The organism is Blastococcus sp. SYSU D00868, assembly GCF_054050575.1.
This window is the reverse complement of record NZ_JBJGZO010000002.1, coordinates 111921-167865: the sequence shown is the minus strand read 5'-3', so window position 1 is coordinate 167865 and position 55945 is coordinate 111921. Positions and strand designations below refer to the sequence as shown.

The window sequence follows — 55945 nt, the reverse complement described above, 5'->3', positions numbered from 1 at the left end:
CGTGGCGGTCGGCCAGCATCGACAGCGGCACCGTCAGGACCGCGACGGTGAGCGCGACGACGCTGCTCAGCGCGCCCAGCTCGGCGTCGCTGAGGGTCCACTCCGCCTTGAGGAACGGGAACACCGCCGCCAGCACCTGCCGGCACATGAAGTCCGACAGCAGCAGGCCGAAGGCCAGCGCGAAGACGAGCCAGGGGAACGCCCGCGACCGGGCCGCCGTGGGGGCGGGCGGGTCGGCGAGGGCGTCACCCACGGTCGCCGACCTGGTCCTCCCGCGGTCGACGGGAGCTCGCGGCGGGCTGCGCGCGTTGCCGCCACTCGGTCGCCGTGACGCCGAAGTGCCCACGGAACCAGACGGAGAACGCGCTCGGGGCGGCGAAGCCCAGCAGGTGCGCGATCCGCGTCAGCGAGTAGGTCTCGTTCGCCAGGTACCGCTCGGCCCACCGGACCCGCACGTCGTGGACGATCGCCGAGAAGGTCTGCCCCTCCTCGGCCAGGCGCCGCCGCAGCGTGCGCTCGGGCACGCTGAGGGCGCGGCTGACGTGCCCCAGCGAGCAGCGCCCGGTCGGCAGCAGCGCCTCGACCACGGCGCGGACCTGCCCGGTGGTGTCCGCCGGCCGGGGCGCGGGCAGGGTCTCCAGCAGCCGGCGGGCGTAGGGCCGCAGCCCCGGGTCGGCGGTGACCGTCGGCAGGTCCAGGTCCCGCGCCGGGAAGACCACGCCCGTGAACGGCTGGTCGAAGCGCAGGGCCGGGCCGAACACCTCCCGGAACCGGGTGAGGTCGGACGGCGGCCCGTGGGCGAACACCACGGACAGCGGCTGCCAGTCGGCACGCACCAGGCTGCGGATGACGTCGAGCAGGACGGCCGTGCTCCCGTCGAGGAACTGCCGGACGGGGACCGGCGCGCCGAAGTCCATCCACACCTGCACCGTGGCGAGCCCGTCGGCCTCGAGCAGCCGCAGGTCGAGGACGCCGTTGATGGCCTGCTCGTAGCGGATCACCAGTTCCAGCGCCGAGCGGAGGTCGGGCTCCTCGCGCAGGACCACGCTGATCGGCCCCAGCGCGGACAGGCGCCGGTAGGCCACCATCCGGAGGCCCAGGTCCTCGCACCCGGACTCCGCCACCGAGCGCTCCACCAGCCGGGCCACCGGCACGGCCGGGGTCCAGCGGTCCGGGTCGGCCAGGGCGGCGACGTCCAGCCCCTCCTCGGCCATCAGCCGCGCCGGGTCCAGACCCAGGGAGCGGGCGACCTCCGCGTAGCCGGTCAGCGCCGCGTACCGGACGAGGCGCTCCATGCCGGCTCCTTCCGCTGCTGGCCCGCATGCGCAAGTGAACCGGCCGCATCCGTGAAGCGCACCGACCTGCGGCTTCCTACCGTGGCGGCACCGGGAACAACGCCGACCGCACCGGTCGCCGGTCCCCGGGGAGCTGCAGAGGACCCGTCGTACCGGACCGGGAGCGGCCGGCCCCGGCGCGACGACGGCGAACGGAGCGCTGCCATGCACGACCCGCCCCCGGCCGGGTCCGCCGCGTCGACCGCCGCCGACCGGGACGGACGGCCGGTCCTGTCCGACCGGGAGCTCACCGCGCTGCGCCTGCTCGCCGAGGGCCGCTCGACCGCGCAGATCGCCACCGCGATGTCGATCTCGCCCAACACGGTGCGCGACCGCATCCATCACCTCCGCGCCAAGTTGGACGCCACCGACCGGGACCAGGCGGTCTCCCGAGCGCGGGAGCTCGGCCTGCTCTGAGCGAGCCCAGCCGACGGCGGCGGCCGCCGTCCACCCGCCCGGGTCCTCCGTTCCCGGGCCGAAGGTCCGTATCGCAGACGATTGGGTCGTGGTCCAGATGACCGAGCACCAGCCGCGGGTCGCGGACCCGGCCGGGTCCGGGCTGCTGCCGAGCACGCTCGCCCCACCCCCGCTCGGCTTCCCGCCCCTGCCCCGTCCCCGGCTGTTCCGGCTGCTGACGCAGGGGGTGGCCGCCACCCCGGTGACCCTGGTCGCCGGCACCGCCGGCTCGGGCAAGACGGTCCTCGCCGCGACGTGGGCGCGGACCCAGCAGGGCCGCGTCGCCTGGCTGTCCCTGGACGCCGGCGACGACGACCCGGCCGTCTTCCGGGCGCACCTGCTGGCGGCGCTGCGGCGGACCGGCGTGGACCTGCCGACGCCACCTGCGCCGGCGCCGGGGGACGCCGCCCCGGACGCCTGGCCGAACGAGCTGGCCGCGGCGCTGGGCGCACGGCCCGAGCGGGTGGTGCTCGTCCTCGACGCCGCCGACAGCCTCACCGCCCGGGAGGTGACCGGTGCCCTGGACCTGCTCGTCCGGCACGCCGGCGCCCGCCTCCGGCTGGTGCTGTGCGCCCGCGCCGACCCGCTGCTACCGCTGCACCGCTACCGGCTCGACGACCGGCTCACCGAGATCCGGACGGCCGACCTGGCCTTCACCGCGGAGGAGACCGGGGCCCTGCTCGCCGCTCTCGGCACCCCCGTCACCCCCGCGGTGGCCGCGGCCCTGCAGCGCCGGACCGAGGGCTGGGCGGCCGCACTGCGGCTGGCGTCCGCGCCACTCGCGCAGGGCGCGGACCCCGACCGGCTGCTCGCGTCCCTGGCCGCCGACGAGGGCAGCGTCGCCCAGTACCTGACGGCCGAGGTCCTCGACCGCCAGCCGGCCCCGGTCCGCCGGTTCCTGCTGCGGATCAGCGCCGCCGAGCAGCTGTGGCCGGATCTCGTCGACCGGCTGGCCGGCCGGCCGGGCGGCCACGCGCTCGCCGCGCTGGCCGCGGCCAACGCCTTCGTGGAGCGGGTGCCGGGCGCCACCGGCGGCTTCCGCGTCCACGGCCTCTTCCGGGAGCTGCTGCAGGCGCAGCTGGCCTACGAGGACCCCGGCGCCTTCGCCGCCGGGCACCGGACCTGCGCGGCCTGGTACGCCGCGGCCGGCGACCTGCCGGCCGCCGTCGAGCACGCCTCCGCCGCCGGCGACGACGCGCTCGCCGCACGCCTGCTCGTCGACGACCTGGCCGTCGGTCGCCTCCTGGCCTCCGACCCGACCGCCGTGCGGCTGCCGCCGGCCGCGGACGGACCGGACGCGGCGGTCCTGCGCGCGGCCGCCGCGCTCGCCGGGCGCCGGCCGGCCGACGCCCGGGACCTGGCCGCGGCCGCGGTCGCCGCCGGCGATCCCGGCGCCCGGCCGGCGCTGCGCGCCAGCGCCGCGGTCGTCTGCGCCGCCGCCGGGCCCGGCGCCGACCGGGTGCGCACCGCCGCCGTGGGGGCCGAGAGGCTGGTCGCTGCCCTGCCCGAGGCGCAGGCCTCCCGCCGGGCCGAGCTGACCGCCGTCCTGGCCAGCGGCACCGCCACCGCCCTGCTGCACGGCGACGCGCCCGGAGGGGCGCTGCGCGACGCCGTCGGACGCGCCCTCGCGCTCAGCGCCGCCGCCGACGCCCCACGGACGAGGGCCCGCTCGCTGGCCGACCTCGCCCTGCTCGAGGCGCTGACCGGGCGGGCACGGCGGGCGACGGGGCTGGCGGCCGAACACGAGGCGGTCGCCGACGAGGGCCGCTGGCCGGAGGCGGATCGAGCCGCCGCCACGGCCACCGCCCTCGCCTGGGTGCACGTCGACCGGCACGAGCTCGCCGAGGCCCGCCGCTGGATCGGCCGGGCCGCCCGGCGCGCCCCCGACGTCGGGACCGACGCCCTGTGCGCCGTGCTGGAGAGCCGGCTGCGCCGGGCCCGCGGCGAGATCGAGGCCGCCGGCCGGGCCCTCCGACCGGCGCTGGAGACCCCCGGGGGCCCGGCGTGGGTGCGCGAGCAGGTCGTCGCCGAGGCCGTCCGTGTCCGCCTGGCGCGCCGCGACGGCCCGGCGGCACGGAGCCTGATCGACCAGCTGCCACCGGCGAGCCCGCGCGCGGGGGTGCTGTGCTCCACCGTCGCGGCTGCCGGCCTCCTCCCGGGCACCGACGCGTCCCCTGCCGACGCACCCGCCGACAGCGGCGGGCCGCTGCCCCTCGGTCTCGCCGTCGAGGCCGCCGTCGTCCGCGCCTGCCTGCTGACCGCGGCCGGACGGACCGCCACCGCCGTCGCCGCGCTGGAGCAGGCGCTCCAGCTGGCCGCTCCCGAACGCCTGCGGCGACCGTTCCTCGACGCGCCGGCGCAGCTGCGGCCACTGCTGCGCTCGCAGCCCGTGCTCGCCGCCGCCGGCGCCTGGCTCAACCCGACCGCACCGGCCGTCCCCACGCCGCGCCACCCCCTGGACGCCGGTTCCCCGCCGGCGCCCCCGACGCCGGCGGCGGTCGCCGGCGACCTGAGCGCCCGCGAGCTGGAGGTCCTCGGGCACCTGGCCCAGCTGCTGTCGACCGAGGAGGTCGCGGCTGCGCTGTTCGTCTCCGTCAACACCGTGCGCACGCACGTCCGCAGCATCCTCCGCAAGCTCGACGTCACCCGCCGCACCGACGCCGTCCGCCGGGCGCGCGAGCTGCACCTGCTCGAGCCCCCGCAGGTCATCCCGGGCGCCGCCCGGCGTCCCGGCGAGCTGCCGCAGCCGGCCCCGTGATCGGCGACCTCCCCTCCCCGGTCCGGCCTGCCGGTGTCCGGGCCTGGCGCCCCCGGACGGGAGTGCCGGCTGTCCCTGCCGTGTGGCATCATCGAACACGCGTTCGAACCGCTGCCCGGAGGTGCCGATGACCACCGTCTCGACGTCCCACGTGCCGGCCGGGGAGCGGGTCCTGACGACCGGCGTCGTCGGCTCGGACTTCGGCCTCCCGCTCGTCCGGCCGGCGAGGACGCGGCGGGGGAGCGAGGTGCGGGTGGTGCGGGCGCACTGCCGGGCGCACGGGGGCGTCGTCGTGTGGTTCACCGACGGCACCAAGACCCCGCCGCTGCACGGCCGCACCGTCTGGACCGTCGCCGAGGACGCCCCGGACCCGGACGCGCCGGGCCTGTGGTGAAGCCCGCGCGTCAGCCGAGCTGGAACGGGTCGCGGGTGCCGCCGGTCAGCTCGACGAACACCGACCTCGTCTCCGTGTACGCGTCGAGCGCCTCGATGCCGTTCTCCCGGCCGAGGCCGCTGGCACCGAAGCCGCCGAACGGCATGTTCGGGGCGACCACCCGGTAGGCGTTGATCCACACCGTGCCGGCGCGCAGCCCCGCCGCGACGCGGTGCGCCCGGTGGACGTCCTTGGTCCACACCGCGCCGGCCAGCCCGTAGGGGGTGTCGTTGGCCAGGTCGAGGGCCTCCCGCTCGGAGGTGAAGGGCAGCGCCGCCACGACCGGGCCGAACACCTCCTCCCGGACGATCGTCGTCCCCGGCGTCACGCCGGTGACGACGGTCGGCTCGACGAACAGGCCGCCGTGCTCGGCGGCGGCCGCGCCGCCGCAGGCGAAGGTCGCTCCCTCCTCCCGGGCCCGGCGGAGGTGGCCGAGCACCTTCTCGTACTGCGGGGCGTTGGCGACCGGCCCCATCTCGGTGCCGGGCTCGGTCGGGTCGCCCAGCCGGATCGTCCGGGCGCGGGCGACCACCTTCTCGACCACGGCGTCGTGCACGTCGGCGTGCACGATCAGCCGGGAGCCGGCCATGCACGTCTGCCCGGTGGCGGCGAAGACGCCGGCGACGACGCCGTTGGCCGCCGCGTCGAGGTCGGCGTCCGGGAAGACGATCTGCGCGCTCTTGCCGCCCAGCTCCAGGGTGACCCGGTTGACGTTGGCGACGGCCGCCCGGGCGACCTGCACCCCGGTCGCCGTCGACCCGGTGAACGCGATCTTGTCCACGCCGGGGTGGCCGGCGAGGTGCTCGCCGGTCGACCGGTCCCAGCCGGGGACGACGTTGAAGACGCCGGCCGGCAGGCCCGCCTCCGACAGCACCTCGGCGAGCGCGACCGTGGCCGCGGGGGAGTGCTCCGACGGCTTCGCCACCACCGTGCAGCCCGCCGCCAGGGCCGGCGCCAGCTTCCAGGTGAGCAGGAGCAGCGGCGAGTTCCACGGCGTGATCGCGCCGACCACGCCGACCGGCACGCGCTGGGTGTAGCCGAAGTAGTGCGGGTTGACCGGGGGGACCGTCCGCCCCTCGAGCTTGTCGGCGAGCCCCGCGAAGTAGAAGAACCACTGCGGCAGGGCGAGCATCTGCCCGCGCATCTCGCGCAGCAGCTTGCCGGAGTCCCTGACCTCCAGCAGCGCCAGCCGCTCGGCCGCCGTCTCCAGCGCCGTCGCGCACCGGCGCATGATCGCCGCGCGCCGGAAGCCGGTCATCTCGCCCCACTCGCCCTCGAACGCGGTCCGGGCGGCGGCGACGGCCGCGTCGACGTCCTCGGGGCCGCCGTCGGCGACGACCGCCCACGGCCGGCCGGTGTACGGGTCCTGGCTGTCGAACGTCCGGCCCGACAGCGCGTCGACCGGGCGGCCGTCGATGAAGAGCCGGAACTCCTCCAGCCGGGGCGCGGTCCGCACCCCGACGGCGGCGCCCGAGGGCCCGGGGGAGGAGGTGCCGGAGGGGGACGTGTCGGCCATGGGGATGCTCCCTCGTCGAGGGCCGGGGGCCCCTCCTTACCGCTCGTGGCCCGGCGGCACCAGGCCTGCCGACGACGCCGCCGCGGTCCGCCCCTCCGTGGGTGCCGTGGCCCGCGCACTGGCAGGGTGGGCGGCATGGTCGGTGCCGCTCCCGTCGTCGTCGTGACCGGTGCGAACGGACTGGTGGGCGCGGCGGTGTGCCGGGCGCTGGCCGAGCGGTCGGCGCAGGTGCGCGCCGTCGTCCGCCGGGCCGGCAGCGCGCCGGTGATCGACGGGGTGACCGAGCACGTCGGCGACCTCGCCGACGCGTCCGTGGCCCGCGCGGTGACCCGGGGCGCCGACGCCGTCGTCTCGACGGTGCACCCGATGGGCTCGTCGCGGGAGGAGCAGCACCGGGTGGGTGCCGAGGGGGCGGTCGCGCTCGCCGAGGCCGCCCGGGAGGCCGGCGTGGCGCGGTTCGTGCACGTCTCCACGGCGGGGGTCCACGACCGCTCCGCCGGCGCCGGGGACATCGCGGAGGACGGCGCCCTGCTGCCCGAGGGCAGCGGCGACTACCCCGACACCAAGAACGCCGCCGACGCCGCGCTCGCCCGGGTCGGCGGGCTCACGGTCGTGCTGGTGCGCCCGCCGGCCGTCCTCGGCGCCGGCGACACGTCGGTCTGGAACACGCTGAGGCCGCGGGCGGTGCTCCGCGGCGACCGCCGGGTGAACCCGGCGCAGAGCTGGCCGTGGGTGCACGTCGACGACCTGGCGGCGTTCCTCGCGGACGTCGCCACCGGCGCGGTCGCGACCGCGGAGGACCCGGAGCGCGGGCCGGTGGCCGGCGCGACGACGCCGGTGCTGGTCGCCGGTGAGCCGGCGACCTGGCGCGACTACCTCGGCGCGGTCACCGGCGCGCTCGGCGTCGAGCCGCAGTGGACCGACGAGCCGGTGTGGACCGGGCAGCTGCGCACCGACCGGGCCCGCCGGTGGGGCTGGGCGCCGCGGGTGGGCCTGGCCCAGGCCCTGGAGGAGCTGCGGCGCGGGCTGGCAGCCGACGACGAGGAGGCCTCGTGACCGACCGCACCGACGACGGGACCGGCGACGTGATCGAGGGCGTGGTCGCCCGCTGGCACCGGTACCTGGCCGGGCAGCTCCCCGGCGGCCTCGACCAGCTGCTCGCCGACGACGTCGTCTTCCACTCGCCGGTGGTCTTCACGCCGCAGCGCGGGAAGGCCGTCACGGCGCGGTACCTCGAGGCGGCGTCCCGGACGCTCGTCGCCGGCGGGTTCCGGTACACGAAGGAGGTCCTGTCGGGGGACACCGCGGTGCTGGAGTTCGAGACGAGCGTCGAGGACCGGTACGTGAACGGCGTCGACATCATCCGGTGCGACGCGGCGGGCCGGATCGTCGAGTTCCGGGTCATGCTGCGGCCGCTGCAGGGGATCCAGGCCGCGCACGAGCAGATGGGGCGGCTGCTGGCCGCCGGCGGCTGACCGCGGGGCGCCGTCCGCCGACCCGCCCGCCGGTGGGCGGGTCAGTCGCCGGTGGCGGCGGAGGCGGGGTTGCGCAGCCGGACGGCGTCCAGGCCGACGAGCACGCCCAGCTCGTCGGCGACCATGACGATGTCGGTGATCCGCCCCTCGGCGACGGTGAGGACGTCGATCACGCGGAGCCAGAGCTCGCGGCCCGTGGCCGGCACCGGCCCGGCGGACGTCGTCCAGGTGCCGACGTGCGGGCCGCCCATCCGGAACGCCACGGCGACCCGGTCTCCCCGGTCGACGACCGACAGCACCTCGCGCCGAACCGGGGCGAAGGTGCGCTGCACGGCCCGCGCCCGGTCGACGAGGGCCGCCGGCGACATCGGCGTGCCGTTGACCGTCACCGGATCGGCGTACAGCTCGCGGAAGGCGGCGGTGGCGGCGCCGTCGTCCGCCGGCAGCGGGTCGGACCACAGGCGCAGCAGTCGCTCCACGTCGAAGGGCACCGGGCCATGCTGGCGGCGGCGGCGCGACGCGTGCAGGGCCCGACGTCCCGCAGGGGTCAGAAGCGGCCGCGGTACAGCGAGCAGCCGGCGCACACCGGCGGCGGCTCGTCGGTGCGGAGGGCGGCGCGGAACTCCGCGTACGCCTCGCCGGTCCAGATCCCGGGCAGGTCGTCGTCGGCCAGGCTGCCCAGCGAGACCCGGTCGTCGCCCATGACCATGCAGCAGGGCTGGACCACGCCGGAGCTGGTGACGTAGGCGGCGTCCCAGGGCCAGCTGCAGCCGGGCTCACCGGGTGCGCGGACCGGCGGCTGCGCGTCCGGGGTGGGCAGCCGCAGGCGCACGCCCCAGCGCCCGGCCTGCTCCCGGGCCGCGGCGAAGACGTCGGCCACGCGGGCCGGATCGACGTGCTCGAGGCTCTCGGCGCGGGCGAACGCCCGGATCCCGGCGTAGTCGCCCGACGGGTCGGTGTCGCCGAAGTCGTGCGACAGGTCCTGCACGTGCAGCTCGCCGACCCCCCACTCGGCGAGCAGCCGCACGAGGTCGGGCAGTTCGGAGAGGTTGCGGCGCATGGCCACGAACACCACCCGCACCTCCGGGTCGTCCGACCCGGCCGCCTGCTTCGCCGCCTGCAGCCCCCGGAGGTTGCGGGCGACCCGGTCGAGGTCCGCGCCGGCCCGGATGCCCTCGTGGGTCCGCGCCGTGGCGCCGTCCAGGGAGACGTGCAGCCAGTCCAGCCCGAGCGCGACGAGGCGCTCGGCCCGCTCGCGCGTCAGCAGCATCGCGTTGGTGTTGAAGCCGACCTCGATGCCCCGCTGCTTGGCGTGGGCGACCATCGCGAGCAGGTGCGGCTGCAGCAGCGGCTCGCCGAGGCCCTGCAGGGTCAGCCGCGTCAGCCCGGGGGTGCCGTCCACCAGCCGGCGGAACAGCTCCATCGGCATCGCGCCGTCGGCCCGGTTGACCGGCGGCCGGTAGCTGACCAGGCACATGGCGCACGCCAGGTTGCACGCCGACGTCACCTCCACCTGCAGGTGCCGCGGCAGGGGAGGGGGAGCGGGGGACCGGGGGGCGCTGGGCATGGGTGCGCGCCTTTCTCACCGAGGAGCCGCCGGACGGCGCGGGGCGAGGTCGAGTGTGCCGCCGCCGCGGGCTCAGCGCGGGGCGACCCGGAAGACCGGCCAGCCGATCTCGGTGCGCCAGGCGCCCGGGTCGGCGGTGTCCCGGGGGCCGACGAGGTACCGCTCGCGCACCGGGCCGGCCACGGCCAGCGCGTTGGCCGTGACCCACATGCCGAGCTCGCCGTAGGTGACGTCGACGTCGTCGTGCTCGCCCGCGTGCGTGGTGACGGCCAGCTCGACGGCCGGCAGGGTCACCGGGTGCACGCGGCCGCGGCGCGGCGGCTCGGCGGCGGGCCGGTACACGAGCGCGTGCCCGCGGCCCGCCTCGAACAGCGCGTTGTCGTACAGCCCGCCCGGGACGCCGGTCCCCTCGCCGACCACGGCGTCGAGCTCGGCCATGGCGCCGGCGTACCAGGCGAGCACCTGGTCGTGCGCCACGTCGTCCTCCACCGCGGCCACGGTCGCGGCCGGCACCGCACGCAGCTCGACGGCCAGCGGGGGCGGCGCCGGCCGCAGCAGCCGGCGCAGCGACGCCACCGCCGCGCGGGTGCGGTCCAGCTCGGCCTCCAGTCGCTGCAGGTGCTCGGAGACCAGCGCGGCACGGGCGCCGGGATCGGGGGAGCGCAGGATGCGCTGGACGTCGGGCAGGGGGACGTCGAGCTCGCGCAGGCGGTGGATGACCTGGGCGGTCGGGATCTGGTCGGCGCTGTAGTAGCGGTAGCCGGTCGCGGCGTCCACGGTCGCGGGCTCCAGCAGGCCGGCGTCGTGGTACCGGCGCAGGGTGCGCACGCTGAGGTGGGTCAGCCGGGAGAACTCGCCGATCGCCAGCACCGGAGCACTGTGCACCCTCCCCCGGGGGGAGGGTCCAGCGGTTGACCCTCCCGGAGCGGGAGGCCGCAGGGTCGGGGCATGACCGCACCGACCAGCATCCCCACCGACCGGCTGCCCGCGACGATCCGCGGCTTCCTCACCGCGCACGTGGCCCGGGACGTCGACGCCGCGCTCCGCGCCCTCACCCCCACCGCCGTGGTCGTCGACGACGGCACCACCTACCGCGGCACGGGGGAGATCCGGCGGTTCCTGTCCCACGCCGGGGCCGAGTTCAGCTACACCACCGAGCTCGTCGGCGCCGAGCGCGACGACGACGCGCACTGGGTCGCCGTCCTCCGGCTGGAGGGCGACTTCCCCGGCGGCGTCGTCGCGCTGCGCTACCGGTTCGCGATGGACGGCGACCGCATCGCCGGGCTGGTCATCGCGCCCTGAGCGGCGGCGCCCGGGGCTCACGCCGGCGGGCCGGGCAGGCTGTGCCAGGTGTCGTAGGCGACGGCGGCCGCGCCCTCGACGTCGCCGGCGGCGCAGAGCCGGATCAGCTCGTCGTGCCGGCGGACCGAGGCCCGGCCCTGCAGCGAGGCGAACCGCAGCCGCTCCGCCCGGCGCACGGTCGGCGTGAACTGCTCGAGCACCGTGTCGAGGGCGCGGTTGCCGGCGATGTGCACGAGCACGCCGTGCAGCTCGTCGTCGGCGAGCAGGGCCTGCTCGACGTCGCCGGACTCGATGGCGGCCGCGAACCGCCGGTTGGCGTCGCGCAGCTCGTCGAGGTCGGACTCCGTGAGGGCCGGCACCGCCTCGCGGACCGCGACCTCGTGCATCGCCGCGACGACGTCGCGGGCGTCGCGGACGTCCCGGGCGTCGAGCGGGCTCACGACCGTCGACCGGCCCGGCCGGGCGAGCACGAGGCCGGACTGCGCGAGCCGGAGCAGCGCCTCCCGGACCGGCGTCCGGCTGACCCCGAGCCAGGCCGCGAGCTCCAGGTCCTTGAGCTGCTCGCCGGGGGCGAAGGTGCCGTCGACGATCGCGTCGCGCAGCCGGCGGTAGACGTCGTCGCGCAGCAGGCCGCGGTCGACGCCGGGGGCCGTCGCGGGGATCGGCACGGGGGACCTCCGGGCGGACGGGCGGGCTGCGGAACGAGGAAGGGCGGTTCGTACCCTTCCGTGCCGCGACCCCGAAATGCAATATATCGGACGAACCGGCGGGTCGAGCGGGGCGGGCGCCGGGAGTGCGACCGGACGGGTGGCACCGGGCCGCCCGCGGAGCGAGAGGGAGAGACCGATGACCAGCAGCACGCTCGACGCCCGCGCCGCCGGCAGGCCCACGGTGGTGCTCGTGCACGGGGCCTTCGCCGACTCGTCGAGCTGGAACGGCGTGATCGCCGCGCTCCGGCGGGACGGCCACCCGGTCGTCGCCGTGGCGAACCCGCTGCGCGACCTGCACGGCGACGCCGCCTTCCTGCGGGACGTCCTGGACGGCATCGACGGGCCGGTCGTGCTCGCCGGCCACTCCTACGGCGGCAGCGTGATGAGCGAGGCGGCCGCCGGGCACCCGCGGGTCCGGGCGCTGGTCCACGTCGCCAGCTTCCTGCTCGAGAAGGGGGAGAGCACCGGCGAGCTCGCCGGGAGGTACCCGGGCAACGAGCTGGGGCCGGCGCTGCGCCCGGTGCCCGTCCGCGGTCCGGACGGTCGGGTCCGCGACGACCTCTACATCGCGCAGGAGCGGTTCCGGGAGGTCTTCGCCGCGGACGTGCCGGCGGACGTCGCCGAGCTGATGGCCGTCACGCAGCGACCGATCACCGCCGCGGCGCTGGCCGACGAGGCGTCGGAGGCGGCCTGGCGGACCATCCCGTCCTGGACCCTCGTGACGCGTCAGGACCTGGCCGTCCCGGCCGAGGCCCAGCGGTTCATGGCCGAGCGGGCGTCCTCGCACACCGTCGAGGTGGACGCCTCCCACGCGGTGACCGTCTCGCGGCCGGACGTCGTCGCCCGGCTGGTCGACGAGGCCGCCCGCGCGACGGCCGCCTGACCGCGGAGGACCGGGCCACCCCGCGCAGGGGTGGCCCGGTCGGGTCCGTCCGGGAACCCCTCAGAGGCGAGCGGGCTGAGACCCGCGGTAGCGGGTGAGGTGGTCGCGGAACCCGTCGACGAGGAAGGCGCGCGCCCTCCGGCTGACCGGGGCCCAGGCGGCGACGAGGTCGAAGCCGTGGAAGGCGCCGGGGTAGACCTCGAGGGTGACCGGCACGCCGGCGGCCTCCAGCCGGCGGCACCAGTCGACGACCTCGTCGTGGAAGGGCTCGATGTCCCCGACGAAGGTCAGCGTCGGCGGCAGGCCGGCGAGGTCGGTGGCCCGCGCCGGGGCGGCGGAGGCGGGCACGTCGCCGCCGCGGAGGTCGCCGAGGTAGAGGTCCCAGGCGGCGACGTTCGTGGTGGTGTTCCACACCGGCGTGGTGTTGTCCCGGGACGAGGCGGTGGGGCGGTCGTCGATCATGGGGTACAGCGGCATCTGGAAGGCGACGGCGACCTCGCCGCGGTCGCGCGCCAGCAGGGTCACCGCGGCGGTCAGGCCGCCGCCGGCGCTCTCGCCGCCGACCACCAGCTGGTCGTCGGCCACGCCGAGGTCGCCGGCGTGGTCGCGCAGCCACAGCAGCGCGTCGTAGCAGTCGTCCAGCGCTGCCGGGTAGGGCGACTCGACCGACAGGCGGTAGTCGGGCAGCACGACGACGGCGTTGGCCGCGGTGACCAGCCGCCTGGCGGTGGCGAGGCTCTGCTCGGGGGTGCCGATGGCGTAGCCGCCGCCGTGGATCCACAGCACCCCGGGCACGCCGACGCGGGGGACGGCGGGGCGGACGACGACGAGGCGCAGCGGGGAGCCGTCGCGGCGGGTGGTCCAGCGCTGGGCCACCTCGACGTCCCCGCGGACCCGGCTGGTCTCCTGGCCGGGGCGGTGGCGCCGCCGGGCGAGGGCGTTCATGACCCGGACCTGCCGCCGGTAGCCCTCGGGTGTGCCCGGTGTCAGGCGGCCGAGCAGCCGGCCCACCCGCTCCAGGCCGGGGTCCACCTCGTACCGCGCTCCGCCCATCGTCGGCTCCTCCTCCGTGTCGGCTCCTGCAGGCGGCCCCCGCGGTCCCGTGCCCGCCGCCCGGGGCCCGGCGGGCCGCGCACATCCTGCCGGTGGCCGGCCGGGCCCCGCGAGCTCGGCTCGTCGCCGCAGCCGGACACGGCGAGGGGCGCGGCCTTCCGCACCCCTCGCCGTCGGTCGGGTGGGTCAGGGCCGGACGAGGACCTCGAGCGACGTGCGGTCGGCCATGCCGCGGTAGTCGCCGGGGACGCCGGCGAGGTCGATGGCGGTGTCGAAGACCCGGCCCGGCTCGATGGTGCCGTCGAGCACGTCGGGCAGCAGTTCGTCGACGTAGGCGCGCACCGGTGCCGGTCCGCCGGCCAGGCGGACGTCGTGCCGGAACAGGCTGCCCATGCCGATGGGGGCGTCCTCGTACTGCGGGACGCCGACCCGGCTGATGACGCCGCCGCGGCGGACGATGCCGGCGGCCTGCTCGTAGGCCGGCAGGGTCCCGACCGCCTCGAGCACGGCGTGGACGCCGTGCCCGTCGGTGAGGTCGCGGACCGCGGCGACGCCCTCCTCCCCGCGGGCGGGGACGACGTCGGTGGCGCCGAGGTCCCGGCCCAGCCCGGTGCGTGCGCGGTGGCGGCCCATCAGGATGACCTGCTCGGCGCCCAGCCGCCGGGCCGACAGCACGGCCAGCAGACCGACGGCGCCGTCCCGATCACGGCCACCCGGTGGCCGCGGGCGATCCCGGCGGCGACCGCGGCGTGGTACCCGGTGCCGAGGCCGTCGGACAGGGTGAGCAGGGACGGGATCAGGGCGGAGTCCGCGGCGACGGGCAGCCTGACGAGGGTGCCGTCGGCCAGTGGCACGCGGACCGCCTCGGCCTGGCCGCCCTCGCCGGGCTCGCCGTCCCAGGACCCGGCCTCGGGGTGGGCGCAGGAGGTGTGCAGGCCGGCGCGGCAGGACTCGCAGGTGCCGTCGGAGATCGCGAAGGGTGCGACGACCCGGTCGCCCTTCCGCAGCGGGCCTGCCGGCCCGACGCCACGGTCGTGCTGGTGCCCGACTCCGGCCTGCACCGCCGCACTGCCGGACGAGGCGGTCGCCCTGACGTTGCCGCTGGACCTGCGGGACGCGGGCCTGCGCCGGTGGGGGTCGACGAGGAGACCGTGACGGGCCGGCTGACCCGCGAGCTGCTCGCCGCCCCGACCGGGGGCAGGCGGTGACGGCGGGCGGCGGTGCGCGCCCGGCCCCGACGTCCGCGCCCGCGTCGGTAGGGCCACCGGGGCCAGAGCCCGGTCAGCCCCCGAGGGGGCGCCGGGTGCTCACACCCCGGCTTCCCGGACCGACATCTCGTTCCACAGGTCCAGCAGCCGGTCGAGGCGGGCCAGGCACTCCTCGACCGCCGAGCGCGATGCCGGGGTGTCGGCCGTGCGCTGGACCGACCGCGCGGCGAGCAGCCGCTGCCGGGCCGCGACGAGGTCGGTCCGGAGGCGTTCGTCGATGCTGCGGCTCAGGACGTCCACGGCGACCTCCGGATCCCGGACGGCTGCGTCGCGCCCCGGCGGGGCGTGGGCTCACGGTCCCGCCCCATCGGGCCGGGGGCAGGAGGCGGAGGACGTCCCCGGCCGTGACCAACGTCCCGGGTCGTCGTGGGGCGGGACCCGGGCGGGCGTGCGTCGCCGGCCGGGGCGGGTCAGCCGCGCCAGGTCCGGTCGCGCACCTCCGGCAGGTCCTCCAGGGCCTCCACCACCTGGGCCCGGTGCCGCGCGATCTGCTCGTGGCAGTGCCCGGGCGAGGACGTCGCCGCCCGGGCACTGCGGTGCGCGGTCTCCGGCCCGGCAGGGACGGGGGTCCCGACCTGGCGGGCCGCACGGCGCGAGGCCGACCCGCCGGTCAGCCGGTGACCGAACCGGCGCCGCGGGGCGCCAGGGCCCCGGCGATCCCGGCGGCCCAGCCCTCGATGGCCGCCCAGTCCCGGTGGTCGCCCGGCCGCTGGCCGGTGGCCCGGTAGAACACCCGGCCCTACAACGGGACGCCCCGGGTGCGCACCACGCCGCCGAACAGCCGGTGGTCGCGGGCGGCCAGCCCCGCGGGCAGACCGCGCCCGATCCGGGCGAGCTCCTGGCGGCCCATCCACGTCCGGAACCGGCCGCGCGGGTCCAGGCCGCCGACGCTGAACAGCCAGACGGGCCGGCCGTCCAGCGCGGGGGCCAGCCGCCCGGCGAACTCCCGGGCCGGGGGCAGCCAGGCCATGTCGTGGACCGCGCTGCCGACGACGAACGCGTCGACACCGTCGATCCGGAGGCCCGGGCCGGCCGGGCGGACCTCGACAACGCCCGCTTCGTGCAGCCGGGCGCCGATGCGCTCGGCCACCTCGCGGGTGCTGCCGCCCGCGGTCGCGTAGGCGACGAGGATCCGAGGAGGGCTCATGTCCATGACGGGCACGCTGCCGCCCCCGACGGTCGAGCAGGCAGGGACGGAGGACCTCCGCGGACCGTCGGAGGTCCCCGGGGCACTGAGTCGGGACCTTCGACCCTGAGGGGACCCGGGCCGGCCGGGCCTAGCCTCACGGCGACCGGTGTCATCAGGGGCCGCGCAGCCGCGGCGGGACGGAGCAGCACCTGTGGACGACGCCCGGCCCACCATCCGGGTCTTCCTGCTCGACGACCACGAGATCGTGCGCCGTGGGGTCGCCGACCTGCTGAGCGGTGACCCGGGGATCAGCGTCGTGGGCGAGGCGAAGAACGCCGCCGAGGCGCTGGCCCGGGTCCCGGCGCTGCGTCCGGACGTGGCGGTGCTGGACGTCCGGCTGCCCGACGGCGACGGCGTCTCGGTGTGCCGCGAGCTGCGGTCCAGGATGCCCGAGCTCAAGGTCATCATGCTGACCAGCTACAGCGACGACGAGGCCCTGTTCGAGGCGATCCTGGCGGGCGCGTCGGGCTACCTGCTCAAGCAGATCCTCGGGCAGGACCTGGTCAGCGCCGTGCGCACGGTGGCCGCCGGCGGGTCCCTGCTCGACCCGGCCGCGGCCACCGCCGTCCTGGAGCGGATGCGCCGCTCGGCGGAGCCCAGCGGCCCGCTGGCGACGCTGAGCGAGCAGGAGCGGACGGTCCTGGAGCTGATCGGCGAGGGCCTGACGAACCGGCAGATCGGCGAGCGGATGTTCCTGGCCGAGAAGACGGTCAAGAACTACGTCTCCCACCTGCTCGCCAAGCTGGGCATGGAACGCCGCACCCAGGCGGCCGTCCTCGCCACCGAGCTGCGCGGCTCCGGCGCGCCGTCGCAGCGGTCCCGCTGACCCGCTCCCTCAGCCGCGCGGCGCCCACCAGCGCAGCCGCGTACCCCCCTCGGCCGCCGCCTCGACCGTCGTCCCGCCACCCCGCCGGTCGGCGCGGTCGGCGAGGTTGCGCAGCCCGCTGCGCGCCGCCCGGGGGTCGATGCCGCGACCGTCGTCGACCACCTCGAGCACCACGTCGTCGCCGACGTCGAGCGTCACGGTGACGTGCTGGGCGCCGGAGTGCCGGGCGGCGTTGCTCACCGCCTCGCGGGCGACGGCCTCCACGTCGGCCGCCAGCTCGCCGGTGACCAGGTTGTCGACGGCGCCGGACAGGCGGACGGCGGGGGAGAGGTCGCTCCCCGCGGTCTCGGTGACGATGTCGAGCAACCGGCGGCGGAGACTGCTCCCGGCGTCCGCGTCGTCCGTGGTGTGCAGGTCGAAGATCGTCGTCCGGATGTCCCGGACGGTCTCGTCCAGCTGACGGACGACGTCGCGGATGCGGCGCTGTGCCTGCAGGTCGCCCACCCGCGGCAGCACCGACTGCAGGCTCAGGCCGGCCGCGAACACCCGCTGGATGACCAGGTCGTGCAGGTCCTGGGCGATGCGGTCGCGGTCCTCGAAGACGTCGAGCCGGCGGGCGGTCCACTGGCGCGCGGCCAGGTCCAGCGCCACGGCCATCTGGTCGGCGAACGTGCCGATGAGCACGGCCAGGCCGGGGTTGAACGGCTTCCCCCCGGCCCGCCGCGCCGCGATCAGCAGGCCGTCCTCCGCCTGACCGCCCGGCAGCGGCACGCCGATGCAGGGGCCCCAGGGCACGTGCGCGTTCGGGCCCTCGTAGGCGACTCCGCTCATGTCGAGGACCACCACCGACCTCGCCTCGGCGAAGGCCGCCAGCAGCGGGGCCTCCGACGGGAGGAGCCGGGCGGCCGACACGTCCTCGAGGCCCTCGCCGGCCTGGGCCCGGAACTCGAAGTGGCCGTCCTCGGGGTGGGGGCCGACCATCAACCACACGGCGTCGGCCTCGGTGAGCTCGCGGACCCGGCTGACGATCAGCTGCAGCGCCGCCTCGGGCGGCGCGTCACCGAGCAGCCGCTCGCGCACGTCACCGGCCGCCACGGTCCACCGCCGCCGGACCTCGGCCTCCTCGAACAGGCGGGCGTTCTCGATGGCGATCCCGGCGGCCCCGGCCAGGGCGGTGAGCACCGCCTCGTCCTCGGCGGTGAAGTCGCCGTCCCGCTTCTCGGTGAGGTAGAGGTTGCCGAACACCTCGCCGCGGACCAGGACGGGGACGCCGAGGAAGCTGCGCATCTCCGGGTGGCCGGCGGGGAAGCCGACCGAGGCGGGGTGCGTGGAGAGGTCGCCGACGCGCAGCGGATAGGGCTCGCTGATGACCTGGCCCAGGACGCCCTTGCCCTCGGGCAGGTGCGGCATCCGGGCGGCGACCTCCTCGCCGATCCCCGTGTAGATGAACGCGGACAGCCCGCCGCTCGGCCCGAGGACGCCCAGGGCCCCGTAGCGGGCGTCGCCCAGGCCGACCGCCGCCTCCACGATCCGGCGCAGCGTGGCGTCGAGGTCCAGGCCGGTGGACACGCTGAGGAACGCGTCGAGCAGTCCCTGGACGCGCTCCTGGGTGCGCGCCACCGCGCGCAGCCGGTCCTGCACCTCGTCGAGCAGCTCGGTCAGGCGCATGCCCGCGAGGAGGTCGCGGGCCGGGGATGCCTGGGCCCGGCTGTCGTCCTGCATGGTCTCGTCCCGCCCGTCGGAGCCCCCCGCGCGCGCCCGACGCTGGCACCGCCGCCCGGACCGGTCAATACCCCGTCGCGTCCGGAGGGCGGTGCGTCGGCCGGCTCACTCACCTGCGGCGACGTGCGCGGAGGCCGGGGACAGGGGCGGGGTGGCGGCCGGGGGAGCGTGCCCGACGGCGTGCCGGGACAGGCGCCGGCCGGTGATCCGGGCGATGCGGACCACGACCACGCAGGACTGGGTCGCCGGCACCCAGGGCGTGAGGCCGGCGGTGTGCAGGGCGGCGACCTCGGCCGCGTCGTCCAGCACCCAGGAGGGGCCCACGACCGTGACGCTCCACCCGGTGCGCGCCGCCGCGTCGTAGTCGTCGACCTCGAACGCGACGACGGCGCCGCGGCTGGCCGCCTCGACCTTGCCGCCGAGCCGCGCGGGGATCAGCAGCTCGTCGCCGCGGACGGCGAAGTGCACCGGCTGGATCGTGGGCAGGGCACCGACGGTGAACGCCAGGCGGCCCAGCGGTACCGAGGCCAGCAGCCGGAGGCATGCGACAGAGGACAGCTCGTCGAGGACGGGGACCCCGGTGGCCGTCATCCGTCCCTGCTCCCGCCGGCGGGCACGGGGCGGACGGCGTGCGGTGCGGCCACGGCCGGTCCTCAGGAGCCGGTGGTCAGGGCGTCGGACCGGTCGGCCGGGGCGGGCGGCAGGACCTCCACCGCGACGACCCCACCGACGGTCCGGGCCAGCGCGGTGAGCGCCCGCTCCTCGGTGCCGGGCGGGTCGAGCGACGCACCGGAGGTGCGGCGGACGGTGGCGACGCCCTCGGTCACGGCGACCTCCCACGCGCCGGTTTCCCCGGTGTACCGCTCGACGAGGTCCAGGAGCTCGGTGCGGATCTGCGGGTCGGTCCGCACGAGGGCACGCAGGAGGTCGCGGCGGCTGACGATGCCGACGACCCGCCCGCCGTCCACGACCGGCACGCTGCGCAGGTGCCCGTCGACGAACAGCTGCGCCACGTCGGAGACGTCGGCGGTCGGGTCCACCGACCGCACGCCCGCCGTCATGACCCCGCGGACCAGCAGGGGCAGCACGCGCGCCGGCTCCGGGTCCCGGCGCAGGTGCAGGCGGGGGTCGCGGGGCAGCCGGTCCCGCAGCACGTCGGCCTCCGCGACGATCCCCACCAGCCGGCCGTCGGCGTCGACGACCGGCAGGGCGGCGAAGCCGTGCTCGGCCATCACCTCGCCCGCGTACTCGGCCGACGTGTCCGGCCCGACGGTGACGACCGCGCGCGTCATGACGTCTCTGACCTGCACTGCTCCTCCTCGGGACGGGTCCGCGGCCGACGCTAGGCAGATCCGGTCCCGTCCTCCCAGGGTCGCCGGACCGGCCGCGGCGGGACCTCCGGCCCTCTCGGCGGCGGTCGGGCCGCAGGTCCCGGTGCCCGGTGACGTCCGGCACTCCGGCGGCCGCGGCCAGGGCGCGCTGCGGGCCGCCGCCCTCGGGTCGGTGGCGCTGCACTGCGTGCTGCACGTGACCTGTCCGGTGTACGTCGTCCACCTGCCCCGGGAGCCCAGCGCGGTCCCATCGCGGTCCTCCGTCCTCCGGCCCGGGGACCGGTTCGACCGCGACGCCAGGGCGGGGACCCGCGTGGCCGGTCCGGGCCGACGGCCCGGATGGCGCGGGCCCAAGGTCCCGCGGGGCGGGGACGTCGGCCCGCGTCCGGGCGTCTGCGGCGCCCAGAGGCTGGCACCAGGCCCGGCGTCCGACCGGGCGGGATGCCGAGGGACGACGGTGACGACGCAGCAGATGCCTCCGGAGCCGGCCGCGCGGGCGGCCGCCGGGCACGGGAGGACCGCCGGGCGGCCGGAGCGGTGGGTCGTCGGGGTCGACGGGTCGCCCGGGGCCCGCGCCGCGCTCGTCTGGGCGCTCGGCGCGGCGGCCCGTGCGGGGGCGACCCTGGAGCTGGTCAGCGCGTATCCGATCGACTACTACGGGCTCGACCCGTACCTGGTCGACGTGGGGCGACTGGACGCGATCCGCGAGGACACCGAGGCCCGGGTGCGCGGGTTCCTGGCCGACGCCCGCCAGGACCCGGCGCTGACCGCCGTCCCCGGCGCCGCGGACGTCGAGGCGGAGGTGCTGGTCTGCGCCGGCGCACCGGCCGAGCACCTGGTGGCGCACGCGCCCTGTCCGGCGGTGGTGGTCCACCCCGGTGCCGTGCAGCCGCCGCCGCGGGTCGTGGTCGGGGTCGACGACTCCGCCGTGTCGCGGGCGGCGCTCGCCCGTGCGGCCGACGAGGCACGGCAGCGGGACGCCGAGCTCGAGGTCGTCGCCGTCTTCCAGCCGGAGGCCTACTGGAGCGACCTCTACGCGGTCACGGCCCCGCCGCTGTCGGAGACGCTCGAGCAGGCGCGGGTCCGGACCGAGCAGCTCGTCGCCGGCGTGCTCGGGGCCGGCGCCGACGTCCGGCTCCGGGTGCTGGCCGGCGCCCCCGCCGAGGGGCTCGTCCAGGCCGCCGACGGAGCGGCCCTGCTGGTCGTGGGCAGCCGCAGCACCAGCCGCCTGGCCGGCATGCTGCTGGGCTCGGTGGCCCTGCACTGCGCGGTGCACGCCCCCTGCCCGGTGATGGTCGTGCACGCGGAGCCGGCACCGGCCGAGGCCGCGGAGGCCGCACCGGTGTCCGCCGAGCCGGCACCGGTCCCCACCGCAGGCTGAGCGGCTGCGGTGCGCGCCTGGGTGGTCGACCGCCCCGGGCCGATCGCGAGCGGGCCGCTGCTGCGGGTGGAGCGGCGGCTGCCCCACCCCGGCCCCGGACAGGTCTGCGTGGAGGTCCTCTGCTGCGGCGTGTGCCGCACCGACCTGCACCTGGCCGAGGGGGACCTGGAGCCCCGGGCCCCGCAGGTCGTGCCCGGGCACGAGGTCGTCGGCCGGGTGGCCGCCCGGGGCCGCGGCGCGCACCGGTTCCGGGTGGGGGAGCGGATCGGGGTGCCCTGGCTGGGGCGCACCGACGGCACCTGCCGGTTCTGCCGCCGCGGCGACGAGAACCTCTGCACCGCCCCGCTGTTCACCGGCTGGGACCTCGACGGCGGGTACGCCGACGCCTGCCTCGTCGACGAGCGGTTCGCCTACCGGCTGCCCGACGGTCTGGCCGACGAGCAGGCCGCGCCGCTGCTGTGCGCCGGGATCATCGGATACCGCGCGCTGCGCTGCGCCGCCGTCCCGCCGGGCGGCCGGCTGGGGATCTACGGCTTCGGCGGCAGCGCCCACCTCACCGCCCAGGTCGCGCTGGCCCAGGGGCTGCGGGTGCACGTGCTCACCCGCGGCGAGCACAACCGGCGGCTGGCCGGGGAGCTCGGCGTCGACTCCGTCGGCGAGGCCACCGACGCGCCGCCGGAGCCGCTGGACGGCGCCGTCCTCTTCGCGCCCGCCGGCGAGCTCGTCCCGGTCGCCCTGCGGGCGCTGGACCGGGGCGGGACGCTCGCCGTCGCCGGCATCTGGCTGTCGCCGATCCCGACCCTCGACTACGCCACCGAGCTGTTCCAGGAGCGCCGGCTGCGCAGCGTCACCGCCAACACCCGGCGCGACGGGGAGGAGTTCCTGCGGCTGGCCGTGCGGCTCGGCGTCCGGGCGACGACGACCTCCTACCCGATGGACGAGGCGCCGCGGGCCCTCGCGGACCTGGCCGCCGGGCGCTTCGGCGGCGCGGCGGTGCTGCGCGCCTGAGCCGCCGGCACCCCGACGACCAGGCACAGCACCGCGCCCAGCGCCACCCCCAGCGCGGCCCCGGCGACCACGTCGAGCGGTGCGTGGGCGCCGAGGTACACCCGCGCCAGCGAGTTCAGCACGGCCAGCCCGAGGACCACCGCGCGCCACCGCGCCTGTAGGTGCGGCCACAGCAGCACCACGACGCCGAAGGCGATGACGGCGTGCCCGGAGGGGTACGCGATCCCGTCGGAGGGGACGTCCCGCAGCACGGCGCCCTCGATGGAGCTGCCCGGCCGGCGCCGCTGCACCAGCGCCTTCACCAGCTCCCCGTGCACCAGCAGCTTGAGCGGGACCAGCGCGCAGAGAGCGAGGGCGAGCCGCCATCGGCGCAGCAGCAGCGCGGGAACGGCCACCAGCAGCGGCATGCCGAGCACGCCTCCCAGCTGGAAGCCCCACAGCACCGGCCGCAGACCGTCGGGCCACGCGTTGACGAACCGGAAGACCGCCGCCTCGGCCGCGCCCACCTCGCCGGAGGAGACGGCCACCGAGCACAGGACGACGGCCGCCGCGGCGACCGCCGCGACGCCGCCGTGCCGGGCGGGGTGCCGGCGGTACCCCGTCGTCCGGTGCGGGCGCGCGTGCCGCCGGTGCGCCGACCGGGCGCCCGGCGGCGCCGGCGTCACATCCACGTCGCGCCGATGCGCCACCCACGCCTTCCCCGCGCCGTCGACGAGCAGCACCGCGGAGGCGGCCAGCACCACGACGACGTCGCCGGCCGGCGGGGGAGGTCGCTGGCCCAGCAGGTCGGCGATCGGAGACCTCCGGCCCTGCCCGCGCGGCCCGGGCAGCGGGCACCGTCCGGGCGATCGCGACTCGACTGGAGGTCCCCCGTGAACACGTCCCGTCCCATCCGTGTCCGTCGGCCCGTCACCGTGGGCCCCGTCGTGGGCGGCCCCGTGGCGCTGGGCGCCGTGGCGTTGGGAGCCCTGGCGGTGGGCTCGTTCGCGCTCGGCGCCCTCGTGGTCGGCTCGATCGCCGTGGGCCGTCTCGCCGTGGGCCGCCTCGCCGTGGGCCGGGCCGACCTGAAGCGCGTCCACATCGCCCGGCTGGAGGTGGACGAGCTGGTCCTCCCGGCCGCGACGGCGCGACCGGCGGGGCAGGACACGCGCTGACCGGCGTCAGTGGTGCTCGGCGGCCCGCTCCACCCCGGCACCGAGCGCCGCCGGCAGCCAGAACGTCAGCACCCGCGTGATCAGCACGGCCGCGCACGCCGCGGCCACCGGTGCCCCGAGCGCGGTGAGCAGGAGCAGCAGCGCGGCCTCGGCGGCACCGGGCAGGCCGGTGACCGGCACCGCCGCCCACAGCAGCCGCAGCGCCGCCCACCCGGCGCCGACGGCGAGCACCGCGGGCCGGCCACCGGCCGCCTCGACCGCGCAGACCAGCACCGCGGCCTCCAGCCCCACGGCGACCGCCGACCAGCCGGTCACCGGCGCCCACCGGGCGGGGAACCCGCCCGGCCGCGGCCCCTGCTCCCGGGCCGGCCCGCGCCGCCGGGCCAGCACCTGGCCGGCGCCGACCAGGCAGGCGGCGCCCAGGCCGGTCAGGACCGGGCGCCACACCGCGTCGGGCACCCGCCAGTCGCCCAGCCGGCCGTCCGTCAGCCCGAGGGCGACGGCGGCGACGGCGACGGCGCCCGCCCCGGTCAGCACCCCGAGGAGCGCGTGTGCCGACGCCCGGGCCGCCGCGTCCGGCAGCACCCCGGCGCGCTCCAGGTACCGGGCGACCGCACGCCGCCGGCCGGCCCGCCCGTGCAGCAGGGAGGCGGCGTCGCCGCTGGCGGTCAGCGCCACGGCCCGGCCGACCGCCAGCCGCCGGTCGAGCGAGCCGGCGACCGCGGCGGCGGCCGCGACCCGGGCCAGCGCCGCGAGGACGACGGCGCCGCCGAGCCAGCGCCACCCGCTGTGCTCCAGGGTCTCGAGCGTGGCGGTCCCGGCCTGCCACAGCAGTCCCCCGAGCACGACGGCGGTGCCCGCGGCCGCCACCGCCACGGCCGCCCGCCCGGGCTCGGGCCAGACCGGCCGCTCCGGGTCCGGCAGGTCCAGCCGCGCGCGGACGGCGGCGCGGAGGGCGGGCAGCCGCTCCGGCTCGGCGTGCAACCGGTGGCGGGTCTCCGCCGCGAGGCTCAGCGGCGCGAGGGAGGGCAGCGCGGCCGCGACCGGGGCGGTCCCCAGCACCTCGACGGCGGTCGCGACGACCGGCCCGGGGTCGAAGCACAGGGCGAGGGAGGCCATCAGCTCGGCGACGTCGTCGGCGAGGACGTCGTCGGAGGCGCCGGTCCGGGCGTTGCCGAAGTCGACCACCCACGGCCGCCCGTCGGCGTCGACGAGGACGCTGGAGGCGACCAGGTCGCGGTGCGCCACGCGGGCGGCGTGCAGCAGGTCGACCTGCCGCCAGACCGCGCACAGCAGCCCGACCGACAGCTCCGCCGGCTCCAGGGAGTCCAGCGGGCGGCCGGTCACGTGCTCCTGGACGACGACGGCCTGCCGGCTGTCCCCGCGGGCGACGACGACCTCCGGGACCCGCACCCCGCGGGCGTGGGCGGTCATCGCCGCGACCGCCTCGTGCTCGGCCTGCTGCCCGAGCGGGGCGAGCGCGTCGGCGTCCTTGACGTCCCCGGCGACGAACAGCCGCCACAGCCGGTACAGCCAGTCCCGCTCGCTGCGGTCGGGCTCGAGGTACTTCACGTAGAGGCGGCGGCCGGCGGCGTCGACGGCCGTGAAGGGGTGGGAACTGCGCGCGCTGACCGGCGCCGGCCGGACCCGCGTGCCGGTGAGACCGACCGTCGCCAGGAGGGCCTCGACGCGGGCCGGGCGGACCGTGCGGCGCGGGATGCCGAAGGCCCAGTGCACCAGCGAGCCGATGGCCCAGCCCAGCGCCAGCCCGCCCACGACGTCGAGCGGCAGGTGGGCGCCGGCGTAGATCCGGGCCAGCCCCACCGTCCAGGCCAGCGCCCAGGCGACCCGCCGTCCGCGGCGCGACAGATACGGCCCGGCCGCGGTCGCCAGGGCGGCGGCGACCGCCGAGTGGCCGGAGACGAAGCCGAGGCCGCCGATCGGGCCCTCGTGCAGCACGGCACCCACCGGCAGGCCACCGGGCCGCTCCCGCCCGACCACCGACTTCACCAGGTCCGCGGCGACGTAGGCGAGGAGGCCGGAGACGAGGATGTCCCGGGCGGCGCGCAGCCGGCGGGTCAGCGCCGCCGCCGCGGCCAGCACCGGGACGGCCACGACGTTGCCCAGCTGCATCACGAGCCAGACGACCGGGAAGACGCCGGACGGCAGGTCGTTGACCAGCCGGAACAGGTCCCGTTCGATGGCCGAGAGCTCGCCGCGGCGGGCGAGCAGCGCCCCGATGCCGAGCACGGTGAGCCCCAGGCCGACGCGCACGAGGTCGGTCGTCCGGCGGACGACGGTGGCCGCGCCGACCGTCGCGGGGGCCGGCGGCTCCGCCGGCGGGGCGCCGGGCGCCGGGCGGGCGGTCTCGCGGGTGGTCACGGCGGGGACGGCCGGGTCGGAACGGACATGCGGGCCTCCGGGGTCGGGCGTGCGCACCCCAGCCTCACCGCTGACGGCGGCCGCCCGGCAGGGACGGAGGTCGCGACCCGGGAACCCGCGGTGCCGCGGTGCGGCTCCGGTGGGCAGGGACCTCGGTCCCGGGCCCTCGGGTCCGGCGACCCGGGCCGGGGGTCCGCGGGCCGGTCGACCATCGGGCGGTGACCGACGTCCGGCCCGCGCCCGCGGGGGGTGGGACCCGCCGGCCGTCGTGGCCCGGCGGCGCCGTCCGGCGCCCCTCCGGCCGGGACCGGCCGCAGCACCGGCCCGTCCCGCCGGTCGTCTGGGCCTGGACCGTCGCGGTGGCGGCCGCGACGGCGCTGCTCGTCGTGTGGTCCGGGCGGCCGGGCGGCCTGCCACCGCTGGACCGGGCGGCGACCGACCTGCTCGTGCCCGGCGGCCGGCCGCCGGACCTCGCCGCCGACCTGGCCCGGTTCGGCGCCCGCGTCGGCTACCGGGCGCTCTGGCTGCCCACCGTCCTCGTGCTGGTCTGGACGGCGCGCTGGCGGCACCTCCTCGTCTACCTCGGTCTCGTCTCCGGCGTCGCGGCGGTCGCCGCGTTCGCCGCCGGCGAGGCCGTGCTGGTCCGGGCCGTCCGCGAGGAGGTCACCGGCTCGCCCGACCCGTTCGACCTGTCCGCCTGGCCCGACGTCGTGCTCGCCACCGTGGCGGTGGGGACGCTGTACGTGCTGACCCCCGCCGGGCGGGCCCGCCGCTGGGGCTGGGCGGCCGTCGTCGTCCTGCTGGCCGTGTGCGTCGCCCCGCGGATCGCCCTCGGCCTGGACGACGCCTCGACCGCCGTGGCCGGTGCGGTCGTCGGCTGCGGCGCGGCGGTCGTCGTCACCACCCTGCTCGCGCCGGAGGACGCCTTCCCGGTCACCTACCGGCGCCGGGGAAAGGCCCACCTGGCGCTCGACGGGCAGCGGGTCGCGCGGGTCCGCGCCGCCCTCCGCGACCAGCTGGGGCTGGAGCTCGACTCGATCGAGCCGTACCGGCTCGACGGCTCGGCCGGCTCGACGCCGTGCCGGCTGCTCCTCGCCGGGGACGTGCCGGGCGTGCTCTTCGGCAAGCTCTACTCGCTGACCCACCTGCGGTCCGACCGCTGGTACAAGCTCTTCCGGGTGCTCCGCTACGGCCGGCTGGAGGACGAGGCCCCGTTCGCCTCGGTGCGCCGGCTGGTCGAGCACGAGGACTACATGCTGCGGTTGCTGCGCGACGGCGGGGTCCGCGTGCCCGCCCCGGTCGGGGTGGTGGAGGTGGTGCCCGGCGGCGAGTACCTGCTGGTCACCGAGCTGGTGCCCGGCGCGGTCGAGATCCTCGCGTCGGGGATGGACGACGCGGTCGTCGACGACGCGCTGCACCAGATCCGGCGGCTGTGGGCCGCCGGCGCCGCCCACCGCGACGTCAAGCCGTCGAACGTGCTGGCCCAGGGCGACCGCGTCGTCCTCGTGGACGTCTCGTTCGGCGAGCTGCGGCCCTCGCGCTGGCGGCAGGCCGTCGACCTCGCCAACATGCTGCTGATCTGCGCGCTGGTGGTGCCGCCCGGCCGGGTGCTGGACCGGGCGCGGCGGCTGTTCACCGACGCGGAGCTCGCCGAGGCGTTCGCCACCACCAGCGCGCTCACCGTGCCGCGGCAGCTGCGCCGGCTGCTCGAGGCCGACGGGCGCGACCTCGAGGCGCACTTCCGGGACCGGCTGCCCGCGCACCCGCGCATCCGCGTGCAGCGGTGGAGCGCCCGCCGCGTGCTGCTCGCCCTCGGCACGGTCGGCGGGGCCCTGCTCGCCGCCGGCGTGGTGGCGCTCAACCTGCGCGCCGGTGGACTGCTGTGACCGGGGGACCGCAGGCGCCGGCGGCACCGCGGGCCGTCACCGCCCCGGCCGGCCTCACTGCGGCCGAGGTCTCCGACCGGGTCGCCGCCGGTGCGGTAAACACGACCTCGGCACGGACCAGCCGGACGGTCGCCGGGATCCTCCGCGCCAACGTGTTCACGTTCTTCAACGGCCTGCTCGCCGCGCTGTGGGTGGTCGCGGCGCTGAGCGGCCGCTGGCAGAACGCGCTCTTCGGCGGGGTCGTCGTCGCCAACGCGGTGATCGGCATCGTGCAGGAGCTGCGGGCCAAGCGGACGCTCGACCGGCTCGCCGTCCTCAGCGCGCCCCGGGCCCGGCCCGTCCGCGACGGCCGCGAGACCGAGACCCCGGTCGAGGAGGTCGTCCTGGACGACCTGCTCGTCGTGCGGGCGGGGGACCAGGTGCCGGTGGACGGGGTGCTGCGCAGCGGCGCCGGGCTGTCGGTCGACGAGTCGCTGCTGACCGGGGAGTCCGACGCCGTCGCCAAGGAGGCCGGCGACACCCTGCTGTCCGGGTCGGTGGTCCTGGCCGGCAGCGGCCGGATGCAGGCCACCGCGGTGGGGGAGGCGGCCTACGCGGCGCGGCTGGCGGCCGAGGCGCGCGTGTTCACCCGCACGCGGTCGGAGCTGCAGGAGGGCACCACCCGGATCCTGCGCTGGATCGCCCTCGGCATGCTCGTGGTCGGCCCGGCCGTCCTGTGGAGCCAGTTCCGCAGCGACGACAACGAGGACTGGCGCGACGCGGTCACCGGCACCGTCGGCGCGCTGGTCGGGATGATCCCCGAGGGGCTCGTCCTGCTCACCACCCTGGCGTTCCTCGTGGCCACCCTCGGCCTGACCCGGCGGCAGGTCCTGGTGCAGGAGCTGCCCGCCGTCGAGGGCCTGGCCCGGGTCGACGTCGTCTGCCTGGACAAGACGGGCACCCTCACCTCCGGCGACGTCGTCTTCGACGAGCTCGTGCCGCTCGCCGCGGACGAGCGGGCGGCGGGCGCGCTCGCCGCCCTGGCCGCGGCCGACGGCGGGAACGCCACGGCCCGCGCCCTGGGCGCGGCGTTCCCCGACGACGGCACCGAGGAGGTGGTGGACGGCGTCCCGTTCGCGTCCTCGCGGAAGTGGTCGGCCGTGCGCACCGCGGGTGGGGTCACGTGGGTGCTCGGGGCGCCGGAGATGGTGCTCCCCGACCCGGTCGGGCCGGGCGCGCCCGAGGCACGGGGCCGCGCCGACGAGCTCGCCGCCGCCGGCCGCCGGGTGCTGCTGCTGGCCCGGTCGCCGCGGCCGTGGACCGGCGGCGCGGCCGAGCCGGACCTGCCGGCGGCGCTGGAGCCGGTCGCCCTGGTGGTGCTCGCCGAGCGGATCCGCCCCGACGCCGCCGAGGTGCTGCGCTACTTCACCGCGCAGGGCGTCGCCCTGAAGGTCGTCTCCGGGGACAACCCCCGGACCGTGGGCGCGGTGGCCGCGGCCGTGGGCGTCCCCGGGGTGGCCGGGGCGGGGGACGCCGTCGACGCCCGCCTGCTCCCCGAGGGGGAGGCCGAGCTGGGCGAGGCGCTGGAGGAGGCGAGCGTCTTCGGCCGGGTCACCCCGCACCAGAAGCGGGCGATGGTCCGCGCGCTGCGCGCCCGCGGGCACGTGGTCGCGATGACCGGGGACGGGGTCAACGACGCCCTGGCGCTGAAGGACGCCGACATCGGGGTGGCCATGGGCAACGGCGCCCCGGCGACCCGGGCGGTGGCGCAGCTCGTCCTGCTGGACGGCCGGTTCGCGCACCTGCCGCACGCCGTCGCGGAGGGCCGCCGGGTGATCGCCAACATCGAGCGGGCGGCGAACCTCTTCCTGGTCAAGAACGTCTACAGCCTGGTCCTGGCGCTCGTCACGGTCGTCACGCTGGCGGCCTATCCGCTGGCGCCGGTGCAGCTGACGCTGATCTCCACGCTGACCATCGGGGTCCCCGGCTTCTTCCTCGCGCTCGCGCCCAACCGGCGCCGCTACGTGCCCGGCTTCGTCGGCCGGGTGCTGCGCTTCTCGGTGCCCGCGGGCGTCGTCACCGCCGCCGCCGCGTACGCCGGCTACGCCGGGACGCGCTGGCTGGTCCCCGAGGGCGGCGTGCCGGCGGCCCGGACGACGGCGACCGTGGTCGTCCTGGCCGTCGCGCTGTGGACCCTCGCGGTCCTGGCGCGCCCGCTCACCGCGGGCAAGGCCGCGCTGCTGGCCGCCATGGCCGGCCTGGCCGCTCTCGCACTGGCGGTGCCGTCGTTCCGCGAGGACGTCCTCCTGCTCGAGCCGACCGGGCCGGGCCTGCTGCTGGCCGCGGTCCTGGGGGTCGCCGGCTCGCTGCTCGTGGAGCTCGTGGCCCGCTCCGGCGCCACGGCCCCCACGGGCGAGCGGCACGGGGCCTCCGGCCCGGTCCCGGCGGACCTCCGATCCCGGCCGCGGGCGGTGCGCCGCTCCTAGCGTCGGCGCCGACCGGCACCGAGCCCGGGGAGACGGCATGACCGAGCTGCGCACGACCCCTCCGGCCGCGCGCCGGACCCCCCGTAGCCGACCCCGAACGCGAGCGCCGCCGCCGTGCCCCGCCGCATCCGAGCCCCCCGTCAGGCCGGGCCGCTGCCGGCCGCGCCATCGGGCCGCGCCGCGCGGCGCATCCCTGAGCGGGCGGCCACGCGACGGGACACGGAGCACCTCCGGGGGATCGGGCTCGAGGACGACGCTCGCCGGGGGCATCGCCGGCGGGCCGGGGCCGGGGGTCCCGGCGGGCCGGGCCGTCCGGCGCCGGGCCGCCGCCCCGCGCCGGACGGCGCGTGTCAGTCGACCGGCTCCCGGCGGCGGCGTCGGAGCAGCGGCTCGGTGTCGGCGAGCTCCTCGGCGGTGGCGGCCCGGAACGGCGGCGCCACCGGGGCCGGCGCAGCCCGCCGGCCCTGACCGCGGGTGGCACGGAGGCTGGCCGCGACGGCGACGGCGAGGATCGTGGCGATGACGGCGAGGCTGACCGTCGTCGGCACGTAGTAGACGTCGATCTTGAGCAGCATCTTCAGACCCACCCACATGAGCACCAGCGCCAGGCCGACCTTCAGGTAGACGAAGCGGTGGACCAGGTCGGCGAGCAGGAAGTACATCGCGCGCAGCCCCAGCAGCGCGAAGGCGTTGGCGGTGAACACGAGGAACGGCTCGTCGGTCACGGCGAAGATCGCCGGGATCGAGTCGACGGCGAAGACGACGTCGGTGACCTCGACGAGCACGAGCACCGCCAGCAGGGGAGTGGCGAGCACCGCCCCGGCGCGGCGGATCAGGAACCGCTGGCCGTGGTAGGCGTCGGTCATCGGCACGTACCGGCGGAACAGCCGCAGGGTGCGCGAGCGCTCGGGGTCGATGTGCTCGTCGCGCTGCCGGAGCATCCGCCAGCCGGTCCAGAGCAGGAACGCGGCGAACAGGTACAGCACCCAGCCGAAGCTCGCGATGACCACCGCGCCGGCGGCGATGAACAGCCCCCGCAGCACCAGCGCGCCCACCACGCCGAGGAAGAGCACCCGGTGCTGGTACTCCCGGGGGACGGCGAAGAACGTGAACACGATGGCCCAGACGAAGACGTTGTCCACGGCCAGCGACTTCTCGATCAGGTAGCCCGCGAAGTACTGCTGACCGAACTCCGCGCCCGCCGTCCACCACACCCAGGCGCCGAAGCCGATGCCGATCGCGACCCACACCGCCGACCACAGCGCCGCCTCGCGCACGGCGATGACGTGCGCCCGGCGGTGGGCGACCAGGTCGACGGCGAGCATGACCGCGATGAGCCCGAGTACGGCGAGCCACAGCCACAGGGGGACGTCCACAGAACCGCTCCTCCGGTCCGAACCGACCGGAGGTCTCTCCCGGCGCCCGGCGACCCGCGCCGGCGCCCGCCCCCGCCGGGCCCCTCCCGCGGGGCCGTCCTGACGGCGGATGCGTCGTGGGGGTACTCCCCTCCCGCCAACGAGTGAAGCAGACTTCACCTGTTCCTGCCACCGGGAGGGGTGAGCGCGTGGGAGACGCCGGGAGCCCGCCGTGGACGTTCCTGACCAACCACGGTCACGTGCTGCTGACCGTGGCCCTGGATCCGGACGCCCGGGTCACCGAGATCGCCGAGCGGGTGGGGATCACCCCGCGGGCGGCGCTCGCCGTCCTCCGCGACCTCGCCGAGGCGGGGTACGTCACCCGGACCCGGCGGGGCCGCCGGACGCACTACGAGGTGCAGCGGCACCGGCCCTTCCGTCACCCCGGCGAGGCCCACCGCGAGGTCGACGAGCTGCTCGCGATCTTCACCCGGCCCGATCCGGGCCCGCGGAGGGAGGACGGCGGGCACGGTCGTCCGGTCCGCGGTTGAGCACGCCGGAGCTCCGCGACGACGAACCGACGACGGCGCGGGCCTGCTCGTCTCAGGGTGCGGTCGGGGGCGCCTCCTCGTGCCTGTGGTCGACACGCGCCCACACCACCTTGCGCCCGCCGCCCAGGGGTTCCCAGCCGTGGGCGCTGCTGATCTCGGTGACGAGGGAGAGCCCGAGACCGCCGAAGGCGGCGTCGCGTTCGGGATCCGGGGTCGGCGGTCGGTCCCCGGCGGCGTCGGTCACCTCGAGCAGCCAGCAGTCACCGACCGCGGCGACGGTCACCTCGATCGGCGGCCGGCCGTGCCGCACCGCGTTGCTGACCAGCTCCTCGAACGCCAGCAGGAGCCGCTGCACGCTCCCCTCGACCGCAGCCGAGGGGCGTGCGCCGTCGTGCAGGGCGGCGTCGAGCTGGAGGCGGCCGGCCGTGACGTCCGCGGCGCTGGTCGGGCGCCAGCGGCCCACGACGCGGAGGAGGGGCGAGTCGGGAGGGCGCGGGCGGCGTGCCCACGGGGGCCGCGTCACGGAGGACCTCGTCGGCCCGCTGGACGGCGAGAGCGCATCAGGGTCACCGACCTGATCGGGGGTCACCGCCGCGGGGGCTCCGCCGGCGCGACGGGCGGTGGGCTCGACTCGCCCGGGACCCCTGACCGGCGAGGGTCGGAGGGGAGGTCGGGGATCCCTGCCAGGTGATCGTGGGTCCCCTGCTGCTGCTCCCGCAACCCCCGCGCCGGGTGATCGGCCTGCCACCGGGCGGCGAGGACGGCGACGTCGTCGTCCACCCGGCTGTGGGCGAGCAGCGCCGCGAGCACGCCGTCCACGAGTTCGGGCAGCGGCGCTCCGGAACGGGTGGCGGTGGCGGCGGCGAGCCGGGCGAGCCCGTCGTCGAGGACGGCGTCGCGGCGCTCGACCAGCCCGTCGGTGTACAGCAGCAGCGTGGCGCCGGTCGTCAGGACGGTGACTCCCTCCGGGCGTCGGCCGCTGCCGGGCACACCGAGCGCCGGCCCGTGGCCGCTCTCGAGATACCGGACCGAGCCGTCGGGGCCGGCCAGCAGCACCGGTGGATGGCCGGCGCTGCTGTGGGTCAGCCGGCCGGTGAGTGCGTCCAGCTGCAGGCAGGCGACCGTCGCCAGGCCCGCGCCGTCGATCTGCTCGGCCAGCCGGTCGAGACGCTCGAGCGCCCGCGAGGGCGGGTGCCCGGCCAGGAGCAACCCGGACAGGGCGCTGGACAGCCTCCCCATGACGGCGGCGGCGGGCGCGCCGTGGCCGACCACGTCGCCGACCACGAGCGCCACGCAGTCGTCGGCGACGGTCAGCACGTCGTACCAGTCGCCGCCGGCGGCGGTGCCCCCGACCGCCGGGAGGTAGCGGGCGGTCACGGTCAGCCGGTCGCTGGTCGGCAGCCGCGCCGGCAGCAGGCTGCGCTGCAGCGCGTCGGCCATCTCGCGCCGCACGTCGGCCAGCGCGGCGCGCTCCAGTGCCGCGGCGACCTGACCGGCGACGGTGACGAGGAAGGCGCGTTCGGCGGCGTCGAAGGCGCGCGGCCGGTCGAAGACCACGGCCACGGCGCCGACGAGCCGGTGGCCGACCAGCAGCGGCAGCGACGCCGTCGCCTGGGTCGACGGCTGCAGGTACGGCGCCACGGCCGGATACCGGTGGACCAGCGCCTGGCGGTCGGGCAGCCACACGGCGCGGCGGGTGCGGGCCGCCTCGGCCAGGGGGGCGGGCGCCGACAGCCGGATGGTGGCGAACCCGGCCGCCCGGCCGGGGGAGTCCCCGCGCACGTCGACGGTGTGCAGCAGCCCGTCCTCGCCGAGGGCACAGACCGCGACGACCGCGGCACCGAGGGCCTCGTGCAGGCTGGCGGTCAGCGCGGCGCCGGCCTCGGCGGTGGTGCCCGCGGCGGCGAGTGCCGCGGTCAGCTCGTTCAGCTGACGTTGCCGGGCGGCCAGCCGGTCGGCGGCGACCATCGTGGCGATGCGCTGCCCGAGGTCGGCGGCGAAGGCGATGTCGGAGTCGTCGTAGGCGGAACGCTGGTCGGTGGCGACCGTGAGCAGCCCGACCGGCGCGCCGGCGGTGCTCAGCGTCGCGGCCAGCCAGGTCCGGCCGCCCAGCGCCGCCAGCGCGGCGTACTGCTGCTCGTCGGCCGCCGCCTCGCGCAGCAGGGCCTCGGTCACCTCGGGCACGGTGAACGCCCGGCCCGCGTCGACCAGCTCGGCGAGGGCCCGGGGGACGCGCAGCGGCCCGACCGCCAGCACCCGATCGACGCGGTCCGCGGGGGCGGCCGCCACCGGCCGGAAGCGGTCGTCCTCCCCGCGCAGCCACACCGCCGCCCAGTCGCCGAGCTCCCCGGCGAGCAGCGCGGCGACCGCCGTCAGCCGCTGCTCGACGCCGCCGGGATCGGTCAGCGCCCGGCCGGCAGCGGCGAGCAGGCCGGCGGCCTGCTCGCGGCGTCTCGCCTCGGTGACGTCGAACAGGACCGCGTGCAGCCGGGAGGCGGCGCCGTCCGGGTCGCGGGCGACGTGGCCGAGGTGGCGCAACCACACCCAGCGGCCGTCGTCGGCGCGGACCCGGTAGGTGAGCGAGAAGTCCACCGCGCCGGAGTCGACCTCCGCCCGGACCCTGGCCAGCACCGCGTCCCGGTCCTCGGGGTGCAGGATCCGGGCCCACAACCCCGGCTCGGCCAGCCAGCGGGAGGCCGAGTAGCCGAGCAGCTCGGCGGCCCGCTCGTTGACGAAGGTCAGCTGCAGCGTCTCCGGGTCCCGTTCCCACACGATCGCGTTGAGCCCGGCCACGGTGGCCTGCAGCCGGGCGAGGCCGGCCTCCGCGGCGCGCCGGGCGACCTCGGCCTCGCGGCGGGCGGCCTGCTCGGCGGCCCGGCGTGCGGCCTGCTCGGCGAGGGCGGAGTCGGCACGCCGGCGTTCGCTGATGTCGACCACGCTGCCCCGGACCAGGCGGCGGCCCGGCGACGGCAGTCGCAGCAGTCGGACCTCGCACGGCACGTCGGTCCCGTCGGCGCGGCGGTGGGTCCACTCGAACCGCGGCCGCTGCCCCGTCAGCGCCCGGTCGACGTGCTCCCGCGCCGCGAGCCGGGACGGCCGCCCGTCCGGCTGCAGTGGCGGGCTGACCTGCACCGGCCCCACCTGCAGCAGCTCCGCCCGGCTCATGCCGAACAGCTCCTCGGCGGCGGCGTTGACGGTCTCGAACCGGCCGGTGTCGACGTCGAGGATCACGATGGCGTCCGGCGCGCACTCCACCAGCGCCTGGTACCGGCTCAGCTGGGTGCGCAGGTCCTCCTCCGCGGGCACCAGGCGCGCAGCGGCCACGGCCCGCTCCCCGGCCACGTCCGGGTCCGCCGGTGCGCTGCTGGGAGGGGCCACGACGACCTCGATCGGCGGGGGCTGCCGCGTGCGACCTCGCGGCAGCCCGGCGGGGCGTCACCGGCGCGACGCGCGCACGCCGGGACGGGGAGGAGAGCCGGGGACGTCTGTTTCGCCCTGTGCCGGCCGCCTGGTCGCGGGGGAGCTCGACCCCGGCCGACGGCGTGCACGCTACTCCTGGCGGGCCCCACGGTCGGGTCCTGCGGGCGAGGAGTGCCGGCCGGGCGCGGTCCGGGCGCCCGTCAGGCCTTGGACCTGGCCGGGTGCATCAGCCGCTCCATCTCCGTGGCGGCCCGCTGCTTGTCCTTGCGTTCGCTCCGCTTGGCCTTGACGGCCTTGCCCGACTTCTTCGTGGAGTGGTTGTCGTGCGGCGACTTGTCGGCCATGGGAACGCTCCCTCGTCGACGGCCGGAACAGGCCTCTCCCTACCCCGCGCCGGCCGGGTGCGCCAGAGGCGGCGGCACCTCGGTGGCCCGGGCGCGTACCCCTGCGCGGGTCGGCGGCGATGACCTGGGCGAGGGCGGTTCCGCTGGACGACGACGAGGAGAGCGAGCGAATGGTGTGGCCGGTGCTGGTCGTGGTCGGGTTCCTGGCGCTGACGGGTCTCGTCATCCGCCTGGGCACCTGGTCCACGGACCGGTACGAGGTCGAGCAGCGGGCCCGCGCCCACGCGGCCCGGCGGGCCGCGCAACCGGACGACGGCCCCCCGACCACCTGACGCGCGGCCGGCACGTCCAGCCCGGCGCGGACCCCGCGGTGGAGGCCCGGGGCGCGACCCGGAGGCGCTGCGGGGAGCGCGGCCGGGCGGACCGCCTGACGTCCGGTCGGCCCGGTGAGGCGGGCGGCCGGGACGGCTCAGGGACGCGCGTGCAGCCGGCGGGCCAGCTCCCTCGCCTCGGCGCGGGCCCGTTCCGCCCGGGCGGTCGCGGCCTCCACGGGTGCCGTCCTCGCGGACGGGCCGGGGAGCTCGTCGTCCGGGCGCAGGACGGTGGCCAGACGGACGGTGAAGTCGCTGGGTGTCCGGAGCGTCTCGAGGGTGTCGCAGGCGGAGCGGGCCACCCACAGGCCCGCTCCGGCAGCCGGGGAGCGCGGCCACGGCGGGGCGTAGCCGGCCAGCGGGTCGTCGAAGCCCGCCCCGCAGTCGCTGACCGTGCACGCCAGCAGAGCCGGCGCGGTCCACAGCCGGACGGTGACCGGCGGGGTGCCGTGCCGGAAGGCGTTGCCGAGCACCTCGTCGACCGCGGTGGCGAAGCGGCCGCGCCGTCCCGCCGGCCCGTCCCCGCTCCCCAGCGCCGCCCGCAGCCGCGCCCGCAGCTCGGGCAGCCGGGTGGCGTCGGCCAGGTCGGCCAGCACCAGCGTCGGTGGGCTGCGCGGCGTCCGGTCCACCGCGACGGCCGCGGTCCGGCGCATCACGGTCGCGGGGTGCACGTAGCGGTCGTTGGGCACGGGGCCGCCGGGGGTCAGCTGCGCGGGATGGGTCTCCTCGATGCCGTCCTGCACCGCGTCGGACATGGCGCGCCGGTCGTAGGCGCACACGGCCGACAGCGGCATGTGCTCCATCGCGGTGTTGAAGACCGCCTCGTAGCGGTGCCACTCGTCCCACTGCTGCGGCCGCTGGTCGACGGGCACGGCGCAGACCAGCCGGATCCGGGTGACACCGGCGGCCACCTGGCGTCTCAGCAGCCGGCGGTAGGTGACCAGCGCGCGGGCGGAGCCGGTGTAGACCTCCTCGCGGGACATCAGCAGGACGCGGCCGTCGGCGTCGAGTTCCCGGGCCAGCAGCGCGTTGTCACCGTCCCGGCAGGCCAGCACCGCCGCTTCGCCGGCGGCCAGACCGGCGGCGAGGAACGGCACGGCGCCCGCGGCCAGTTCGTCGGGGGAGTCGTGGAACAGCGCGGCGTGCAGCAGCTCCGCTCCGCCGGTTCCCGCGGTCACGGTGGGCCCGCCAGCAGGTGCACACCGGGCAGCTCGTCGACCTCCATGAGCCGCAGGACCAGCTCGACCGGCGGCTGGGGAGCGACGAGCAGGACGTGGCCGCCGCTGATCCGGAAGGCCCGCGTCGCGTCGTCCAGGAGCCAGCAGCCGCCGGCGTCCAGGTGGGCCACCTCGGCCAGGTCCAGCCACAGCACCCGCGACGCGCTGCGGCTCGCCGCGGCCAGCACCGCCGCGAAGACGTCGGCGCTGCTGGCGTCGACCTCGCCGTGCAGGGTCAGCCCGTCGAGGTCCCGGGAGGTCCTGAGGACCGCCTCCCGGACGCCGGAGTGGTGGAGGGTGATGACGTCCTCCAGCCCCGCTCCCGTCGTGCTCGCCCGCGGGTACTGGCACAGCGAGTGGACCGGCCGCCAGCGCACCAGTGCGTCCATCTGCTGCTCGACGACCCGGTGGGCAGCCGGGGACATCACACTGAGCCAGGCACGTTCCTCCGCCGACAGGCACACGCCGGGGAATCCCTCGGCCAGCGCGCGCTCCACGACGGCGGCGTGGCTCTCGGCCAGGTAGTAGTCCTCCGCCGAGAGCACGGCCAGCCGGCCGCCGCCGACCGCCGCCTCGACGTCCACGCCGCAGTCCGCCAGCAGCGTCGACAGCGAGCCCTCGGGCCGCCACGGGAGCTCGGTGCAGAGGACCTTCCGGCCCGCGTCGAGACCGTGCCGGACCCAGGCGATCAGCCCGGCCAGCCGTTCGTCCTCGGACCGGTGCAGCTGCACGACGTGTTCGCCGCACTCGATGCCGGGGACCTCCCCGACAGTGCCCACGGCACGAACGCTACGCGCAGGGACCCCCGCACCGGACGGCTCCCTCCGCCCCTGGCGAGGCCCGCCCCGGGGGAGCGGCGCACGCCCGAGCGGGAGCGTCGGACCGGGCGGTCCAGGAGCTCGCGCAGCGTCCGGTCGATGAACCGGTCGTCGGCCTGGCCGGCCCCAGGAACTCGATGCCCCACTCCTGCGTGAGCGGCCGGTACTGGCGTCTCGACCTCGTCGACGACGGTGACCGGTGCGAAGTAGGGCCGGTTGAACGGCGGCGGCGGGTTGCTCGGTGAGCTCGACAGCCCGTTGTCGATCTGCTTCGGCGCGACGATGGAGTACCGCCCCGGATCGCAGGCCAGGCCCGGCTCGATCGTGCACTCGTGGGCGTCGTGCCAGGCGCTCGACCAGGTCGGGTGCAGGATCGCGTTCGACTCGTCGGCGTTCGGGGTGCCGTAGGTCGTGTAGGCCACCGTCGTGCCGCGGACGACTCCGCCGTGCTGGGGCGGGAGATCTCCGATGTCGAACAGCTCCTGGTCGGTCGGTGCTGGCATGGCCCCTGCGTTCCTCGGTGGCGTGGAGGAAGCGCCCAACCGGGCCAAGTACCGCGACGATGACCTACCGCGCGTCGTCGGACGCCGAGCGTCAGGCGGCGATCGCCGGCAGCGGGGTCCAGCCGCCGGGCGGGGGTGTACGCGAAGCCGAGGTCCTCGTCGTCGCCGAGCCGGTCGACGAGGACCTGGCGGGCGTCGGCGAGCGGGTCGGGCTAGACACGCACACGCCGGCTCGCGACGGGCTGACTGGACGCTCGCAGGACACCCGCGCCGGCGGTGTCGTCTCCATGCCGACGCCTCGACCGTGGGGACGCCCCGCCGGGCGGGACGACCGAGAGCGTGACGCCGGTCGCCAACCGGTAGGGATTCGTGGTCACCAGACCACCGATCACCCGTCGCAGCCGGGAGACCTCAGCCCGAACGGTCACGCAGTGCTCCCCGTCGCCGAAGAGCGCCGTGCTCAGTTGCGCAGCGGTCATCCCCGAACGACCGGCTCGCTGCAGCAGGACCAGGAGCTCGGCATGCCGTCGGGTCAGCGGGGTCCGCCACTCCTCGGCGTCCGAGGTCACCTGGAGCATGGGCGGACCGGTCAGGTCCAGGTGGGCGACGATGTCCTCCCGAGTGTCGCGCGGGCGGATCAGCCAGCCCTCGCCGAGTCGCTCAGGAGCGCACAACCCCAGGCCCGGGACAGCGACCAGCCTGTCGGCCCGTGGTACCTCCACCCGGTCACGCACCGCGATCCCGGACTGGTGCGCGACCCAGCCGTGATCGTCGACCAGCAGAAGCGGGCCGTGCGCGGTGGCCAGCACGCCGCGAGCCGACTGCCTGAGTCGCTCCAGCCGCTGCTCGTGATGGCGCCACAGCCGGGACTCGGCCAGCTTCACGGCGGTCTCCACGAGCGCCCCGATGACCGGGTGCAGGGTCAGGGCCGGCCCGCTGACGTCGACGACGCCGAGCAGCTCGCCGCTGACCGGATGGTGGATCGGTGCGGCGGTGCAGTACCACGGGTGCTGGGCCTGCTCGAAGTGCTCCGCGGAGAACAGCTGCACGGGCGCCGCCTCCGCCAACGCCGTCCCGATGGCGTTCGTGCCCACCGTGGCCTCGGTCCAGCGGGCACCCTCCATGAACCCCAACGAGTCCGCACGCAACCGCACGCGGGCAGAGCCCTCGCGCCAGAGGAGGATCCCGTCGGCGTCGGTGACCACCATCAGGAACGACGAGGCGTCGGCGACGCTCACCAGCACCTGGCGGAGCTCGTCGATGACGAGGGACAGGGGTGACTGCCGGCGCCGCCGTTCCACGTCGGCGAGGGCGAGCGGCTCGCCGGCGTTCGTGCGGGAGGCATCCAGGCCCAGGCCCAGCACCCGCGACCAGGAGCGGGCGACGACCCCACGGGGACGCACCGGCGGCGCGCCGCCGGCCAGCACCGCGTCGTGCACCCGGGTGAGGACACGGGCGTGCTGGGACAGGTCGGTGCCGGGCGCGATCGCCGAGTAGCCGGTCACGTCAACCTCCGCGCGTCGGGCGCCCCGAGCCGGGCCCGGATCCGTGCAACACGCTGCAACGCTTCCGCTCCGGGGCCGCGGTCGATGTGCTGCTCATCACACCACGCCGTCGGTCCGATGCGGACCTGTGGCCGTAGGAGGGATTCGCGATGACCCAGACCCTGGACACGCCCACGCAGTCGCCCACGCAGCGAGCGGAGGGATGGCTGCACGAGTTCGAGGAGGCGCTGCACGTCCGCGACGTCGCGCGGGCGGCGGGCATGTTCGCCGCGACCAGCTTCTGGCGCGACCTGATCTCGTTCAGCTGGAACATCACGACCGTCGAGAACCCCGACGGCGTCGCGGATCTGCTGACCGAGACCGTCGAGGGGACCGACCCGACGTCCTTCACCCTCGAGGAGCCGGCCGACGAGGCCGACGGTGTCACCACCGCCTGGTTCACCTTCGAGACCGCCGTCGGTCGGGGGCGTGGGCTGGTACGGCTCGTCGAGGAGGACGGCGAGCCCAGGGCCTGGACCTTCCTGACCACGCTCCACGAACTGAAGGGCTTCGAGGAGCCGCGCGGCCCCGCGCGTCCGATGGGCGCCGAGCACGGGGCGAACAAGCAGCGCCTGACCTGGCTGGAGCGCCGGGAGAAGGAGGAGGCCGACCTCGGCGTGCGCACCCAGCCCTACGTGCTGGTCATCGGTGGCGGTCAGGGCGGGATCGCGCTCGGCGCCCGCCTCCGGCAGCTCGGCGTCCCCGCCCTCGTCGTCGACAAGCACGAGCGGCCCGGCGACCAGTGGCGCGGGCGGTACAAGTCCCTCTGTCTCCACGACCCGGTCTGGTACGACCACCTGCCCTACCTCAAGTTCCCGGACAACTGGCCGGTGTTCTCGCCCAAGGACAAGATCGGCGACTGGCTCGAGTCGTACGTGAAGGTCATGGAGGTGCCGTACTGGGGGAGCACCGTGGCGACGAGCGCGACGTACTCGCCCGAGAAGGGGGAGTGGACCGTCGAGCTCGAGCGAAACGGCAAGGCGCTCACCCTGCGACCGAGGCACGTCGTCCTCGCCACCGGGATGTCGGGCAAGCCCAACATCCCGGTGATCCCCGGGCAGGACGTGTTCCGGGGGGACCAGCAGCACTCGTCGGCGCACCCGGGCCCGGATGCCTACGCCGGCAAGAGGGTCGTCGTCATCGGCAGCAACAACTCGGCGTTCGACATCTGCGGCGCTCTGTGGGAGCACGACGCCGACGTCACGATGGTCCAGCGGTCGTCGACGCACATCGTCAAGAGCGACACCCTCATGGACATCGGCCTCGGCGCCCTCTACTCGGAGCAGGCGGTGGCCGCCGGGGTGACGACGGAGAAGGCGGACCTGATCTTCGCTTCGCTCCCGTACCGCATCATGCACGAGTTCCAGATCCCGCTGTACGAGCAGATGAAGAAGCGCGACGCCGACTTCTACGAGCGGCTGGAGGAGGCCGGCTTCTGGCTCGACTGGGGCGAGGACGGCTCCGGGCTGTTCATGAAGTACCTGCGCCGGGGCTCGGGCTACTACATCGACGTGGGCGCGGCCGACCTCGTCGCCGACGGCGACGTGAAGCTGGCCCACGGGCAGGTGGTCCGCCTCACCGAGCACGCCGTGGTCCTCGAGGACGGGACCGAGCTGCCGGCCGACCTGGTCGTCTACGCCACCGGGTACGGCTCGATGAACGGCTGGGCGGCCGAGCTCATCAGCCAGGAGGTGGCTGACGCCGTCGGGAAGGTGTGGGGCCTCGGCTCGGACACCACCAAGGACCCGGGTCCGTGGGAGGGCGAGCAGCGCAACATGTGGAAGCCCACCCAGCAGGAAGCCCTGTGGTTCCACGGCGGCAACCTGCACCAGTCGCGGCACTACTCGCTGTACCTGGCGCTGCAGCTCAAGGCCCGGTACGAGGGGATCCCGACCCCCGTCTCGCGGCTCCAGGAGGTACACCACCTCAGGTGACAGATGTGGGCGCCGGGAGGCGATGGGCCCCTGGCGCCGGCCGGTCCTGGCCCGCAGCACGCACGGCCTACGGCGTGGCCGCCGGGCTCGCCGCACGCGTTCCCGCGTCGCGGCGAGGATGCCACCGGTCCCGTGGTGGGCGCCTACGCCACCGGCCCGGTCCTGCTCGGTCCCGTGGCCCCGCCGGTCCTCGACCCCGTCGGCCGGCGGTTCGCTGTGGCGGCTCAGGGCGTGGTGGTGGCCGGGCTCCTCGCCGGCGCGGCCCGGTGGGCGCCAGCGGACCCGCCCGCGGAGGACCGGCCGGGTCGTCGCGATCCCGTCCCGGGCCGCGTCGTGGTGCTGTTGTGGATCATCTTCGCCGGCGGAACCGTTCCGGGCCGCATGCTCTTCGCGCACGCCGTCACGATGGCGCGCGACCTGCAGCTGAGCCTCCGGACCGCCGGACTGGCCGTCTCGGCCCTCGCGGCCGGCAACCTGGTCGGGCGCCTGGTCGCCGGCGCGTGGTCCGACCGGTCGGTCGCCTGCGTGCCGTGACCGTCGCGCTGACGACCGGCGCCGTGGCGATCGTCGCGCTGGCCTTCCCGGCGCCCCACCCGGTCGTCCTCGCCGGGTACCCGGGCACCGGGCCGGCCCACGATGCCGTGTCCGCGCTCGTACCGGCCGCCACGGCCGACGAGGTGGGTGCCGCGGCCTTCCCGAGCACCTACGGCCTGGTCTTCACCGGGTGGGGCTGCGCCGGCCTGCTCGCACCCCTCGTCGGCTGCCGGCTCCTCGGTCGCATCGGGCGGCAGCCTCCCGTCCTGCTCTCGGCGGTGACGCCCCTCGTCGGGGCTGCGGCCGCGGTGTCGCTGCTGGCCGAGCGCGGGCAGCGGTCCTGGGGGCCCTGAGTTCCGGGGCGCCGCCGTCCCGAGCGCTGCTCGAGGACGCTCGCGACCCCGGTGCGGCGGGTGCCGCAGGCGCTACGCTCGCCCCTTCGGCGACACCCCGATGCGATGTGCCCGAGGTCGACACCGAGGAGGCCACAGGGATGGGGAGCCGATTCCGGGCGTCGGTCCCGGTCAACGACGACTGGCAGCACTTCCGGTTCGCGGTCGCCGACGGCGTCGCCACGGTGACGCTGAACCGCCCCGAGAAGCTCAACCCCCTGACCTTCGAGAGCTACGCCGACCTGCGTGACCTCGTGCTCCAGCTGCCGTACCGCGAGGACGTCCGCGTCCTGGTGATCCGCGGCGAGGGCAAGGGCTTCTGCGCCGGTGGGGACGTCGACGAGATCATCGGCGAGCTGATCCGGATGCGTCCGCGCGAGCTCATGGCCTTCACGAAGATGACCGGCGACCTGATCCGCGCCATGCGCGAGGTGGCGGTGCCGATCATCGCCGGGATCCAGGGCATCGCGGCCGGGGCCGGCTCGGTGGTCGCGCTCGCCTCCGACTTCCGCGTCGTGACGACGTCCGCCCGCTTCGCCTTCCTGTTCACCAAGGTCGGGCTCTCCGGCGGCGACATGGGGGCGGCCTACCTGCTGCCCCGCGTGGTCGGCGCGGGGCGGGCCACCCAGCTCCTCATGCTGGGCGACACGATCGACGCCGCGACCGCCGACCGGTACGGCCTGGTCAGCGAGCTGGTGCCGGACGACGGGCTCGACGCCGCGGTCGACACGCTGGCCCGGCGGCTGGCCGACGGGCCCACCCTCGCCTACGCGCAGACCAAGGCGCTGATCACCCGCGAGCTGGACATGTCCCTGGCCGGCGCCATGGAGCTCGACGCCATGACCCAGGCGCTGCTCATGACCACCGACGACCACGCCGAGTTCCACGCCGCCTTCAAGGCACGCCGGCCGCCGAACTGGACCGGCCGGTGACGGCTCCGCGCACCTGCCTCGTCACCGGCGCGAGCCGCGGCATCGGGGCCGCCGTCGCGGCCGCCCTCTCCGCGGACGGGCACCGGGTGGCGCTGGTGGCCCGGGACCCGGCCGCGCTGGAGGAGGCGCGACGAGGCCTGCCGTCGCCCGCGATGGCCGTTCCCGCCGACGTCACCGACCCGGCGCAGCTGGATGCGGCCGTCGCCCGGGTCGAGGGGGAGTGGGGGCCGGTCCAGGTGCTGGTCTCCAACGCCGGCGCCGGCCTCGCGGCACCGCTGGTCGACACCACGGACGACGAGTGGTCGCGGATGCTGGAGCTCAACCTCACCGCCCCGTTCCGGCTGGTCCGGCGGGTGCTGCCGGGCATGCTGGGAGCCGGCTGGGGACGGATCGTCGTCGTCGCCTCCGTGGTGGCCAAGCGCGGGGAGCCGCAGGTGGCCGCGTACACCGCGGCGAAGCACGGCGTCCTGGGACTGGTCCGCTCCGCGGCGGCCGAGCTGGCCCGCACCGGCGTCACGGTGAACGCCGTCTGCCCGGGCTACGTGGACACCCCCATGACCGACGGGACCGTGGCGGCCGTGGCCGAGCGCACCGGCCGGACGCCCGACGAGGCCCGCGCCGCGCTGTCCCGCCGGCAGCCCATCGGCCGGCTGATCGCGCCGGCCGAGGTGGCCGAGGCGGTGCGCTTCTGCGTGGTCGACGGCGGGGTGACGGGCCAGGGCATCAACGTGGACGGCGGGACGGTGCAGTCATGACGCTCGAGCGGATCAACCCGGAGGAGCTGGCCCGGTCGTCCGGGTTCTCGCACGCGGTGCGGGCCACCGGCACGGTGACCGTGCACCTGGCCGGCCAGACCGCGCTCGACGCGGACGGCCGCATCGTCGGGGACGGCGTCGTCGGGCAGTTCGAGCAGGCGCTGGGCAACCTGCTGACCGCGCTGCGGGCGGCCGGCGGGAGCCCGGCGCACCTCGCCGCCCTGACGATCTACATCGTCGACGTCCCCGACTACCGGGCGCACGCGCGCGAGATCGGACGGGTCTGGCGGCGGCTGGCCGGCACGGACTACCCGGCCACCGCCGGAGTCGGCGTCGCGCGCCTGTGGGACGACGACGCACTGGTCGAGGTGCAGGGGGTCGCCGAGATCCCGGAGCCGGCCTAGGGAACCGACCGGATCACCTCGGGTGGCTGTTCCGATTCCTCGACCGCCACGATCGGGGCAGACTGGCGGACGACGCTCAGGCGATGGGGGTCCAGCGTGGAACTCACCCGGTCAGCGCACGTCGACACCTTCTGCCGCGACTCCCTGCCGCCGCCCCAGCAGTGGCCGGAGTTCCTCTTCGACCTCCCCGAGCTGCACTATCCCGAGCGGCTGAACTGCGCGAGCACGCTGCTCGACGAGGTCGTCGCCCGGCACGGCCCCGACCGTCCCTGCCTGCGCACCGACGCCGAGACCTGGACGTACGGCGAGCTGCTCGACCGCGCCAACCAGCTCGCGCACCTGCTGACCCGCGACCTCGGCGTGCTGCCGGGCACGCGGGTGCTCCTGCGGGGGCCGAACAACCCGTGGCTGGTGACCTGCTGGTTCGCCGTCCTCAAGGCCGGTGGCGTCGCCGTCACCACCGTGCCCCTGCTGCGCACCCTCGAGCTCCGGCAGCTGATCGAGCTGACGCGCAGCACCGTCGCGCTGTGCGACGCACGGTTCGCCGCCGACCTCGTACCGGCCGCCGCGGAGACGGGGCTGACCGTGGCCTGCTACGGCGGCGGGGGCCCGGACGACGTCGCCGTCCGGGCCGCCGGGCTGCCTCCCACCTTCGCGGACGTCGACACCGCGGCCGACGACGTCGCCCTGCTGGCCGCCACGTCCGGCAGCACCGGCGTCCCGAAGGTGACCATGCACTTCCACCGCGACGTGCTCGCGATCGCCGACACCTTCGGCCGCCACCACGTGCAGGGCAGGCCGGACGACGTGTTCACCGGCACCCCGCCGCTCGGCTTCACCTTCGGCCTCGGCGGCCTGCTGGTCTTCCCGTTGCGGGTCGGCGCCTCCGTGCTGCTGATCGAGAAGGCCACCCCGGTGCAGCTCGCCGAGGCGGTCGCGCGGCACCGGGCGACGGTGGTCTTCACCGCGCCCACCGGCTACCGGGCGATGCTGCGGGCCGACTGCGGGCACCTGCTGACCAGTGTGCGGCGGGCGGTGTCCGCCGGCGAGCACCTCCCCGAGGTGGTGTGGGAGGAGTTCGCCGCCCGCACCGGCATCCGTCTGATCGACGGCATCGGCAGCACCGAGATGCTGCACGTGTTCGTCTCCGCTGCCGACGACGACATCCGGCCGGGCGCCACCGGCCGCGCCGTCCCCGGCTACGTCGCGGCCGTGCTGGACGACGACGGCAACCCCGCACCCGACGGCGTCCCGGGCCGGCTGGCGGTCAAGGGCCCCACCGGGTGCCGCTACCTGGCCGACCCCCGGCAGCGGGTCTACGTGCAGGACGGCTGGAACGTCACCGGCGACACCTACGTGCGCGACGCCGACGGGTACTTCTGGTACCAGGCGCGCAGCGACGACATGATCGTGTCCTCGGGCTACAACATCGGGGCGCCGGAGGTCGAGCAGGCCCTCGACCGGCACCCCGACGTCGTCGAGTGCGCCGTCGTCGGGCTGCCCGACCCGGCCCGCGGGCAGGTGGTGCACGCCGCCGTCGTCCTCCGGGAGGGGGTGGACGGCGACGCGGCGAAGGTCGCCGAGCTCCAGGAGTTCACCAAGGGGTTGATCGCGCCCTACAAGTACCCGCGCTCCGTCGAGTTCGTCGCCGAGCTCCCGCGCACCTCGACCGGCAAGGTGCAGCGGTACCGGCTGCGCGAGCCCCGGCCCACCGCCTGAGGCCGGCCATGCGCATCGCGGTTCTCGGCGGTGGCCCCGCCGGCCTCTACGCCGCCGCCCTCACCAAGGCGCTGCGGCCGGAGTCGGAGATCCGGGTCTGGGAGCGCAACGCGCCCGACGACACGTTCGGCTTCGGCGTCGTGTTCAGCGACGAGACCCTGGGCGGGATCGAGCACGCCGACCCGGTGGTCCACGCCCGCATGGCCGCGCGGTTCGCCCGGTGGGACGACGTGGACGTGCACTTCCGCGGCACGACGACCACCGTCGGGGGGCAGGGGTTCGCCGCGATGAGCCGCAAGGAGCTGCTGCGGATCCTGCAGGAGCGCTGCGCGGAGCTCGGGGTGCGGGTCGACTTCCGCACCGGCGCACCGGACGTGGACACGCTGGCCGGCGAGGTCGACCTGGTGATCGCCGCCGACGGGGCGAACTCCGCCGTCCGCACCAAGTACGCCGACGTCTTCGGCGCCACCGTCGACGTGCGCCGGAACAAGTACATGTGGCTCGGCACCGACAAGGTGTTCGACGCCTTCCAGTTCTACATCTGCGAGACGCCGCACGGCGTGCTGCAGGTGCACGGGTATCCCTACGACCGCGGGCACAGCACGTTCATCGTCGAGATGCACGACGACGTGTGGCGGGCCGCCGGGTTCGGGTCGTCCGACGGGCGGGCACTGCCACCCGGGGCCAGCGACGACGCCTCGATCGCGCGGATCCGCGAGCTGCTGGGCGACGTCCTCGACGGGCACGCGGTGCTCGCCAACAACTCGAAGTGGCAGAGCTTCCCGACGGTCTCCAACCGGACCTGGCGGCACGGCAACGTCGTCCTGCTCGGCGACGCCGCCCACACCGCGCACTTCTCCATCGGCTCGGGGACCAAGCTGGCGATGGAGGACGCGCTGGCACTCGCCGCCTGCCTGCAGGAGCAGCCGGACGTGGCCGGCGCGCTGGAGGCGTACGAGGCGGAGCGGCGACCGGTGGTGGTCTCCACCCAGCGCGCGGCGCAGGCGAGCCTGGAGTGGTTCGAGAGCATCGGTCAGTACGTCGGACAGGCCCCGGAGCAGTTCGCGTTCAACATCGTCACCCGCAGCCGGCGGATCACCTACGACAACCTGAAGCTGCGCGACCCGGAGTTCGTCGGGCGGATGGACGGCTGGTTCGCGGAGCAGTCCGGCACCGGGGAGGTGCGGCCGCCGATGTTCCAGCCGTTCCGCCTCGGGCGGCTGGAGCTGGCCAACCGGGTCGTCGTCTCGCCGATGGACATGTACTCCGCGGACGACGGGATGCCGACCGACTTCCACCTCGTCCACCTCGGCGCCCGCGCGCTCGGCGGCGCCGCGCTGGTGATGACCGAGATGGTCTGCGTCTCGCCGTCCGGGCGGATCACCCCCGGCTGCGCCGGTATCTACACGCCGGAGCAGGAGGCGGCGTGGACGCGGATCGTCGACTTCGCCCACGGGCAGAGCGCGGCGCGGATCGGCCTGCAGCTCGGGCACTCCGGCCGCAAGGGCTCCACCCGGCTGATGTGGGAGGGCATGGACGAGCCGCTGCCGGCCGGGAACTGGGACGTCGTCGGCCCGTCGGCCGTGCCGTACTCACCGGCCAACCAGGTGCCCCGCGAGCTCTCCCGCGCGGAGCTCTCCGGGATCACCGCCGAGTTCGTCGCCTGCGCCGAGGCCGGAGCCCGCTCGGGGTTCGACGTCCTGGAACTGCACTGCGCGCACGGGTACCTGCTCTCGTCCTTCCTGTCGCCGCTGTCCAACCGGCGGACCGACGAGTACGGCGGGCCGCTCGGGAACCGCCTCCGCTACCCGCTCGAGGTCTTCGACGCGGTGCGGGCGGCGTGGCCGGCGGAGCGGCCGATGAGCGTGCGGATCTCGGCGACCGACTGGTGCGAGGGCGGCACCGACGTCGAGGACGCGGTCGCGATCGCCCGGGCGTTCGCCGAGCACGGGGCCGACGCCATCCACGTGTCGACCGGCCAGGTGGTCAAGGCGGAGCAGCCGGCGTTCGGGCGCAGCTACCAGACGCCGTACGCCGACCGGATCCGGCAGGAGGTCGGCGTGCCGCTCGGCGTCGCCGTCATCGCCGTCGGCGCGATCGCGTCCTACGACGACGTCAACTCGATCCTGCTCGCCGGCCGGGCGGACCTGGTCGCCGTCGGCCGGCCGCACCTCTACGACCCGCACTGGACCCTGCACGCCGCGGCCGAGCAGGGGTACGCCGGCCCGGGAGTGGCCTGGCCGGCGCCGTACCGCGCGGGCAGCCGCCGGCCGCCGACCGGCCGCACCGACGGGCCGCCGCCCCGGCTCGAGCTGATCCGCCGGCCGGCGACCGGCACCCGGCACGCCAGGTGGCGGCCCGGGAGCTAGGTCAGGCCGGCACGGTCGGCAGCGCCCCCAGCGAGGGCGCGAGCCGCTCGTCGGTGACGTCCTCGTCGACCATCTCGCCGGCGAGGTACGCGGCGTAGGCGGGCATGTCGAAGTGCCCGTGCCCGCACAGCGCGGTGAGGACGACCTTCTCCTCGCCGCTCTCCCGGCAGGCCAGTGCCTCGCGGATGCAGGCGGCCACCGCGTGCGTGGGCTCGGGTGCCGGGATGATGCCCTCGGTGCGGGCGAACTGCAGGCCCGCTGCGAAGCACTCCGTCTGGGGGAGCGCCATCGCCTCGATCAGGCCCAGCGCGTAGACGTGCGAGAGCAGCGGGGACATCCCGTGGTACCGCAAGCCGCCGGCGTGGATGGGGTCGGGCACGAAGCCGTGGCCGAGGGTGTGCATCTTCAGCAGCGGCGTCATCCCGGCGGTGTCGCCGAAGTCGTACGTGTAGACCCCGCGGGTCAGGGAGGGGCACGAGGCCGGCTCGACCGCCCGGATGACCGGTGCCATCCGGCCGGCCAGCTTCTCGCGGAGGAAGGGGAACGCCAGGCCGCCGAAGTTCGATCCGCCGCCGGTGCACCCGACGATGACGTCGGGGACCTCACCGACCGCCGCGCACTGCAGCAGTGCCTCCTCGCCGATCACCGTCTGGTGCAGCAGCACGTGGTTGAGCACGCTGCCCAGCGCGTAGCGGGTCCCCGGGTCCCCTGCGGCCACCTCCACCGCCTCGCTGATGGCGATGCCGAGCGAGCCGGGGTGGTGTGCGTCCCCGGCGCGGATCGACCGGCCGGCCGCGGTGAGCTCGGAGGGGGACCGGTGCACCGTCGCGCCGTAGGTCTCCATCGCGATCCGCCGGTAGGGCTTCTGGTCGTAGGAGGCGCCCACCTGCCAGACCTCGCAGTCGAGCCCGAACTGGGCGCAGGCGAAGGCGAGCGCGGTGCCCCACTGTCCCGCGCCGGTCTCGGTCGTCAGCCGCCGCACGCCCGCGCCGGCGTTGTAGTACGCCTGCGGGACGGCGGTGTTCGGCTTGTGCGACCCGGCCGGGGAGACCCCCTCGTACTTGTAGTAGATCCGGGCCGGTGTCCCCAGCGCCTTCTCCAGCCGGTGCGCCCGGTACAGCGGCGAGGGCCGCCACAGCCGGTAGACGTCGAGCACCTCGCCCGGGATGTCGACGTACCGCTCGCCGGTGACCTCCTGGCCGATCAGCTCGTCCGGGAACAACGGCGCCAGGTCGGCCGGCCCGACCGGCTGCAGCGTGCCCGGGTGCAGCGGCGGTGGCGGCGGGGTGGGCAGGTCGGGCACGACGTTGTACCACCGCGTCGGCAGCTGCGACTCGTCCAGGAGGATCTTGTGCTGCAGCTCGGCCACGGCATCCCCCTCGGGGCTCGCTCGGCGCCAGTGCGGGGCACTGTAGCCACTCCGGCAGCCGGTGGGCACTTCCCCGACGGCGGTGAGCTGGGCCAAGCTCGGCCGGGTCACCGCACCCGGCCGAGAAGGGGGCCCGCATGTCGATCCTGGCTGAGTTCACCGAGGCGCTGACCGGCGGACGGATCGACGTCGTGGACCTCACCGCGCCCCTGTCGGCGGACACGCCGGTCATCCAGCTGCCGCCGCCGTTCGGCCAGACGGCTCCCTTCGCGCTGGAGGAGATCAGCCGCTACGACGAGCGCGGCCCGGCCTGGTACTGGAACAACGTGCGCACCGGCGAGCACACCGGCACCCACCTCGATGCGCCGGTCCACTGGATCACCGGGCGGGACGGCGAGGACGTCGCCGCCGTGCCGGCGCGCAGGCTCATCGGCCCGGCCGCCGTCCTGGACTTCTCCGAGCAGGCCGCGGCCGACCCCGACTTCCTGCTCGAGGTCGACCACGTCCGCGAGTGGGAGAAGACGCACGGAGCCCTGCCCGGCGGTGGCTGGCTGCTCTACCGGACCGGGTGGGACGCCCGGTCGGCCTCGCAGGAGGCGTTCCTCAACGCCGACGAGAGCGGCCCGCACACGCCCGGCATCTCACCCGCGTGCGCACGCTGGCTCGCCGAGGAGACGCCGGTGATCGGCCTCGGTGTGGAGACGGTCGGCACCGACGCCGGGGCGGCGCACTCCTTCGACCCGCCGTTCCCGTGCCACGCGGCGCTGCTCGGCAACGGCAAGTACGGGCTGACCCAGCTGCAGAACCTCGCCCTGCTGCCGCCGACCGGCGCGCTGCTGGTGGCCGCTCCGCTGCCGATCGTCGGCGGGTCCGGGGCCCCGGCCCGCGTGCTCGCGCTCGTCGAGAGATGAGCACCGAGAGATGAGCACCGAGCGGTGAGCGCCGGGGGACCGACCGTCGCCGCCGCGGTCGGCGCGGCGCTGGTCCGGGCCGGCATCGACTCCGCCTTCGGGGTGGTCGGCTCCGGCAACTTCGACGTCACCAACGCGATGGTCGCGGCCGGTGCCCGGTTCGTGGCCGCTCGGCACGAGACGGGCGCGGCGACGATGGCCGACGCGTACGCCCGGATGAGCGCCGCCGGCGTGGCGGCGGTGACCCTGCACCAGGGCTGCGGCCTGACCAACGCGCTGACCGGGATCACCGAGGCGGCGAAGAGCCGCACCCCGCTCGTCGTCGTCAGCGCCGAGGCGACCCAGCCGCGGTCGAACTTCTTCGTGGACCAGCCGGCGCTCGCGGAGGCCGTCGGTGCGGTCTCCGTGCGGGTCACCGCGGCCGACGACGCGCCGCGGCAGGCGGCGGACGCAGTCGCCACCGCGGTGCAGCACCGCCGCACGGTGCTGCTCAACCTGCCCCTCGACGTGCAGTCCCTGCCGGCTCCCGACCCGATCGCGCCGGCCTCGCTGGTCCGGCCCGTCCCGCTGCCCGCGCCCCCGGCCGACACCGGGTCCGTCGAACGGCTGGCGACCGCTCTGCGTACCGCCCGTCGGCCCGTGTTCGTCGCCGGGCGCGGCGCCCGCGGGCCCGGTTGCCGGACGGCGCTGGAGCACCTCGCCGACCGGTGCGGCGCGCTGCTCGCGACCTCAGCCGTCGCGAAGGGGCTGTTCGCCGGCAACCCGTGGGCGCTGGACGTCTCCGGGGGCTTCGCCTCGCCGCTGGCGGCCGAGCTGATCGGGGACGCGGACCTGGTCGTCGGGTGGGGGTGCGCGCTGAACATGTGGACGATGCGGCACGGCAGGCTGATCGCACCGGACGCCGTCGTCGTCCAGGTCGACGTCGACGCCGAGGCCCTCGGCGTGCACCGGACGCCGACCTTCGGCGTCGTCGGCGACGTGCGGCAGGTGGCCGAGGCAGCAGCGGAGGCGCTGGCGGGGGAGGGGGGCGGGCCGACCGGCTACCGCAGCGGGCCGCTGGGCGCACGGCTCGCCGCCTCCCTGCGCTGGCGCGACGTCCCCTTCGAGCCGGCGACCGAGCCCGGACGCATCGACCCCCGGACACTCACGATCGCCCTGGACGACCTGCTCCCGGGCGAGCGGATCGTGTCGGTGGACTCGGGCAACTTCATGGGCTACCCGAGCATGTTCCTGGGCGTCCCGGACGAGTTCGGGTTCTGCTTCACCCAGGCGTTCCAGTGCGTCGGGCTGGGGCTGGCGACCGCGATCGGCGCCGCACTGGCGCGCCCGGACCGGTTGCCGGTCGCCGCGCTGGGGGACGGCGGCCTGCTGATGGGCGCCTCGGAGCTGGAGACGGTCGTGCGACTGGGCCTGCCGATGGTGGTGATCGTGTACGACGACGAGGCCTACGGCGCCGAGGTGCACCACTTCGGTCCGCGCGGCGCGCCGCTGGACACCGTCCGCTTCCCCGCGGCCGATCTCGCGGCGATCGCTCGCGGCTTCGGGTTCGACGGCGTTACCGTCCGCTGCCGTGAGGACCTGGCGGGGGTGGCCTCCTGGCTCCGGAGCAGCCGCACGTCACCGCTCCTGATCGACGCCAAGGTGACGCAGGGGCAGCCGTCCTGGTGGCTGGAGGAGGCGTTCCGGGGGCACTGAGGCCGGGCGCGTCCCCGGGGGTCATCAGCTCCGCTGCAGCAGGGTGTGCTCCTGCAGGAAGCCGGTGACGATCCGGATCACGTCGTCCGGGCGCTCGATGTGCAGGCCGTGGCTCGACCCCGGCCCGGTCAGCAGCTCGAAGCGCGCCCCGGGGATGGCGTCGGCGACGGCCTTCGCCTGCCGTGGCGGGGTCAGCAGGTCCTGCTCACCGACGATCACCAGGGTGGGGGCGGTGATCCCGCCGAGCCGGTCCAGGGTGTCGTGGGCCAGGTCGGCGTCCCACTGCTCGACGGTGACCTGCATCTGGTCCTCGTCCTGCGGGAACGCCGGCAGCATCGGCTCGAGCATCGCGTCGAACTCCGGGTGGTCGAGCAGCTCCGGCGAGAACGCCATCCCCGAGGTGGCCAGGGCGCACTCCAGGTCCCGCGTCGCGTACGGGTGCCGCAGCGCGGTGAGGACGGACCGCTGGAATCCGTCGCACCGCGCCCAGGTGGCGTACAGGACCGCGGTGGCGACCTGGTCCGGGTGGGCGAGCGCCAGCTCCTGGATGATCGCGGAGCCCAGCGACCAGCCCAGCATGTGCGCCCGGGGGATCTCGAGCGCCTCGAGCAGCGCCGAGGCGTCCTCGGCCAGCGACGCCACGGAGATCTCGCCCTCTCCACGTTCGCTGCCGCCCAGGCCCCGGTTGTCGAACGCGATCACGCGGTACTGCTCGGCCAGCCGGGGGATCAGCTCGCCCCACAGCGGGATCGAGCACGAGGTCCCCGTGATCAGCAGCAGCGGGTCGCCCTCGCCGCTGATCTCGTAGTGGAGCGTGACTCCGGTGCGGACGGCCGTCGTGGGCATGGGGGCTCCTCGCTGTGCGGGGGACCCGGCGGGCACGGCGCCCGCCGGGGACTGCTGGCGGTGCGGGCGGGGTCAGCGGAAGACGAGCGACCCGTCCTCGAGGTCGGCCTTCGGCAGGATCTCCGTCTCCGCCGCGTGTTCGAGCATGTGGGTCCACGGTTCGTGGTCGCCCTGCTTGAACAGCACGTGCTGCGAGCGCAGGACGTAGCCGGGGTTGAAGTTCTCCGGGTCCGACCACGGCCGGATCTGCATGCCGGCGTCCTCGTCGCGCAGCATCGGGACGACCATGCTCGCGTCCTTCAGCTGCATCGTCTCCATCAGCCGGACGACGAGGTCGCTGACCAGGTCCACCCGCAGCGTCCAGCTGTGCCGGAAGTACCCGAAGACGTAGGCCATGTTGGGGACGCCGCTGATCATCAGGCCTCGCCACGTGACGCGTTCGGACAAGTCCACCGCCTCGCCGTCCACGGTGAAGGCGACGTCCCCGAGCACCGCCAGGTCGAAGCCCGTCGCCGTGACGACGACGTCGGCCTCGAGCTCCTCGCCGGAGCTGACCCGGATGCCCTTCTCGGTGAAGGTCTCGATGGTGTCGGTGACGATCGAGGCCGTGCCCTCCCGGAGTGCGGCGAACAGGTCGCCCTCCGGGACGATCGCGATGCGCTGCTGCCACGGCCGGTAGCGCGGGGTGAAGTGCTTCTCGACGTCGAACCCCTCGGGCAGCAGCGGCTTCATCGACTCCATGAGGAAGGCGTGCAGCTCGTCGGGCGCCTCGTGCGCCAGCCGGGCCAGCTCGTTGAACTGGGCGGTGTAGGCGCGGCGCAGGATCTCGTGCGTCCAGTCCTCGGGGATCTCCAGCTGCCGCAGCGTCACCGCGAGCTCGTGGGTGAGCGGCGGTGCGAGGAAGTAGGAGGGCGAGCGCTGCAGCATGGTCACGTGCGCGGCCTGCGGCGCGATGGCGGGGATCAGGGTGGCGGCGGTGGAGCCGGACCCGATGACGACGACGCGCTTGCCGGTCAGGTCGAGGTCGTCGGGCCACTGCTGGGGGTGGACGACCCGGCCCTGGAACCGGTCCATGCCCGCCCACTCCGGCCGGTGGGGCCGGTCGTGCCGGTAGTAGCCCTGGCACATCCACAGGAAGTCGGTGGTGAACAGCAGCTCCTGCCCCGTGTCGGTGCGGGTGACCTGCACCGTCCACCGCCGGTCCTCGCTCGACCAGCTGGCGGCGGTCACCCTGTGCTGGTAGCGGATGTGCTTGGCCAGGCCGTCCTCGGCGATCACCTCGTCCAGGTAGGCGAGGATCTCCTCACCTGCGGCGATCGAGGGGCCACGCCAGGGCTTCCAGCGGTAGCCGTAGGTGAACAGGTCGCTGTCGGAGCGCACCCCCGGGTACCGGTGGGTCCACCAGGTGCCCCCGCGGTCGTCCTGCGCCTCAAGGAGGACGACGGACCTGCCGGGGAACCGTTCCCGCAGGTGATGCGCGGCGCCGATGCCGGAGACGCCGGCCCCGACGATCAGGACGTCGACGTGTTCAGGAGCGGAGGCCTCGCCGGCCTGTCCCGCCGTGGTCCGCTGCTCGGTCGCGGTCATGTCCGCCCCCCACCGTGCTGTGGCGTGGATCACAGACCGTACCCAGGTCGGGGGTCCCCGCACAGCACCTCTCGACGTCGGGTGAGCGGTACACGAGGGGTCCCTCCGGGACCGTGGTGTCAGTCGCTGGAGGTCAACCGCGCGGCGACCGCGGCGGCGTCGTCGTGGCCGACGAGCAGCTCGTCGTAGTACTGCCCCTGGAGGCGCAGACGCAGCGCGGGCTGGCCGCGGCGGACGTCGACGAAGCGGCGGGCGGCGCGGCCACGCCAGGTGCCG

At 76.3% G+C, this 55945-nt stretch carries 55 protein-coding genes (2 of these 55 only partly in view); 25 read left to right on the top strand and 30 right to left on the bottom strand.

Features of this window, described 5'->3' with window-relative positions; translation table 11 throughout:
* Together ACI79F_RS02580 and ACI79F_RS02575 are read right to left on the bottom strand one after the other, a co-directional pair.
* Positions 1 to 253: the beginning of an MFS transporter gene (locus ACI79F_RS02580; protein WP_456543451.1), read on the bottom strand. 1031 nt of this gene lie to the left of the window's left edge; the window shows 253 of its 1284 coding nt (coding positions 1-253); the start codon lies at positions 251 to 253; its stop codon lies off the left edge, out of view.
* Positions 246 to 1295 (bottom strand): AraC family transcriptional regulator, encoded by a 1050-nt coding sequence (locus tag ACI79F_RS02575; protein ID WP_456543452.1) that lies wholly within the window; start codon positions 1293 to 1295, stop codon positions 246 to 248. The genes ACI79F_RS02580 and ACI79F_RS02575 overlap by 8 nt, the downstream gene beginning before the upstream one ends.
* A gap of 204 nt (positions 1296 to 1499) precedes the next feature.
* On the opposite strand from ACI79F_RS02575, the gene ACI79F_RS02570 reads away from it, so the two are divergent.
* The 3 genes from ACI79F_RS02570 (at position 1500) to ACI79F_RS02560 (ending at position 4942) form a co-directional block, all read left to right on the top strand.
* A complete protein-coding gene (locus ACI79F_RS02570) occupies positions 1500 to 1751 on the top strand; it encodes a response regulator transcription factor (protein ID WP_456543453.1) in 252 nt (83 codons plus the stop codon).
* Between the two features lie 97 nt (positions 1752 to 1848).
* Complete coding sequence (locus ACI79F_RS02565; protein WP_456543617.1) at positions 1849 to 4548, top strand: LuxR C-terminal-related transcriptional regulator; 2700 nt, start codon at positions 1849 to 1851, stop codon at positions 4546 to 4548.
* A 127-nt stretch (positions 4549 to 4675) separates the two neighbouring features.
* Entirely contained in the window at positions 4676 to 4942 is a 267-nt protein-coding gene (locus ACI79F_RS02560; protein ID WP_456543454.1) for a hypothetical protein, read from the top strand.
* 10 nt (positions 4943 to 4952) lie between these two features.
* Here the strand turns inward: ACI79F_RS02560 and ACI79F_RS02555 are convergent, their stop codons facing one another.
* Positions 4953 to 6497 (bottom strand): aldehyde dehydrogenase, encoded by a 1545-nt coding sequence (locus ACI79F_RS02555; protein WP_456543455.1) that lies wholly within the window; start codon positions 6495 to 6497, stop codon positions 4953 to 4955.
* A 135-nt stretch (positions 6498 to 6632) separates the two neighbouring features.
* On the opposite strand from ACI79F_RS02555, the gene ACI79F_RS02550 reads away from it, so the two are divergent.
* Both ACI79F_RS02550 and ACI79F_RS02545 read left to right on the top strand, forming a co-directional pair.
* Positions 6633 to 7553: an NAD-dependent epimerase/dehydratase family protein gene (locus ACI79F_RS02550; protein ID WP_456543456.1), complete on the top strand. Its 921-nt coding sequence runs from the start codon at positions 6633 to 6635 to the stop codon at positions 7551 to 7553.
* Complete coding sequence (locus tag ACI79F_RS02545; RefSeq protein WP_456543457.1) at positions 7550 to 7972, top strand: nuclear transport factor 2 family protein; 423 nt, start codon at positions 7550 to 7552, stop codon at positions 7970 to 7972. Before ACI79F_RS02550 ends, ACI79F_RS02545 begins: the two co-directional genes overlap by 4 nt.
* A 41-nt stretch (positions 7973 to 8013) precedes the next feature.
* On the opposite strand, the gene ACI79F_RS02540 is transcribed toward ACI79F_RS02545, so the two are convergent.
* The 3 genes from ACI79F_RS02540 to ACI79F_RS02530 form a co-directional block, all read right to left on the bottom strand.
* Positions 8014 to 8463 (bottom strand): ester cyclase, encoded by a 450-nt coding sequence (locus tag ACI79F_RS02540; protein ID WP_456543458.1) that lies wholly within the window; start codon positions 8461 to 8463, stop codon positions 8014 to 8016.
* Between the two features lie 56 nt (positions 8464 to 8519).
* Positions 8520 to 9539 carry a radical SAM protein gene (locus ACI79F_RS02535; protein WP_456543459.1) on the bottom strand — a complete coding sequence of 340 codons (1020 nt, stop codon included), beginning with the start codon at positions 9537 to 9539 and terminating at the stop codon, positions 8520 to 8522.
* A 72-nt stretch (positions 9540 to 9611) separates the two neighbouring features.
* Positions 9612 to 10409 carry a MerR family transcriptional regulator gene (locus ACI79F_RS02530; protein WP_456543460.1) on the bottom strand — a complete coding sequence of 266 codons (798 nt, stop codon included), beginning with the start codon at positions 10407 to 10409 and terminating at the stop codon, positions 9612 to 9614.
* Between the two features lie 78 nt (positions 10410 to 10487).
* Here ACI79F_RS02530 and ACI79F_RS02525 point away from each other — a divergent pair, with 78 nt between their 5' ends.
* The gene (locus ACI79F_RS02525; protein ID WP_456543461.1) at positions 10488 to 10841 is read left to right on the top strand and encodes a nuclear transport factor 2 family protein; all 354 of its coding nucleotides are present in this window, start codon (positions 10488 to 10490) and stop codon (positions 10839 to 10841) included.
* 17 nt (positions 10842 to 10858) lie between these two features.
* Here ACI79F_RS02525 and ACI79F_RS02520 read toward each other — a convergent pair whose 3' ends face one another.
* Positions 10859 to 11509, bottom strand: coding sequence for a GntR family transcriptional regulator (locus ACI79F_RS02520; protein ID WP_456543462.1), 651 nt, complete (start codon positions 11507 to 11509; stop codon positions 10859 to 10861).
* 178 nt (positions 11510 to 11687) lie between these two features.
* Here ACI79F_RS02520 and ACI79F_RS02515 point away from each other — a divergent pair, with 178 nt between their 5' ends.
* Positions 11688 to 12434 carry an alpha/beta fold hydrolase gene (locus tag ACI79F_RS02515; RefSeq protein ID WP_456543463.1) on the top strand — a complete coding sequence of 249 codons (747 nt, stop codon included), beginning with the start codon at positions 11688 to 11690 and terminating at the stop codon, positions 12432 to 12434.
* Positions 12435 to 12494: 60 nt separating this feature from the next.
* On the opposite strand, the gene ACI79F_RS02510 is transcribed toward ACI79F_RS02515, so the two are convergent.
* The 6 genes from ACI79F_RS02510 to ACI79F_RS02485 all read right to left on the bottom strand — a co-directional run bounded on the left by ACI79F_RS02510 (position 12495) and on the right by ACI79F_RS02485 (position 15902).
* Complete coding sequence (locus ACI79F_RS02510) at positions 12495 to 13487, bottom strand: alpha/beta hydrolase (RefSeq protein WP_456543464.1); 993 nt, start codon at positions 13485 to 13487, stop codon at positions 12495 to 12497.
* Between the two features lie 186 nt (positions 13488 to 13673).
* On the bottom strand, positions 13674 to 14162 hold the full coding sequence (locus tag ACI79F_RS02505) for a zinc-binding dehydrogenase (RefSeq protein ID WP_456543465.1): 489 nt from the start codon (positions 14160 to 14162) through the stop codon (positions 13674 to 13676).
* Positions 14120 to 14548 (bottom strand): alcohol dehydrogenase catalytic domain-containing protein, encoded by a 429-nt coding sequence (locus tag ACI79F_RS02500; protein WP_456543466.1) that lies wholly within the window; start codon positions 14546 to 14548, stop codon positions 14120 to 14122. Before ACI79F_RS02500 ends, ACI79F_RS02505 begins: the two co-directional genes overlap by 43 nt.
* A gap of 246 nt (positions 14549 to 14794) precedes the next feature.
* Positions 14795 to 14995, bottom strand: coding sequence for a hypothetical protein (locus tag ACI79F_RS02495; protein WP_456543467.1), 201 nt, complete (start codon positions 14993 to 14995; stop codon positions 14795 to 14797).
* Positions 14996 to 15365: 370 nt separating this feature from the next.
* Positions 15366 to 15488, bottom strand: coding sequence for a hypothetical protein (locus tag ACI79F_RS02490; RefSeq protein WP_456543468.1), 123 nt, complete (start codon positions 15486 to 15488; stop codon positions 15366 to 15368).
* A gap of 6 nt (positions 15489 to 15494) precedes the next feature.
* Complete coding sequence (locus ACI79F_RS02485; RefSeq protein WP_456543469.1) at positions 15495 to 15902, bottom strand: flavodoxin domain-containing protein; 408 nt, start codon at positions 15900 to 15902, stop codon at positions 15495 to 15497.
* A gap of 193 nt (positions 15903 to 16095) precedes the next feature.
* On the opposite strand from ACI79F_RS02485, the gene ACI79F_RS02480 reads away from it, so the two are divergent.
* Positions 16096 to 16770 (top strand): response regulator, encoded by a 675-nt coding sequence (locus ACI79F_RS02480; protein WP_456543470.1) that lies wholly within the window; start codon positions 16096 to 16098, stop codon positions 16768 to 16770.
* Positions 16771 to 16779: 9 nt separating this feature from the next.
* Here ACI79F_RS02480 and ACI79F_RS02475 read toward each other — a convergent pair whose 3' ends face one another.
* From ACI79F_RS02475 to ACI79F_RS02465, 3 genes are all read right to left on the bottom strand, one after another.
* The gene (locus ACI79F_RS02475) at positions 16780 to 18492 is read right to left on the bottom strand and encodes a sensor histidine kinase (RefSeq protein WP_456543471.1); all 1713 of its coding nucleotides are present in this window, start codon (positions 18490 to 18492) and stop codon (positions 16780 to 16782) included.
* A gap of 105 nt (positions 18493 to 18597) precedes the next feature.
* Complete coding sequence (locus ACI79F_RS02470; protein ID WP_456543472.1) at positions 18598 to 19083, bottom strand: pyridoxamine 5'-phosphate oxidase family protein; 486 nt, start codon at positions 19081 to 19083, stop codon at positions 18598 to 18600.
* Positions 19084 to 19145: 62 nt separating this feature from the next.
* On the bottom strand, positions 19146 to 19802 hold the full coding sequence (locus ACI79F_RS02465; RefSeq protein WP_456543473.1) for a CBS domain-containing protein: 657 nt from the start codon (positions 19800 to 19802) through the stop codon (positions 19146 to 19148).
* Positions 19803 to 20280: 478 nt separating this feature from the next.
* On the opposite strand from ACI79F_RS02465, the gene ACI79F_RS02460 reads away from it, so the two are divergent.
* On the top strand, positions 20281 to 21204 hold the full coding sequence (locus ACI79F_RS02460; RefSeq protein ID WP_456543474.1) for a universal stress protein: 924 nt from the start codon (positions 20281 to 20283) through the stop codon (positions 21202 to 21204).
* Positions 21205 to 21213: 9 nt separating this feature from the next.
* Positions 21214 to 22212 carry a zinc-dependent alcohol dehydrogenase family protein gene (locus tag ACI79F_RS02455; protein WP_456543475.1) on the top strand — a complete coding sequence of 333 codons (999 nt, stop codon included), beginning with the start codon at positions 21214 to 21216 and terminating at the stop codon, positions 22210 to 22212.
* On the opposite strand, the gene ACI79F_RS02450 is transcribed toward ACI79F_RS02455, so the two are convergent.
* Positions 22131 to 22955, bottom strand: coding sequence for a phosphatase PAP2 family protein (locus ACI79F_RS02450; protein WP_456543476.1), 825 nt, complete (start codon positions 22953 to 22955; stop codon positions 22131 to 22133). The genes ACI79F_RS02455 and ACI79F_RS02450 overlap by 82 nt on opposite strands.
* A 183-nt stretch (positions 22956 to 23138) precedes the next feature.
* Between ACI79F_RS02450 and ACI79F_RS02445 the strand changes: the two genes are divergently transcribed.
* Complete coding sequence (locus tag ACI79F_RS02445) at positions 23139 to 23366, top strand: hypothetical protein (RefSeq protein WP_456543477.1); 228 nt, start codon at positions 23139 to 23141, stop codon at positions 23364 to 23366.
* A gap of 6 nt (positions 23367 to 23372) precedes the next feature.
* Here ACI79F_RS02445 and ACI79F_RS02440 read toward each other — a convergent pair whose 3' ends face one another.
* Entirely contained in the window at positions 23373 to 25748 is a 2376-nt protein-coding gene (locus ACI79F_RS02440; RefSeq protein ID WP_456543478.1) for a phosphatase PAP2 family protein, read from the bottom strand.
* 218 nt (positions 25749 to 25966) lie between these two features.
* On the opposite strand from ACI79F_RS02440, the gene ACI79F_RS02435 reads away from it, so the two are divergent.
* Both ACI79F_RS02435 and ACI79F_RS02430 read left to right on the top strand, forming a co-directional pair.
* Positions 25967 to 27634: a phosphatase PAP2 family protein gene (locus ACI79F_RS02435; protein ID WP_456543479.1), complete on the top strand. Its 1668-nt coding sequence runs from the start codon at positions 25967 to 25969 to the stop codon at positions 27632 to 27634.
* Positions 27631 to 30099: an HAD-IC family P-type ATPase gene (locus tag ACI79F_RS02430; RefSeq protein WP_456543480.1), complete on the top strand. Its 2469-nt coding sequence runs from the start codon at positions 27631 to 27633 to the stop codon at positions 30097 to 30099. Before ACI79F_RS02435 ends, ACI79F_RS02430 begins: the two co-directional genes overlap by 4 nt.
* Before the next feature lie 350 nt (positions 30100 to 30449).
* On the opposite strand, the gene ACI79F_RS02425 is transcribed toward ACI79F_RS02430, so the two are convergent.
* Complete coding sequence (locus ACI79F_RS02425) at positions 30450 to 31475, bottom strand: TerC family protein (protein WP_456543481.1); 1026 nt, start codon at positions 31473 to 31475, stop codon at positions 30450 to 30452.
* 188 nt (positions 31476 to 31663) lie between these two features.
* Here ACI79F_RS02425 and ACI79F_RS02420 point away from each other — a divergent pair, with 188 nt between their 5' ends.
* Positions 31664 to 32005, top strand: a complete 342-nt coding sequence (locus ACI79F_RS02420; RefSeq protein ID WP_456543482.1) for a winged helix-turn-helix domain-containing protein — start codon at positions 31664 to 31666, stop codon at positions 32003 to 32005.
* A gap of 52 nt (positions 32006 to 32057) precedes the next feature.
* Here the strand turns inward: ACI79F_RS02420 and ACI79F_RS02415 are convergent, their stop codons facing one another.
* The 3 genes from ACI79F_RS02415 to ACI79F_RS02405 form a co-directional block, all read right to left on the bottom strand.
* Positions 32058 to 32468, bottom strand: a complete 411-nt coding sequence (locus ACI79F_RS02415; protein ID WP_456543483.1) for an ATP-binding protein — start codon at positions 32466 to 32468, stop codon at positions 32058 to 32060.
* 122 nt (positions 32469 to 32590) lie between these two features.
* On the bottom strand, positions 32591 to 35329 hold the full coding sequence (locus tag ACI79F_RS02410; protein WP_456543484.1) for a SpoIIE family protein phosphatase: 2739 nt from the start codon (positions 35327 to 35329) through the stop codon (positions 32591 to 32593).
* Positions 35330 to 35625: 296 nt separating this feature from the next.
* On the bottom strand, positions 35626 to 35769 hold the full coding sequence (locus ACI79F_RS02405) for a hypothetical protein (protein WP_456543485.1): 144 nt from the start codon (positions 35767 to 35769) through the stop codon (positions 35626 to 35628).
* Positions 35770 to 35888: 119 nt separating this feature from the next.
* Between ACI79F_RS02405 and ACI79F_RS02400 the strand changes: the two genes are divergently transcribed.
* Positions 35889 to 36101, top strand: a complete 213-nt coding sequence (locus ACI79F_RS02400; protein ID WP_456543486.1) for a hypothetical protein — start codon at positions 35889 to 35891, stop codon at positions 36099 to 36101.
* 137 nt (positions 36102 to 36238) lie between these two features.
* Here the strand turns inward: ACI79F_RS02400 and ACI79F_RS02395 are convergent, their stop codons facing one another.
* The 4 genes from ACI79F_RS02395 to ACI79F_RS02380 all read right to left on the bottom strand — a co-directional run bounded on the left by ACI79F_RS02395 (position 36239) and on the right by ACI79F_RS02380 (position 40183).
* On the bottom strand, positions 36239 to 37318 hold the full coding sequence (locus ACI79F_RS02395) for an anti-sigma factor RsbA family regulatory protein (RefSeq protein ID WP_456543487.1): 1080 nt from the start codon (positions 37316 to 37318) through the stop codon (positions 36239 to 36241).
* On the bottom strand, positions 37315 to 38136 hold the full coding sequence (locus ACI79F_RS02390; protein WP_456543488.1) for an MEDS domain-containing protein: 822 nt from the start codon (positions 38134 to 38136) through the stop codon (positions 37315 to 37317). Before ACI79F_RS02390 ends, ACI79F_RS02395 begins: the two co-directional genes overlap by 4 nt.
* Entirely contained in the window at positions 38046 to 38678 is a 633-nt protein-coding gene (locus ACI79F_RS02385) for a hypothetical protein (protein WP_456543489.1), read from the bottom strand. Before ACI79F_RS02385 ends, ACI79F_RS02390 begins: the two co-directional genes overlap by 91 nt.
* A 212-nt stretch (positions 38679 to 38890) precedes the next feature.
* Positions 38891 to 40183, bottom strand: a complete 1293-nt coding sequence (locus tag ACI79F_RS02380; RefSeq protein ID WP_456543490.1) for a transcriptional regulator — start codon at positions 40181 to 40183, stop codon at positions 38891 to 38893.
* Between the two features lie 149 nt (positions 40184 to 40332).
* On the opposite strand from ACI79F_RS02380, the gene ACI79F_RS02375 reads away from it, so the two are divergent.
* The 8 genes from ACI79F_RS02375 to ACI79F_RS02340 all read left to right on the top strand — a co-directional run bounded on the left by ACI79F_RS02375 (position 40333) and on the right by ACI79F_RS02340 (position 49261).
* Complete coding sequence (locus tag ACI79F_RS02375; RefSeq protein WP_456543491.1) at positions 40333 to 42156, top strand: flavin-containing monooxygenase; 1824 nt, start codon at positions 40333 to 40335, stop codon at positions 42154 to 42156.
* Between the two features lie 132 nt (positions 42157 to 42288).
* Complete coding sequence (locus tag ACI79F_RS02370) at positions 42289 to 42690, top strand: hypothetical protein (RefSeq protein WP_456543492.1); 402 nt, start codon at positions 42289 to 42291, stop codon at positions 42688 to 42690.
* On the top strand, positions 42687 to 43043 hold the full coding sequence (locus tag ACI79F_RS02365; protein WP_456543493.1) for a hypothetical protein: 357 nt from the start codon (positions 42687 to 42689) through the stop codon (positions 43041 to 43043). The genes ACI79F_RS02370 and ACI79F_RS02365 overlap by 4 nt, the downstream gene beginning before the upstream one ends.
* A gap of 140 nt (positions 43044 to 43183) precedes the next feature.
* Positions 43184 to 44014, top strand: coding sequence for an enoyl-CoA hydratase family protein (locus ACI79F_RS02360; protein ID WP_456543494.1), 831 nt, complete (start codon positions 43184 to 43186; stop codon positions 44012 to 44014).
* Entirely contained in the window at positions 44011 to 44769 is a 759-nt protein-coding gene (locus ACI79F_RS02355) for an SDR family NAD(P)-dependent oxidoreductase (protein WP_456543495.1), read from the top strand. Before ACI79F_RS02360 ends, ACI79F_RS02355 begins: the two co-directional genes overlap by 4 nt.
* Positions 44766 to 45173, top strand: a complete 408-nt coding sequence (locus ACI79F_RS02350) for a RidA family protein (RefSeq protein WP_456543496.1) — start codon at positions 44766 to 44768, stop codon at positions 45171 to 45173. Before ACI79F_RS02355 ends, ACI79F_RS02350 begins: the two co-directional genes overlap by 4 nt.
* A gap of 96 nt (positions 45174 to 45269) precedes the next feature.
* On the top strand, positions 45270 to 46892 hold the full coding sequence (locus ACI79F_RS02345) for an AMP-binding protein (RefSeq protein WP_456543497.1): 1623 nt from the start codon (positions 45270 to 45272) through the stop codon (positions 46890 to 46892).
* 8 nt (positions 46893 to 46900) lie between these two features.
* Positions 46901 to 49261 carry a bifunctional salicylyl-CoA 5-hydroxylase/oxidoreductase gene (locus ACI79F_RS02340; protein WP_456543498.1) on the top strand — a complete coding sequence of 787 codons (2361 nt, stop codon included), beginning with the start codon at positions 46901 to 46903 and terminating at the stop codon, positions 49259 to 49261.
* Between the two features lies 1 nt (position 49262).
* On the opposite strand, the gene ACI79F_RS02335 is transcribed toward ACI79F_RS02340, so the two are convergent.
* A complete protein-coding gene (locus ACI79F_RS02335; protein WP_456543499.1) occupies positions 49263 to 50630 on the bottom strand; it encodes a TrpB-like pyridoxal phosphate-dependent enzyme in 1368 nt (455 codons plus the stop codon).
* Between the two features lie 137 nt (positions 50631 to 50767).
* Between ACI79F_RS02335 and ACI79F_RS02330 the strand changes: the two genes are divergently transcribed.
* Entirely contained in the window at positions 50768 to 51541 is a 774-nt protein-coding gene (locus ACI79F_RS02330) for a cyclase family protein (RefSeq protein ID WP_456543500.1), read from the top strand.
* Between the two features lie 24 nt (positions 51542 to 51565).
* The gene (locus tag ACI79F_RS02325; RefSeq protein ID WP_456543501.1) at positions 51566 to 53236 is read left to right on the top strand and encodes a thiamine pyrophosphate-binding protein; all 1671 of its coding nucleotides are present in this window, start codon (positions 51566 to 51568) and stop codon (positions 53234 to 53236) included.
* Positions 53237 to 53260: 24 nt separating this feature from the next.
* Here ACI79F_RS02325 and ACI79F_RS02320 read toward each other — a convergent pair whose 3' ends face one another.
* From ACI79F_RS02320 to ACI79F_RS02310, 3 genes are all read right to left on the bottom strand, one after another.
* Positions 53261 to 54082 carry an alpha/beta fold hydrolase gene (locus tag ACI79F_RS02320; protein ID WP_456543502.1) on the bottom strand — a complete coding sequence of 274 codons (822 nt, stop codon included), beginning with the start codon at positions 54080 to 54082 and terminating at the stop codon, positions 53261 to 53263.
* Between the two features lie 72 nt (positions 54083 to 54154).
* The gene (locus tag ACI79F_RS02315; RefSeq protein WP_456543503.1) at positions 54155 to 55669 is read right to left on the bottom strand and encodes a flavin-containing monooxygenase; all 1515 of its coding nucleotides are present in this window, start codon (positions 55667 to 55669) and stop codon (positions 54155 to 54157) included.
* Positions 55670 to 55788: 119 nt separating this feature from the next.
* Positions 55789 to 55945 carry the 3' end of a hypothetical protein gene (locus ACI79F_RS02310; protein WP_456543504.1) on the bottom strand. Its footprint extends 191 nt past the window's final position, so the window shows 157 of its 348 coding nt (coding positions 192-348); its start codon lies beyond the right edge, outside the window; its stop codon occupies positions 55789 to 55791.

What these genes read in the sequence shown, in the direction of transcription:
- ACI79F_RS02475 (WP_456543471.1), bottom strand. Translation starts at nt 18,492, where the DNA reads ATGCAGGACGACAGCCGGGCCCAGGCATCCCCGGCCCGCGACCTCCTC.
- ACI79F_RS02360 (WP_456543494.1), top strand. Translation starts at nt 43,184, where the DNA reads ATGGGGAGCCGATTCCGGGCGTCGGTCCCGGTCAACGACGACTGGCAG.
- ACI79F_RS02560 (WP_456543454.1), top strand. Translation starts at nt 4,676, where the DNA reads ATGACCACCGTCTCGACGTCCCACGTGCCGGCCGGGGAGCGGGTCCTG.
- ACI79F_RS02555 (WP_456543455.1), bottom strand. Translation starts at nt 6,497, where the DNA reads ATGGCCGACACGTCCCCCTCCGGCACCTCCTCCCCCGGGCCCTCGGGC.
- ACI79F_RS02340 (WP_456543498.1), top strand. Translation starts at nt 46,901, where the DNA reads ATGCGCATCGCGGTTCTCGGCGGTGGCCCCGCCGGCCTCTACGCCGCC.
- ACI79F_RS02330 (WP_456543500.1), top strand. Translation starts at nt 50,768, where the DNA reads ATGTCGATCCTGGCTGAGTTCACCGAGGCGCTGACCGGCGGACGGATC.
- ACI79F_RS02565 (WP_456543617.1), top strand. Translation starts at nt 1,849, where the DNA reads ATGACCGAGCACCAGCCGCGGGTCGCGGACCCGGCCGGGTCCGGGCTG.
- ACI79F_RS02400 (WP_456543486.1), top strand. Translation starts at nt 35,889, where the DNA reads ATGACCTGGGCGAGGGCGGTTCCGCTGGACGACGACGAGGAGAGCGAG.
- ACI79F_RS02320 (WP_456543502.1), bottom strand. Translation starts at nt 54,082, where the DNA reads ATGCCCACGACGGCCGTCCGCACCGGAGTCACGCTCCACTACGAGATC.
- ACI79F_RS02510 (WP_456543464.1), bottom strand. Translation starts at nt 13,487, where the DNA reads ATGGGCGGAGCGCGGTACGAGGTGGACCCCGGCCTGGAGCGGGTGGGC.
- ACI79F_RS02470 (WP_456543472.1), bottom strand. Translation starts at nt 19,083, where the DNA reads ATGACGGCCACCGGGGTCCCCGTCCTCGACGAGCTGTCCTCTGTCGCA.
- ACI79F_RS02515 (WP_456543463.1), top strand. Translation starts at nt 11,688, where the DNA reads ATGACCAGCAGCACGCTCGACGCCCGCGCCGCCGGCAGGCCCACGGTG.
- ACI79F_RS02570 (WP_456543453.1), top strand. Translation starts at nt 1,500, where the DNA reads ATGCACGACCCGCCCCCGGCCGGGTCCGCCGCGTCGACCGCCGCCGAC.
- ACI79F_RS02405 (WP_456543485.1), bottom strand. Translation starts at nt 35,769, where the DNA reads ATGGCCGACAAGTCGCCGCACGACAACCACTCCACGAAGAAGTCGGGC.
- ACI79F_RS02550 (WP_456543456.1), top strand. Translation starts at nt 6,633, where the DNA reads ATGGTCGGTGCCGCTCCCGTCGTCGTCGTGACCGGTGCGAACGGACTG.
- ACI79F_RS02315 (WP_456543503.1), bottom strand. Translation starts at nt 55,669, where the DNA reads ATGACCGCGACCGAGCAGCGGACCACGGCGGGACAGGCCGGCGAGGCC.
- ACI79F_RS02575 (WP_456543452.1), bottom strand. Translation starts at nt 1,295, where the DNA reads ATGGAGCGCCTCGTCCGGTACGCGGCGCTGACCGGCTACGCGGAGGTC.
- ACI79F_RS02375 (WP_456543491.1), top strand. Translation starts at nt 40,333, where the DNA reads ATGACCCAGACCCTGGACACGCCCACGCAGTCGCCCACGCAGCGAGCG.
- ACI79F_RS02485 (WP_456543469.1), bottom strand. Translation starts at nt 15,902, where the DNA reads ATGAGCCCTCCTCGGATCCTCGTCGCCTACGCGACCGCGGGCGGCAGC.
- ACI79F_RS02350 (WP_456543496.1), top strand. Translation starts at nt 44,766, where the DNA reads ATGACGCTCGAGCGGATCAACCCGGAGGAGCTGGCCCGGTCGTCCGGG.
- ACI79F_RS02385 (WP_456543489.1), bottom strand. Translation starts at nt 38,678, where the DNA reads ATGCCAGCACCGACCGACCAGGAGCTGTTCGACATCGGAGATCTCCCG.
- ACI79F_RS02525 (WP_456543461.1), top strand. Translation starts at nt 10,488, where the DNA reads ATGACCGCACCGACCAGCATCCCCACCGACCGGCTGCCCGCGACGATC.
- ACI79F_RS02535 (WP_456543459.1), bottom strand. Translation starts at nt 9,539, where the DNA reads ATGCCCAGCGCCCCCCGGTCCCCCGCTCCCCCTCCCCTGCCGCGGCAC.